Origin of the sequence: Streptomyces sp. ADI95-17 (assembly GCF_003846175.1) — a bacterium.
Lineage (GTDB): Bacteria > Actinomycetota > Actinomycetes > Streptomycetales > Streptomycetaceae > Streptomyces > Streptomyces sanglieri.
The window spans coordinates 788,894-846,564 of record NZ_ML123044.1; the positions used below are offsets into that span (position 1 = coordinate 788,894).

Genomic DNA, 57,671 nt, shown 5'->3' on the forward strand with positions numbered 1-57,671 from the left:
TCCGACGCCCCGCCCTCCCCGTCCGACGCCTCGCCCTCCCCGTCCGACGCCTCGCCCTCCCCGTCCGACGCCTCGCCCCGGCCGTCCTCGCCGCCCGGCGCCCCGTCGTCGGCGGCCGTCTCCCCCCGCGTCTCCCCCCGCGTCTCCAGCAGCCCCTCCGGCGGCACCACCTGCTTCTCCTCCGCGAAGTGGCAGGCCGAGTCGTGCCCGGCCGGGGTGTCCGCCAGCCGGAAGACGGCCGGGACGGCCAGCAGCGGCACCTCCAGTTCGCACCGCTCCTGCGCCTTCCAGCACCGGGTGCGGAAGCGGCAGCCGGAGGGCGGGTTGGCGGGCGACGGGACGTCGCCGTGCAGGATGATCCGCTCCCGGTGCTCCCGGGCCGTCGGGTCCGGCACCGGGACCGCGGACAGCAGCGCCTGGGTGTAGGGGTGCGTGGGGTGGTCGTAGATCTGCTCGTCCGAGCCGATCTCGACGATCCGGCCCAGGTACATCACCCCGACCCGGTCGGAGATGTGCCGGACGATCGACAGGTCGTGCGCGATGAACACGTAGCTCAGCCGGAACTCAGCCTGGAGCCGGTCCAGCAGGTTGACGACCTGCGCCTGTACGGAGACGTCGAGGGCGGAGACGGGCTCGTCGGCGACGATGATCTCGGGGTTCAGGGCCAGACCGCGGGCGATGCCGATGCGCTGGCGCTGACCGCCGGAGAACTGGTGCGGATAGCGGTTGATGTACTCCGGGTTGAGCCCGACGACGTCCAGCAGCTCCTGGACCCTGCGGCGCCGGTCGCCCTTCGGGGCGACCTCGGGGTGGATCTCGTACGGCTCCCCGATGATGTCGCCGACCGTCATGCGCGGGTTCAGCGAGGTGTAGGGGTCCTGGAACACCATCTGGATGTTGCGGCGCACCGCCTTCAGGGCGCGCCCGGACAGCTTGGTGATGTCCTCGCCCTTGTACCTGATCGCGCCGGCCGTCGGCTGTTCCAGGTGCACCAGCATCTTGGCCACGGTCGACTTCCCGCAGCCGGACTCCCCCACGATGCCGAGCGTCTCGCCCGCCGCGAGGTCGAAGGAGACCCCGTCGACCGCCTTGACGGCACCGATCTGCTTCTTGATCAGGATTCCCTGGGTCAGCGGGTAGTGCTTGACCAGATCGCGGACCTCCAGGATCGGTTCGCCGCCCGCCGCGGCGGAGGCGGCCCGTGACTTGGCGAGCAGCGCCCGGGCCTTCTCGCCCTCCTCGCGCGCTTCCCTGCGCCCCGAGTGGTCAGCGTGCATCGAGCGTCTCCTTCCAGAAGTAGCAGGCGCTCTCGCGGTGCTCGGCCACCTCGAACAGCGGCGGCACCTCGCCCCGGCAGATCTCCTGGGCCATCGGGCAGCGCGGGTTGAAGGCGCAGCCGGGCGGGATGTGCAGCAGGTTGGGCGGCAGGCCCTTGATCGCGTACAGCTCCCGGCCCTTCTGGTCCAGGCGCGGGATCGACCGGAGCAGGCCCTTGGTGTACGGGTGGGCGGGTGCCCGGTAGATCTCGTGGACCGGGGCGGACTCGACGATCCGGCCCGCGTACATCACGGCGATCTTGTCGGCGACGTCGGCGACCACGCCCAGGTCGTGGGTGATCAGGATCAGGCCCATGTTCAGCTCGCGCTGGAGCTCGGCGAGCAGGTCCATCACCTGGGCCTGGACGGTCACGTCGAGGGCGGTGGTGGGTTCGTCCGCGATGATCAGCGACGGTTCCAGCGCCATCGCCATGGCGATCATGATGCGCTGGCGCATGCCGCCGGAGAACTGGTGCGGGAAGTTCCCGACGCGTTCCTTGGCCGCCGGGATGCGGACCCGGTCCATCAGCTCGACGGCCTTCAGCTTGGCGTCCTTGTGGGACATCCCCCGGTGCACGACGAACATCTCGCCGAGCTGCTCCCCCACGCTGAGCACGGGATTGAGGGAGGAGAGCGCGTCCTGGAAGATCATGGCCATCTCCTGGCCGCGGATCTTCCGGCGCTCGTCCTTCTTCATCTTCAACAGGTCGCGGTCCTTGAAGAGGATCTCGCCGCCGCTGATCTTCCCGGGGGGCATGTCGAGGATGCCCATGACGGCCTGGGCGGTGACCGACTTGCCGGAGCCGGACTCGCCGAGGACGGCCAGCGTCTCGCCCTCGGCCACCGAGTAGTTGACCCCGTTGACGGCCTTGGCGACGCCGTCGCGGGTGTGGAACTCCACGTGCAGATCGCGCACTTCGAGCAACATGGCAGCGGGCTCCTCAGCGCAGCTTGGGGTCGAGGGCGTCGCGCACCGCGTCGCCGAGCATGATGAAGGCGAGCACGGTGACCGCCAGGGCTCCGGCGGGCCAGAGCAGCATGTGCGGGGCGTTGCGGATGTACTGGGACGCGGCGGAGATGTCGATGCCCCAGGAGACGGCCGGCGGTTTCAGGCCGACGCCGAGGAACGAGAGGGTCGCCTCCAGCGAGATGTACGTGCCGAGCGCGATGGTCGCGACGACGATGACCGGCGCGATGGCGTTCGGGGTGATGTGGCGCAGCATCATGCGGGTGTTGGAGGCGCCGAGCGCCCGTGCCGCCTGTACGTAGTCGTTCTGTTTGGCGGTGATCACGGAGCCGCGGGCGATGCGGGCGATCTGCGGCCAGCCCAGCAGCACGATGAAGCCGATCACCGGCCAGACGGTGGAGCTGGTGACCACGGAGAGGAAGACCAGGCCGCCGAGGACCACCGGGATGCCGAAGAAGACATCGGTGACACGGGAGAGGATCGAGTCCGACAGGCCGCCGAAGAACCCGGCCAGGCCGCCGAGGACGCCGCCGAGCAGGGTGACGCCGAGGGTGGAACAGACGCCCACGGTCACCGAGTTCCTGGCCCCGTAGACGGTACGGGTGTACACGTCGCAGCCCTGTCCGTCGAAGCCGAAGGGGTGCCCGGGCTGGGAGCCCTGCTGGGCCTTGGCCAGGTCGCAGTTGAGCGGGTCCTGGTCGGCGATCAGCGAGGGCCAGATCGAGATGATCACCAGGAAGAGGATGATCAGGGCGGAGATGATGAAGACCGGGTTGCGGCGCAGGTCCCGCCAGGCGTCGGACCACAGACTGCGCGGCTTCTCGGCGGGGCCGGTGCCCTCGGGGCCGCCGGGTGTCCTTTCGAGGGTCGTGCCCTCCTCCAGGGCGAGGTCCATCACGCCTCCCGCTCCGGCGGACGAGATCGCCTCGTCCGGTGTCTGCTCAGGCATAGCGGATCCTCGGGTCGAGTACGGCGTACAGCAGGTCGACGAGCAGGTTCGCCGCCAGGAAGACGAGGACGAGGATGGTGACGAAGCCGACGACGGTCTGGGAGTTCTGGCGCAGGATGCCCTGGTAGAGCTGGAAGCCGACGCCGTGGATGTTGAAGATCCGCTCCGTGACGATCGCGCCGCCCATCAGTGCGCCCACATCGGTGCCGATGAAGGTGACGACCGGGATCAGTGAGTTGCGCAGCAGGTGCCGGATGACGACGCGGCGCCTGGGCAGGCCCTTGGCGACGGCGGTGCGGACATAGTCGGCGCGGGCGTTCTCCGCGATGGAGGTCCGGGTGAGCCGGGTGACGTACGCCAGGGAGACCGAGGCGAGGACGAGGCCCGGTACGAGCAGCTCGTTGAAGGGTGCCTCCGAGGAGACGGAGGGTTTGATGATGCCCCACTCGACTCCCAGGAGGAGCTGGAGCAGCAGGCCGGTGACGAAGGTCGGGATGGAGATGACGACCAGGGTCAGGATGAGCACGGTGGTGTCGACGGGGCGGCCGCGGCGCAGGCCGGTGACGACTCCGAGGCTGATGCCGATGACGATCTCGAAGACGATCGCCACGATGGTGAGCCGGATGGTGATGGGGAAGGCGGTGGCCATCAGCTCGGTGACCTTCTGACCGTTGAACGCGGTGCCGAAGTCGCCGGTGAAGACATTGCCCATGTAGGTGAGGTATTGCTGCCAGACGGGCTTGTCGAGGCCGAACTCCGAGCGGAGCTGGGCCGCGGTCGCGGGGTCGCACTGGCGGTCGCCGCAGAGACCCGCGATGGGGTCGCCCATCACGTTCACCATGAGGAAGATCAACAGCGTGGTGCCGAAGAAGACCGGGATCATCTGCAGCAGCCGCCGGATCACATAACGTCCCATGAAGGGCTCCGGGGGTCGCGGTGGTCAGAGGCTCGGGGCTGGGAAGTGACGCGTCCGGGGGACGGGGAGGCCGGGTGGCCGGTGCGTTCCTGGCACCGGCCACCCGGCCTCAGCGGGTCACTTGACCTTGATCTGCTCGTAGACCGGGACGCTGAACTGGTTCAGCGACACGTCGGTGATGTTCTCCGAGTAGCCGGCGCTGCCGTTCTGGTACCAGAGCGGGATGACGGGCATCTGGGCGACCAGGACCTTCTCCGCGTCCTGGAAGGTCGAGACCGCCTTGGCCTTGTCGGACTCGGCGTTGGCCTTGTCGACGAGCCCGTCGAACTCCTTGTTGCTCCACTTGCCGTCGTTGGACGAGGCGTCGGTGTAGTACACGGGCTGCAGGAAGTTCTGGATGAGCGGGTAGTCCATCTGCCAGCCGGCCCGCCAGGCACCGGTCAGCTTCTGCTGGGAGACCTGGCTGCGGAAGTCGGCGAAGGTGCCGACGGGGGCGCCGACGCACGCCTTGTTGTTGCCCATCACCTTGTTGATGCTGTTGCAGACGGCGTCGACCCACTCCTTGTGGGAGCCGGTGTCACCGTTGTACGAGATCTTGAGCTGGCCGCCGGGGATGCCGCCGCCCTCCTGGATCAGCTTCTTGGCGTTCGCCGCGTTGTACTCGCAGGGCGCGCCGCACAGCCCCTTCTTGAAGCCGCCCGCCTCGCCGAGGACCGGGGAGGTCCAGTCGGAGGCGGGGGTGCGGGTCTTCTGGAAGATCTGATCGGTGATCTGCTGCCGGTTGATCGCCATCGACAGGCCCTGGCGGACCTTGACGCCGCCGGGGGTGTCCCACTTCTTGTCGTAGAAGGGGAAGGCGAGGGTCTGGATGATGCCGGCCGGGGTGTTGATGTACCGGTCGCCGAGGTCCGCCTTGACGTTCTTCAGCTGCGAGGCGGGCACGTCGTCGACGAGGTCGAGGTTGCCGGCCGTCAGGTCGGTGTAGGCGGTGTTGTTGTCGGTGTAGACCTTGAGGTCGATGCCGCCGTTCTGCGCCTTGTCGTCGCCGGGGTACTTGTCCCACTTGCGCAGGTTCATCGACGAGCCCTTGGTGTACTTGTCGACGGTGTACGGCCCGTTGCCGATCGGCTTGGCGACCCAGGCGGCGTGGTCGGTGAAGAACGCCTTGGGCAGCGGGGCGAAGGCCGGGTAGCCGAGGGTGTCGGGCCAGAGGGAGAACTTCTGCGACAGCTTGACGGTGAACGTCTTGTCGTTGAGCACCTTGAGGCCGGAGAGCGTGGCGGCCGAGGCGCTGCCGGAGTCGGGGTGGACCTTGCTGTAGCCGTCGATGTAACCGAAGAAGTAGGCGTTCTTCTGATTGTTCTTCAGCTGGGCCCCGTAGTTCCAGGCGTCCACGAAGGACTTGGCGGTGATCTTCTCGCCGTTGCTGAAGGTCCAGCCGTCCTTCACGGTGACCGTGAAGTTCTGGTTGTCCTTGGTCTCGATCTTCTCGGCGAGCAAGTCGGTGGCCGCGCCGGTCTTCGGGTCATACCTCTTGAGCCCCCGGAAGATCATGTCGAGGACCTTGCCGCCCTGCACCTCATTGGTGTTCGCGGGTTCCAGCGGGTTCTGCGGGTCACCCCAGGAAGAGCTCACGATTCCGTTCGCCCCACCGCCGCCACCACCGCTGCCCCCTCCGCCACATGCCGTCGCCGCCAGGGCGACGACGACCGCACATGCGGCGCACTTGGTCTGTGTGGCTCCGCGCATGGAGTGCCTCCTCGTAGTGCTCCGTCTCGCTTAGGGCTCAATATCGCGAGGAAAGCGACACCTAGCACGTTTGCGGCACCCATCCGGGGGAGGCCGAAGAGAAACAGGAAGCAGGAGGCCGGACAGTCCAACTAAACATGCACGCGCATTCGAATCCCGTTCCATCGACGAACGGATTCAGGCGGAGCGGATTCAAGCGGAGGCAGCCGTCGGACGGAGTCAGTCGTCGGGCGGAGACAACGACCGTTGCCAGGGGGTCTGCACAAGCCCCGGATGAGCTTGGTTGCCCAGGGGGTGGGTATCCGCCCGGCATCTGCGGCAGTTTCCGGACCTGCGAGCCGATCGGGAGAAGGACACCACACGGCCCCGGCGGCGATGCCCCGCTTCATCACCCGCCGAGAGGCCTCTCAGGACCCACGTACAGGCCGACACGCCTATCCGCGTTCAGTGGATTGTCCGCGCTCGACGCTCAGCACGTCGGACCGCTCGCCCCCTCGCCCTCCCCCCCTCGCCTCCGTACTCACACCGCAGGACTCGACACACCCACCGGATCAACCGCGACGACCTTTCCCGCCGCGACAGTAACGACAAGGTCGCCATCGTGAAGGGAAGGAAGGCGGTGGGTAATAAATATCAACGTTCTTCCATCGCCCGCATCACGCAGGTTCGCGAAGATGGATTCGGTGGTTTCCTTGTCTATCCCACTGGAAAACTCATCGATCACCATGACCGGGTAACCGGAGAGCAGGCTGCGGGCGAGAGCGAGCCGCTGCCTCTCTCCCCCGGACATCTGCGCCCCCCGTTCGCCGACCAGTGCATCCAACCCTCGGGTCGTACGTTCAACCGTATGAGCCAGGCCAACAACCCTCAGAGCGTCCGCCATGGCTTCAGGGGTGCAACTGGGGTCGCCGAATGCCAGGTTCTCACGTATCGACTGGTTGAAAAGCACGGATTCCTGAGGGACCAGGCTGACCACGCTCCCCGGGTTCCCTACCGTCGAACCGTCCGAAAGATCGATACGAACGCTTCCTTCCTCGGGGACTAGGAGGCCAGCCAACATCAGTGCCAGTGTTGTCTTTCCAGATCCTGAAGCGCCAACGATAAATACCATCCCGCCAACGGGCAGGGTCATGCTGATCGAATCAACAGCCCTGTCATCGGCTCCGGGGTACCTGAAACTCAACCCGTCCAGAGAAATACTCGAGACACTCGCGTCGCCAGTGGAACGCACAGCCACCGGGCTTGGTTTTTGATTGGCGGAAGCATCAATGGATTCGAATATACGCTCAAACAGAGCGCCGCTCGCCTGGATTTCAGAACTCAGTTGCAACAACTGCTGTATCGGCATGGAGAGGCGAGCCTGAAGTTCCGTAATCACGATCACGGCGCCAAGTGAAACGTCACGGAGCAGAGTCCCGGCCGCCCAGTAAACCGTAATCGGCATGAGTGACAGCGTCATCGATATGATCGCAAACGCTGTGCGCCCAGCCATTCTCTGCTTCCATGCTTCGTCGGCAGCCTTGAGCGAGAGCGACTCAAAATTCGCGAGCTGCCAGTCCTCGCGAGCCATCGTCCTGCCCAGCAAGATTCCGGACAGGGACAGATGGTCTCCAACCAGTTGCATCATGTCGGTGACACGCTCTTGCTGAGAATGTGCGAGCCTTCGCTGCCTCTTTGCGTATCGATTATTCAACATGTTCAATGCTGCGGCCAAGGTCAACGAAAGAAGCGCGATCTGCCAACTCATGATTACCATGATGATGGCAGCAGCCAGCAGACTCGCTACCGCACCGATGATCCCCTGTGCTGCAAAGGTAAGCACATTACCCACACCGCCAATATCGCTGGCGATCCGCGTCTGCACTTCCGACGTCGAATTCGAAGTGAAGTACTCCAGCGGCATCTTCTGCGTGGCTGCGTACACTTCCTTGCGGAGTGCGTGAACCAGGTTCTGCCCCATTCGATTATTCAGTCGGGCAGTTATCACGGTCAGGAGGCTCGTGAGAACATTCGCCACCAGCATGACGGCGCACAGAGAACTCAGGAGCCCAACCTTGTGCTGAGGGAGAGCAACATCAACCACTTCTTTCAGCAACACCGTGCTGACCATCGTCAGCACGACAGAGAAAAGAATAACTGCAATGGAAGCGAAAAGCCTTCTCGGGTCACGCGAGAGGAGTTTCGCCACTCTGATCCAGAGCAGGGGCTTTTCAGGAAATACCTTCTTCAAAGCCCCCCCCTCCGTCACGCTCAGTAACCTCTCCGGACGCCACAGATCCTTTCAGGCCGCTGGGGGATCTCCGACCGATGCCGAGAGAATCGAGAAGCCTTCGCGCAATCCGATCAGTCATCAAGAGGAAATCACTGTTGGCATGTGCCATCGGAAGTCCCGGCGTTACGATTCGATACGAAGTTCCCACTCCGATCGCAAATCGGGTTCTGCTCACTGATCCATCAGAACGGATGAGTTCACCAAATTTGGTAACTCGAATTGCCTCCACCCCAGGATTCTTACTCTTCTTTGATTTTGAACGCCTCGCCACAGAACTTATTTCACCCCTTCCGTAAAGCCCGATCCGCAGGGCGTCGGTGCTACGCGACACTGAATGTTGCGCAATGCGCGCATCGATCACATGGGTGATGTCGATCGAGGCCTGTGGAAGCGTTGCGCTGGTACATTCGATTGCCCTCAGGCTCGGCTGTACTAGCCTCGTCCCCGCGCCCAAAAAAGTAACCACCCCACTTCTAGAGAGGGCAATGAGTTCCTTCTGTCTAGGCCACGGGGCCCCACCATTCAGAAATTGAAGAATCGAACGCAGCCACCCCTGCACACCGCGAAAGAAGTCGAGGTTCTCCATCTCTTGCTCCGAGTTGGAGAGCCGGGCGAACTCAGCGTAGAAACGATGCACACTCGTCACCAGAGCCTGATAGCAACTGAAGTTCTCGGACAGCATCTGGTTCGTTCCGTGAGCGATGTAGCGTCTCATCCATTTCTGCAGTTCGGGAATACACTGAAAGGAAACGCCCTTCAGTGGAGCACCCATGGATTCAAGATCCAGACGATCTTCCTCCTTCGTGATCGTTTCTCTGACAAGCTCTTCCTGCAGGGGCGACCCCGGCGCCGCACTGAGAAAAAGCTGTGAGAACCGCCCCCACGAAATGGAGCATCGGCCTGGGTCGGACGAGATGAGTTCTGCATAGTACGCGTGCTCGAGATCGCCGTGAATCCCTTTTCGGAATCCCTCGAGTTCAGCCGGATCCTTGGGGTGTTGATAGAACTCCCTGATCCTCTTCGAGGAGACATAATGCGGAACAGTGCACTTCGAGAGTCTCGACTTCCCCAACGGCCAAAGTACGGGGCGGTACGGTACGCCTCTTCCGGAACCCACGAATAGGTACGGCTCCCTACCCGACGGCTCGTAGGACATCTTTCCATCGGCCCCATGGCGGAAGACTCCGCCCCGCTCCTTTGTAAAGAGTTGCAGATAATCAAAAAAGGTGAGCCCCATCCCTTGCACCAGGGTCGGCTCGCCCGGCCCGACAGCCGCTGCCGCACTCAACGTGGCCGGCCCCGGTGGCGTATACGTGCCGCCCCCTGCGGGCAAGAGATCTGCCAGGTGGCTCTGCTCATCCGTGAGAAGCGGCGAGGGGTTGCCCTGCGCCAGAATCACGCGGTGGCACTTGATAGGAAGGGATTCCCCCTCCAGCCAGACCTCGTCGAGCGTCCCTGGCTTCTCCGAGCTGGGGCAGACATCGATCACTTTCCGCTCATGCGTGTTCACATGCAGATTGTCCGGTGCATTTTCGATTACGAAACCGAGGAACCAGCGCATGTAGTCACCCATCAATGAGCGAGAAGCCCACCGATAGCCCGATGACGCACCGAGCAGGCTGTCGAGCCCCTTGTCGACACTGAGTGATCTACTGTTGCTAGCGGCCCACTGACTGAGAGTCGGCCCCTTGCGAACGGGTCCGGCACATTCCAATGATTCATCCACGAAGAGGGAAACCGATCCGGCCAGCGAATTCATCCAGAGTTGGTCCGGCTGATCCTCCCGCCAGATCTTTCCTCCACACCCGAGGTACGGGTCGATGAGATGCACCTGAACCTTCCGATCCACCGAATAGTCGGGGAGGTTGGCACAAATTCTCTCGAGTGCTGACAGACCGTACGGCCCCGCACCGACTATGGCGATGACAAAATCACCTTTATCGCAACTCACCATTACACGCTTCCGCATTCTCACTGATGATCGAAGTATATGCTTCTCGCAGTTGCTACTTCTTCGAGAAGTACGTCAGCATCGGGAAAGTTCTGATCGCGTTCCACTATGACCGTGCGGGGATTGCAGAGTTCCGCAGTATTTCTGGCCAAATCCCAGATGCCCTCGGCTATGGATTCCGAGTGACTGTCAATCAGCTTCCCCGTGGAAGTTGTCACCCCGCCAGCAAGATGAATATGCACAACGCGTTCCAGGGGAAGCTGGCTCAGATACACTTCCGGGTCGAATCGATGGTTCTGCGAGTTGATATAGAGATTTGCTACGTCCAAGAGGATCAGTGAGTCAGAATCGACTACCACGTCAGCAAAAAATTTAGCGGCCTCCAGATGGTCGGACGTGGTGGATATCGAATAGGTTATGTTCTCGATTGCCAGGGGTACGCCGAGAGCTGAATTCGCCTGTTTCACGTTGCGCACACAGGCGCGTCGACTTTCAGCACTGACGATCGGCGGGCACAAGTGCTGCGAGTCGATTCCTGGGATATGCGTGGCAGCAAGGTGCTCGCTGTAGTAGTCGGACTGGCAGACTTCTACTACCTCGCGCACTCTCTCCAGGTACTTCGTATCAATGCGCCCGGCGCCGGCGAGAGACATCGCGACACCATGGGTCACAGTGTCGAATCTTTCGGATATCTCACGCAGTTGGCCAAGGCTGCCGGGTGACATCCACTGATCCGCGAGTATCTCGACCACATCGATGCCATGCTCCCGGGAAGCAAGATTCTCACTCAGCTCTTGGCGATACCCCAGGCCTGCCCCATGATTCGATATTTCTTTCACGGTACCAACCACTGCTCTGCCTTTCAGTGCGCTTCAGAGTTCTGCAGGAATCGATTTGAACTGCCGCCCCATGCCAGCCCAAAGCATGCCTCTTCATCCTGTGGTCCCATGCGTATCCGCCATAGCCGCTATCCTGGAGGGTTCCCTCTGCGCAGCAATCTCCCGATCCCGCATCTTCCAAAGCAGGCACCCCCTGCATGCTTCACATCCTTGCAGGGGCAATATTCTTTTCTCCTCCACCTGAGCGGAGAAATCCTCGACCAGCAACTCATCCTGAACCAGATGGTCGCTCTCGCTCATCCCTGGCCTTCCACGTGGCGGTACCCTATGGCCCCCACACTGGCGACACCAGTTAGAAGCGACTTCATCGAGCCTTCTGTGATTACCAGCCCCTGGTCTACACAAATTTTCATCAACTCGGAGGCGCTGACGGGATCCGAAAGATTCCTGAGGGCCTCGCAGGCAACGCTCGCGAGTCGCAGGATAACTGGTTTATCCACCTGGCGCGGAGGTGCAACAAGGATATTTGTCGGTTTGGTTTCACCGTCCATTTCAGCCTTGCCGAGAAATATTGAAAGCGGATCCGTGCCGAAGCCCGCAATGAATGTGCGATCAGGCTTCCAGTAGAGCGATTCCCATGAGAAATTTTCGGTGCGCGCAGAATCGCCCTCTGGTGCTGACCGGTTCAAAGCGGCCCGGGGCTCGCGCGCGCAGAACAGCGCGAGTTCGAACTCTGCAACATCCGCTACAGCCTCCGGTACACCTTCCCGGAAGTCGGAATATTCACGAACAAAGGGAACGAAGTTCACGGCTACAGCTTCCCGGCCCTGGGAGCGCGACGGCCTGAATACGTCAAAGTACTCCCGGATGATCGCCGGTTCGTTCTGCTCGATCCACTTGCACGTACAAGGAAGTGACGACTTGAGAAGCATTCCATGCTTCCCTCTGAGGGATGCCGCGAAATCATCCAATTCGCCTGGCGTGATCGCTGATACTACTCTTGCTTCTTCTCCATGAAGTCCCATGTGCGCTGCGTAGGCATGAGCATCAAATCTGTGTGCCAGTCGGTAGCCAGAGTCAAGGTAAATTTTAAAGAGTGCCGTCTGTGCGCTGTGGAGATTCATTCTTCCGTTTTCCCGCCGTAGGAACTTGGGAGACCGGAGGTGCCGAGCCAAAGAATTATGGCCAGTCAGATGGTCCTCGACCTGCTCTCTGTCGTGGTTCCCATATTCCTCCTCGTATTTCCCCGCCCCGCACCGCATCGAATCCGATGCGGTGCGGGGCGGGGAACCATAGGTAATTCCTATACGTGCTTAGGGTTTGCTGGGGTGCTCGTGACAGACCCCGCAGAACCCGCCACCCCCGCCTGAACCGCTGCACGTGGGCGGCAGCTTGGTGGCGAGGAGTTCCTCCTCGGCTTCGTCGAGCTCAATCATGAAAACGAGTTCTTCTTCCACGTCTTCTGCGATAGCCACGGGCGTGAACGTTGCCACTTCGCTCTCCTCACTATCCGGGATGGACTAATTGCGCTGGCAGCGTAGACAGAGGTTTCCGGAATCTGCAAGGCACTTAGGCACGGCGATCCTCGACACATTTATCCCTGTGGTGGATCTTTCCGCTCTTTTCCCTCTCGATTGCAAGAAATAAGGGAAACCGAGACTAATCGGCCACCAGGGCACCTTGATGAGCGGAGTTCGAAATGGCAACCCCATAGCGCAGGGGCTGCCGAGGCTGAACCCGTGATGTCAGGGCCCCACACCTTCGCCGGGGGAGGGTGTGGCGGGGTGCGCAGGGCAGCAGAAGCCCTCGGACCCGTCACATCGGTCGTTGTCTCTGCGAGGCCGGTGGATCAGCCTCGGCCGGTGGCCGCGTTGTAGCAGGTCAGCGCCTTTGACCCACCTGGCAGCAGCATCGTCGTTCCGCTCCTCGGGGCGTCGGGCCGGGACTTGGCAGGGCCAGCCGTTACGCATCAGGAGCTTGCGCACACCCTGGATCGTGTAGGTGAGGAGGAAGCGTCGGCCGATCACGATCCTGATCCGCGCCAGCGTCCACCGCTGGTCCGCCCAGCCGTGCATGGCCGACCCCTTGGCCAGCTCCTCCTCGAGTTGCGCAAACTGTTCTTCGCTCAGCCTCGGCAGCGAAGCCGGCCCCTGCGACCGCAGGGCAAGCGTGCCGTCCTCCTCTCATGCCTGCCGCCATCGCTGCACCGAGCGAACGCCGATACGCAGGTCCCTGGCGATCACCGAGCTCGTCTCGCCCCGGGCGAACTGCTCGGCCGCCTGGAATCTCAACCCCTCGCGGAACCGCAGACGTTCGGCGGTCAGCCCGCCCCCTTGTGGATACCGCATACCTCCGGTCATACCGCAGTCGGTAGCCAGTCGTCAGCCTTTACAACACCACGAGTTCAAACCCGCCGACCGCAATGCGCCGTCGGCTCGCTGGTCGCACATCGACCCCTCGGCTGCGTGCAGATTTCGCAACACCGGTACCGAATATCGAACCCATTGACCGATTTTACCCATTAAGTCCAATCAACTCCCCTTCGAAGGAAAATAAAAGCAAAGTTATGCCCTTGTTTGAGTCATGGTCGGGTCAATTACCTAAAGAGAAACCCAAGCGCGTTAGACATTCATTGACCCTGCATGAATTGCGTTGAAAAGGTCCCGGTAGCCCGTAGGTGTTGCCCTGCGGAGTCCTTCGACCCTCCGGGCCAGGAGCACCATGACGATTCCAACCCCGCAAGCCGCCACCGTCGTTGAGGTGGAGGATGCGAAGCTGCAGTCCACAGCAGGCCCGTCCACGTCCAAGGCCGGCGACGGCCGCTCACCGGGCAAGATGGCCTGGCTGCGCTTCAAGCGCGACCGTACGGGCATGATTTCGGCCTATGTAGTCATTTTCTTCTTCGTGATCGCCGTCTGCGCGCCGCTGATCGCGAAGCTGTACGGCAAGGACCCGTACACGACGTACGGACAGAACGACACCAGCCTGCTGGACGAATTCGGTTCACCGATGCTGCCCAACGGCGGTATCAGCGGCGACTTCTGGTTCGGCATCGAGCCGGGTCTCGGCCGGGACGTCTTCACCTTCCTGCTCTACGGCATCCGCAACTCCCTGCTCATCGCCGCGGCAACCACCTTGCTGGTGACGGTACTTGGCATTGCCATCGGTATCACCGCGGGCTATCTGGGCGGCAAGACCGACTACCTCGTGGGCCGGGTCATCGACATCCTGCTGGCCTTCCCCTCCACCCTCTTCTTCATCGCCTTCTGGCCGGTAGTGCTCTCGATCCTGGTCCCCCCGGATGAGAACACCCCGGTCTGGCTGACCGTCGTCAGCCTCATCACAGTCATGACAGCCCTCGGCTGGGCATCCATCGCACGACTGCTGCGCGGCGAGGTACTCGCCCTGCGCGAGCGCGAGTTCGTCGAGGCGGCGAAGGTGACTGGTTCTTCCCCGGCGCGGATCATCTTCAAGGAGCTGCTGCCGAATCTCTGGACGCCGATCCTCATCCAGGCCACGCTCGCGCTGCCCGCATTCGTCACAGCGGAAGCGGGCCTCGCCTTCCTCGGCGTCGGCCTCACCGACCCGACACCCGACTGGGGCGTGATGATCCAGCGCGGATCGGACGTCTACCAGAGCGACATCACGTTCATGCTCTTCCCCGGCGTCACGATGGTGATCTTCGTCATCGCCTTCAACCTGCTGGGCGACTCGGTGCGTGACGCACTGGACCCGAAGACCAAGCGCTGAACCGCACTTCCTCCGGCCGGGCGACGGGGCCCACCGGATCGAACGTCTCTCTCCATCGACCAGAGCAGGAAGCCATGCCCCTTTCCCGCAGAAACTTCGTCATCGCCACGTCGGTCGCCGCCGGCGGTTCGATGGTTCTCTCCGCGTGCAGCAGCGGCAGCTCGGCCAAGAAGGGCGGCGGCGCCGGACACGGCGGTGCCGACAAGTACACCGGCTCGGTCGTCGTCGGCACGAAGGCCGACTCCACCGGTCCGGCCGCCGAGGTCCCGGGCGCGAAGAAGGGCGGCACGATCCGCGGCATCGCCCCGGACGACTTCTCGCACCTGGACCCGCAGCGCATCTACTTCTCGTGGAACTCCGCGATAGGTGACCTCTTCATCCGCAGCCTGACCGGTTACAAGATCGCGTCGGACGGCTCGATGAAGCTGGTCGGCGACCTCGCCACTGACGCGGGCACCATGTCCGACGGCGGCAAGACCTGGACCTTCACCCTGAAGGACGGTCTGAAGTGGGAGGACGGCAAGGAGCTCACCATCGAAGACGTGCGCCACGGCATCGAGCGCGGCTTCGCCAGCTTCACCACCGAGGGCGCCGGCTACACCCAGACCGCGCTGACCGGCACGGCCGACTTCCGCTCGAAGTACAAGGGCCCGTTCGGCGGCAAGCACCTCGACTCGGTCGTGACCGACGCCAAGGCGAAGACGATCACCTTCAAGCTGGCCGAGGCCCGCCCGGACCTCAACTTCACCCTGGCGATGACCTCCTACGGTGCCGTCCCGGTCAAGGGCGACACCAAGGACAAGTACGACAAGGACCCGGTCTCGTGCGGTCCGTACCGCATCAAGGCACACGCCATCGACAAGTCGATGACGCTGGTGCGCAACCCGCACTGGGACCCCAACACGGACTCGATCCGCAACGCGTACCCGGACAGCTTCGTCTACGAGTTCGGCCCCGAGTCGCTCCAGGCCGCCGACCGTCTGATCGCCGACGACGGCGACGACAAGTACGCGGTCATGGCGTACAGCGGTGTCCCGGCCGAGCGCATCCAGAAGGTCCTCACCGACCCCGAGCTGAAGAAGCGCACCTTCAACGGCCTGCTGACCGGCATCTACTACTACGCGATCAACACCAAGCGGATCACCGACCTGAAGGTCCGTCAGGCCATCATCCACGCCTGGCCGCTGGAGCAGATCCGCAAGATCTACGGTGGCCCCTCGGCCGGTGACTACGCGACGTCCATCCTCAGCCCCGACATCGTCGGCTACGCCAAGGACGACGTCTACGGCAAGCTGAAGAAGCCGCAGGGCGACCCGGAGGCGGCGAAGAAGCTGCTGAAGGAGGCCGGCAAGGAGGGCCAGAAGGTCGTCTACGCCTTCCCTGCGAGCAACAACTACAACAAGACCAAGGTCGTCATCGAGAACGCCCTCAAGGCGGCCGGTTTCACCCCGGTCATCAAGCCGCTGGACTCCACCAGCTACTACGACCAGATCCAGCAGATCGACAACCAGTTCGACGTGATGTGGTTCGGCTGGTCCCCGGACTGGCCGACCGGCTACACACTGATGCAGCCGCTGTTCGACGGCGGCACGATCGCCAACGGCGCCAACAACATCTCGCAGTTGAACGTCGACTGGGTCAACGAGGCGATCAAGAAGAACGTCACCATCGCCGACCCGACGGAGGCCGGCAAGGCCTGGGCCGCGCTGGACAAGCGGATCATGACGGAGGAGGCGCCGATCATCCCCGAGACGTTCCAGCGCCGTTTCTACCTCTACGGCGAGAAGGTCGGCGGCGCCATGTTCCACCCGCTGTGGTCCTCGGCCGTCTTCTACAAGCTGTTCGTGAAGGCCTGACGCCCACACTCCTGAGGCGGGGCGCCCGTACGGCGCCCCGCCCGCTCCACTCCCCCTCGTCGGCGTCTGCCAGGGAAACCCATCGCCATGTTCCGCTTCCTCATCCGCCGGGCAATCGGCGCACTGGTCATCCTGCTGATCATCAGTGCCATCACTTTCGTCCTCTTCTACGTCGCGCCCCGCGATCCAGCTCGTGTGGCCTGCGGCAAGGTGTGCACACCCGAGACGCTGGCACTGGTCAAACGCAACCTCGGCATATCCGACCCGCTGCCCGTGCAGTACTGGCACTGGCTGCAGGCCGTGTTCGTCGGCCGGGACTACAGCTCCTTCGGGCACTGCCCGGCACCGTGCCTGGGCTACTCCTTCCACAACCGTGAGCCGGTCCTCGGCACCATCCTGGACCGCCTCCCGACGACGCTCTCCCTCTCCGTCGGCAGTGCGGTCGTCTTCGTGGTCTTCGGTGTGGGTACTGGCATGCTCGCCGCGGTCAAGCAGGGCAAGGCGCTGGACAAGGTCGCCTCCTCGGCGTCGCTGATCTTCTCCTCGATGCAGATCTACATCGTCGGCGTGATCGCCATGTACTACCTCGCGGACCAGTGGCACATCCTGAGCCGGCCCAAGGACGTCCCCTTCGCCGAAAGCCCGTCCGCCTGGTTCTCCGGACTGCTGCTCCCCTGGCTGGTGCTGGCACTGATCTTCACCGCCAACTACACCCGCATGACCCGCTCCCAGCTCGTCGAGTCGCTGAACGAGGACTACGTACGCACCGCACGCGCCAAGGGCCTCTCCCGGCGGACGGTGTTCTTCCGGTTCGCCTGGCGCGGCGCCATGGGGCCGATCGTCACCATCTTCGGCCTCGACATCGGTCTCCTCCTGGGCGGCGCGATCATCACCGAGAAGACCTTCGGTCTGCACGGCATCGGCGCCCTCTCGGTCAAGGCCGTCTACGACAACGACTTGCCGTTGATCCTCGGCGTCGTCCTGATCGCGGCAGCGGCAATCGTCGTCTTCAACATCATCGTCGACGCCGTCTACGCCCTCATCGATCCACGCGTCCGCCTCGCCTAGGGAGAGATCCAGTGAGCACCCCCTTCCTCTCCGTACGCGATCTGCGCGTGCACTTCTCCACCGAAGACGGCATGGTCAAGGCCGTCGACGGGCTGTCCTTCGACGTCGAGAAGGGCAAGACGCTCGGCATCGTCGGCGAGTCCGGTTCCGGCAAGTCCGTCACCAACCTGACCATCCTCGGCCTGCACCACCCCGACCACACCGAGATCGAGGGCGAGATCCTCCTCGACGGGCAGGATCTGCTGGCCGCGTCGGAGCGGGAGCTGGAGCGGCTGCGCGGCAACAAGATGGCCATGATCTTCCAGGACGCGCTGGCCTCGCTGTCGCCGTACCACACCATCGGCAAGCAGATCGGCGAGACGTACCGCAAGCACACCGGCGCCTCCAAGCGGGAGGCGCGGGCGCGGGCCGTCGAGATGCTCACCAAGGTGGGCATCCCGCAGCCCGACCTGCGGGTGGACGACTATCCGCACCAGTTCTCCGGCGGTATGCGCCAGCGCGCCATGATCGCCATGGCGCTGGTCTGCGACCCGGAGCTGCTGATCGCGGACGAGCCGACCACGGCGCTGGACGTCACCGTGCAGGCCCAGATCATGGACCTGCTCAAAGACCTCCAGCAGGAGACCGGCACCTCGATCATCTTCATCACCCACGACCTCGGCGTCATCGCCGACATCGCGGACGACGTGCTGGTGATGTACGGCGGTCGCTGTGTGGAGCGCGGTACGAAGAAGGAAGTGCTGAGGAAGCCCCAGCACCCGTACACCTGGGGCCTGCTGGGTTCGATGCCGAGCCTCGAAGGTCCGGTCGACGTACCGCTGTCGCCGATTCCCGGCTCCCCGCCGAGCCTTCTCAACCCGCCGACCGGCTGCCGCTTCCACCCCCGGTGCACGTTCACCGAGCAGGTCGGCGGCAAGCGCTGCGCGACGGACCAGCCGCCGCTGGAGCTGACCGCCGGGCGCGGCGCCGCCTGCCACCTCACCACGGAGCAGCGCGCCGAGTTCTTCGCAGACTTCGCCGGCACCCGGCCCAACTGACGTACAAGAGACGGGACTTCCCCACCATGAGCAGCAAAGATCCCCTCCTGGACGTCTCCGGACTCACCAAGCACTTCCCGATCAAGGGCGGCTTCCCGATCCGGCGGACGGTCGGCGCGGTGCAGGCCGTCGACGGGCTGGACTTCAGCGTCGCCGAGGGCGAGAGCCTGGGCCTGGTCGGCGAGTCCGGCTGCGGCAAGTCGACCACGGGCCGACTGATCACCCGGCTCCTGGAGCCGACGGCCGGCACGATCTCGTACCGCGGGCAGGACATCACCCACGCCTCGCGCAAGCAGCTGGCGCCGGTCCGCTCCGAGATCCAGATGATCTTCCAGGACCCGTACGCCTCGCTGAACCCGCGGCAGACCGTCGGCAAGATCATCACCGCGCCGATGGAGATCAACGACATCAACCCGGCGGGCGGCCGCGAGGCGCGGGTACGGGAGCTGCTGGAGACCGTCGGGCTCAACCCGGAGCACTACAACCGCTTCCCGCACGAGTTCTCCGGCGGTCAGCGCCAGCGCATCGGGGTGGCCCGCGCGCTCGCCCTGGAGCCGAAGCTGATCGTGGCCGACGAGCCGGTCTCGGCGCTGGACGTGTCGATCCAGGCCCAGGTGGTGAACCTGCTGCAGAAGCTGCAGAAGGAACTCGGCATCGCGTTCCTGTTCATCGCCCACGACCTGGCCATCGTGCGCCACTTCTCGCAGCGTGTCGCGGTCATGTACCTCGGCAAGATCGTGGAGATCGCCGACCGCGAGGACCTGTACGGCAACCCGCGTCACCCGTACACCCGGGCGCTGCTCTCGGCCGTGCCCGAGGCGACCGCCGACGAGACGCCGGCCCGTGAGCGCATCCTCCTCACCGGCGACGTCCCCTCCCCGGTCAACCCGCCGTCGGGCTGCCGCTTCCGTACCCGTTGCTGGAAGGCGACGGACAAGTGCGCGAGCGAGGCCCCGCCGCTGGTACGGGTGGAGGGCAGCCGGGAAGGCCATCTGACGGCCTGCCACTACCCCGAGGTCACGCAGTCCGTCGCGGCCGTCCCGAAGGCCCGTACCGCCCCCTCCGGGCCGAAGCTCGACAAGAACACCGAAGACCCCACGGCCGGGGCCTGACACCCCAGCCCCGGCCCCCGGGGCGCCTCGCGGACAGGGACCCGATCGGTCCTCGGACGCGGGGCTCCCCGGTCCCGAGGAACCGAGCACGTGAGCCCATTGACCCGAGCCACCTGCGCGCCCGGTTCCGGGAAAGGAAGAAGCGCCCGGAACCGATCGGTTCCGGGCGCTTCCGCGTCACGCGGGACGTGTCACACGGGATGTGTCACGCGGGACGTGTCACACGGGACGTACTGCTACGAGGCCGCGCCGACGATGTCCTTCTCCTCGGCGAAGTGGCAGGCCGACTCGTGCGCAGCGGGGCTGTCCGAGCCCTTGAAGCGCTCGGGGACGGCCAGCAGCGGCATCTCCGTGGAGCACTTGTCCTGGGCCTTCCAGCACCGGGTGCGGAAGCGGCAGCCCGACGGCGGGTTCGCCGGCGACGGGACGTCACCGGCGAGGATGATCCGCTCGCCGCGCTCACGGGCCTCGGGGTCCGGGACCGGGACCGCCGACAGCAGCGCCTGGGTGTAGGGGTGCGTCGGGTGGTCGTAGATCTCCGCGTCCGTACCGATCTCGGCCATCTTGCCGAGATACATCACGCCGACCCGGTCGGAGATGTGCCGGACGATCGACAGGTCGTGCGCGATGAAGACGTAGGAGAGGTTGAACTCGTCCTGGAGCTTCTCCATCAGGTTGATGACCTGCGCCTGCACCGACACGTCGAGCGCGGAGACCGGCTCGTCGCAGATGATGATCTCCGGGTTGAGCGCGAGGCCGCGGGCGATGCCGATGCGCTGGCGCTGGCCGCCGGAGAACTGGTGCGGGTAGCGGTTGATGTACTCCGGGTTGAGGCCGACGACGTCCAGCAGTTCCTGGACCTTGGCCCGCCGGTCGCCCTTGGGGGCCACCTCGGGGTGGATGTCGAAGGGCTCGCCGATGATGTCGCCGACCGTCATGCGCGGGTTCAGCGAGGTGTACGGGTCCTGGAACACCATCTGGATGTTCCGGCGGACCGCCTTCAGCGCGCGGCCGGACAGCCGGGTGATGTCCTGGCCCTTGTAGAAGACCTCGCCGGACGTGGCCGTCTCCAGCGCCATCAGCAGCCGGGCGACCGTGGACTTGCCACAGCCCGACTCGCCGACGATGCCGAGCGTCTCGCCCTGGTAGAGGTCGAAGGAGACCCCGTCCACGGCCTTGACCGCACCGACCTGGCGCTTGAACAGGATGCCCTGGCTCAGCGGGAAGTGCTTGACCAGATTGCGCACCTGGAGGATCGGCTCACCGCGCTCCACCGGGGCTTCGATGGCCGCGACCGCCGCCGTCTCGTCGACGGCGCCGACCGACACTACCTCGGTGACGTTCGGGGTGGCGTCCATGGAACCGTCCGTCTTGTCGAGCTCAGCCATGGATCGTCTCCTTCCAGAAGTGGCAGGCGCTGCCGCGTCCGGGCAGCTCGCTGCCGTCCTGCTCGGAGACCGGCACCAGGGCCGGAATCTCCGTGCGGCAGATGTCCTCCGCCTTGGGGCAGCGCGGGTTGAAGGCGCAGCCGGACGGGATCTTGAGCAGGTTGGGCGGCAGGCCCTTGATCGCGTAGAGCTCCTGGCCCTTCTGGTCGAGCCGCGGGATCGAGTCGAGCAGGCCACGGGTGTACGGGTGCGCGGGCCGCTTGTACAGCTCGTGCACCGGTGCCGTCTCGACGATCCGGCCCGCGTACATGACCGCGATCTTGTCCGCGACGTCGGCGACGACGCCGAGGTCGTGGGTGATCAGGATCAGACCCATGTTGAACTCGGTCTGGAGCTCCTTGAGCAGGTCCATGACCTGGGCCTGGACCGTCACGTCGAGCGCGGTGGTCGGCTCGTCCGCGATGATCAGGTCCGGCTCCAGCGCCAGTGCCATGGCGATCATGATGCGCTGGCGCATACCGCCGGAGAACTGGTGCGGATAGTCGCCGACCCGCTGCTTGGCGGCGGGGATCTTGACCCGCTCCATCAGCTCGATGGCCTTGAGCTTGGCCTGCTTGCGGGAGAGTCCCTGGTGGACCCGGAACATCTCGCCGAGCTGGTAGCCGACCGAGAGCACGGGGTTGAGCGAGGAGAGCGCGTCCTGGAAGATCATCGCGATCTTCTGGCCGCGGATCTTCCGCCGCTCCTCGTTGCTCATGGTGAGCATGTCCTGACCGCGGTACAGGATCTGGCCCTGCGGGATCTTGCCGGGCGGCATGTCGAGAATGCCCATGATCGCCTGGGCGGTCACGGACTTGCCGGAACCGGACTCACCGAGCACGGCCAGGGTCTCGCCCGAGTCCACGCTGTAGTTCACACCGTTGACGGCCTTGGCGACGCCGTCCCGGGTGTGGAACTCCACGTGCAGGTCGCGCACTTCGAGGAGTCGGGCGTCGTCCGGCCCCCCGGAGCGGGGCGCCGGGATGTCTGCTGTCTTGTCAATGATGGTCACGTCTTACGCCCTCCTCAGCGCAGCTTCGGGTCGAGGGCGTCGCGTACCGCGTCGCCGAGCATGATGAACGCGAAGACCGTGAGGCTGAGCATTCCTGCCGGGAACAGCAGCGCATGCGGGTTGTCCCGGATGTCCTGGCTGCCCTGGGCGATGTCGATGCCCCACGAGATCGTCGGTTCCCCGAGCCCGAGTCCGAGGAACGAGAGCGTCGCCTCGGCCGAGATGTACCCACCGAGCGCGATGGTGGCCACGACGATGGTCGGGGCGAGCGCGTTCGGCAGGACGTGCCGGAAGAGGATCCGCGGGGTGCCGGCGCCGAGCGCGCGCGCCGCCGTCACGTAGTCCGCCTGCTTCGCGGTGATCACCGAGGCACGCATGACACGGCAGATCGAGGTCCAGCCCAGGAAGGCCAGGGCCAGGATCACCACGTACACCTTGCGGTCGGTGAAGGCGTTCAGGACGACCATCGCACCGAGCAGGAACGGGATGCCGAAGAAGATGTCGGTGACCCGGGATATGACGGAGTCGAGCCAGCCGCCGAAGTAGCCGGCGAGCATGCCCAGCAGGCCGCCGACCAGCGTGACCGCGGCGGTGACGCCGACGCCGACCATGATCGAGGCGCGAGTGCCGTAGACGACGCGCGCGTAGATCGAGCGGCCCTGGCCGTCGTAACCGAACCAGTCGGCCTGGAAGAGGTGTCCCAGCTCCGGCTTGGTCAGGAAGTGGTTGGTCAGGTCGCCGTCGCGCGGGTTGGCGCCGGTGAAGAGCCCCGGGAAGGCGGCTATGACCAGCAGGAGCACCAGCAGGATCGAGGAGATCCAGAACATCGGGCGGTGACGCAGGTCGAACCAGGCGTCACCCCAGAGGCTGCGCGGCTTGTCCTTGCTCTGGGCGTCCGCGGCCGAGGGAGCGGCGACGGCGTCCACCGCCGCTTCGGTCTTGGTCTCGGTGACGTCAGGCATACCGGATCCTCGGGTCCAGGACCGCGTACAGCAGGTCGACGAGCAGGTTGATCACAAGGATGACGAGGACGAAGACCGTGACAACGCCGACGATCGTCGAGCCCTCGCGCTGCTGCAGCGCCTTGAAGAGCAGGTTCCCGACACCCTGGACGTTGAAGATGCCCTCGGTCACGACCGCGCCGCCGATGAAGCCGCCGATGTCCGTGCCGAGGAAGGTGACGACCGGGATCAGCGAGTTGCGCAGCAGGTGGACACCGACGATGCGGCGACGCGGCAGGCCCTTGGCCATTGCGGTACGCATGTAGTCGGCGCGCAGGTTCTCCGCGAAGGTGGTACGGGTCAGCCGTGCCACGTACGCCATGGAGAGCATGGCCAGCACGAAGCCCGGTAGGAACAACTGCGCGTAGTCCGTGGAGTCCTGGACGTTCGGTGCCACCCAGCCGAGCTGGTCCGCGAGGACGAAGCGGGCGAGGAAGCCGAGCACGAACACCGGGATCGAGATGACGATCAGGGTGAAGATCAGTACGCCGGTGTCGGCGGCCTTGCCGGCCCGCAGGCCCGCCCAGGCGCCGAGCCCGATGCCGACGATGATCTCGATGAGCATCGCCACCGCGGTCAGCCGCAGCGTCACCGGGAAGGACTCGGACATCTCGTCGATGACTTCGCGACCACCGAAGGTCTTGCCGAAGTCGCCCTGGAAGAGATTGCCCATGTAGTCGACGTACTGCTTCCACAGGGGCTGGTCGAGCCCGAACTCATGGCGGAGCGACGCGACCTGTGCGGGGTCTGCCGCCTTGTCTCCCCACATCGCCCGGATTGGGTCACCGGGAAGGATGTGGACCATGAGGAAAATAATCAGAGTGGTCCCGATGAAAACCGGGATCATCTGGAGCAGTCGCCTTGCGACGTAACGCCCCATCATGCCTCCATGCCGTGAGGGGTCGGCGATGGCCTTCTCAGAGTTGTCTCCGCCGCGGGGTGTGGGGGGAGAGCCCCGGGGCATCGCCTACGGGCCGGTTCCGCCGCCCCTGAAGAGGAACGGCGGAACCGGCCTTCGGGTCCCGATGCTTACTTCTTGGCCTTGACCTGGACGTCGGTGAAGATCGGGTCGCCGTCCTGGCCGTACACGATCTTGCCGAACACGTTGGTGGACTGGCCCGAGTTGTTCTTGTAGAACCACAGCGGGATGGCCGGCATGTCGTTCTTCAGGAGCTGCTCGGCGTCCTGGTACATCTTGACGGTCTCGTCGAGCGTCTTCGCCTTGTCGGCCTTCGCGGCGAGGGCGTCGAACTCCTTGTTGGAGTAGCCCGAGGTGTTGCCCGCGGCGGTGGTGCCGTACAGGTCGCGCATGAAGTTCGAGTTGACCGGGTAGTCGAGCACCCAGCCACCGCGGTACATGGACTTGACCTGCTTGTTGTCACGGGCGTTCAGGTCGGCCTGGAAGTCCGGCTTGGAGTCGCCCACGCACTCGACGCCGGTCGCCTTGCGGATGCTGTTGCAGACCGCGTCGACCCACGGCTTGTGGGACTGGTCGGCGTTGAACTGGATCGAGATCTTGTTGCCCGGGACGCCACCGCCGTCCTTGATGAGCTTCTTCGCCTCGGCCGGGTTGTACTTCACGATGTCGCCGAGCGCGCCGGGCTTGTAGCCGAGCACACCGCGGGCGACGAACGAGTCGGCCGGGGTACGGGTGCCGTGCAGCACGGTCTTGGTGATCGTGTCACGGTCGATCGCCATGGACAGACCCTGGATGACCTTGGGGTTGATGTCCTTGAACTGGTCCGTGTAGAACGCCGGGACGATCGACTGCACCGCGGAGTACTCGGCGTCGATGGCACGGTCGCCGAGGTCCTGCTTGTAGCTGGTGAGCGACGTCGTCGGGATCTGCTCGATCCAGTCGAGGTTGTTCGACCGCAGGTCCGAGTACGCGGCGTCGGCGGTGGTGTAGTTCTTGAAGTCGATGCCACCGTTCTTGGCCTTGTTCGGGCCCTGGTAACCGTCGAACTTCCGGACCTTGATCAGCTTCTTGTGGTCCCACGAGACGAACTTGTAGGGACCGTTGCCGATCGGCTTCTGGCCGGCGGCGGCCGGGTCCTTGAAGAAGGACTCGGGCAGCGGCGCCCAGACGTCGTAACCCAGCTTGTACGCGAAGTACGAGACCGGGCCGGTCAGGCTGATCGTGAAGGTGTTGTCGTCGACGATCTTCAGGCCGGACATCTTGTCCGCCTTCGGCTTGCCCTTGGCCGGGTGGACATCCTCGTAGCCCTTGATGTCCTGGAACCAGCTGGAGTTGGTCTGGTTGTTCTTGACGTTGGCCGACCAGTTCCAGGAGTCCACGAAGGACTTGGAGGTGACCGTGGTGCCGTCGTGGAACTTCCAGCCCGGCTTGAGCTTGACCGTCCACACGGACGAGTCGGCGTTGGGCGTCACGGACTCGGCGTTGACATACGTGAGCTTGCCGGTGCCGGGCTCGTAGTCGACCAGGCCGGAGAAGATGGTGCGCAGGACACGGCTGCCCTGGCTCTCCTTGGCGTTCGCCGGCTGCAGCGGGTTCTGCGGCTCTCCGAGCTGGGCGGTCAGGATCCCGTTCGGGTCCGCCTTCCCGGAGTTCATGCCGCTGTCGCTGTCCTTGTCGTTCCCACCACAGGCAGTCGCGGCCAGGGCGATGATGGCCGCTCCCGCGACCCACTTGGCGCTCTTGGCACCACGCATGGGTTTCCTCCTCATGAGTCCACTTTTGACTACAAGAAGGGCACTGGAGTCGATACACCGACACCCCTGACGGTGATCGTTTCAGTGCCCCTAGTGTGCTCGTGAGTCGGCACTCCCCACAGTGCGTGACCCATTGACCCGAGCTCAATGGAGCCAACTATTAAGTACGACCGGGCTGTAAACCACACTTAAGGGGTCTCGTTTTGACAACATCAAGGAATCGCGATTGCCCAAAATCCGGACAAAGTGATCCCAGACAGACACCCTCGAAACGGACCGTTAACGCAGCTTTCGGAGAGCGACGATCGATATGCGGACGGATGGCCGGAGAAAACCACTGGACAACGGCGTGATGAGCCTGCCGGACGGCGCTCTTCCGCGTCCATCCGGTTGCTGATGCACACCGATGCGCTCCGACGAACCCTCGGCCCGGCGCACGGCGGGGCCCGGCCCCCCGTCAACTGACGGAAGGCCGGGCCCCGTTGATACGCGTGGGCGCCGAACGCCCGGTGTCAGGTCAGCGCTTGGCGCGCGACGCGGCGCGGCCGCGCTCCTTCTGGTCGAGGACGACCTTGCGGATACGGACCGTCTCCGGGGTCACCTCGATGCACTCGTCCTCGCGGCAGAACTCCAGGGACTGCTCCAGCGAGAGCTTGCGGGCCGGCACCACGTTCTCCGTGGTGTCGGCGGAAGCCGCACGCATGTTGGTGAGCTTCTTCTCCTTGGTGATGTTCACGTCCATGTCGTCGGCGCGGGAGTTCTCGCCGACGATCATGCCCTCGTAGACCTCGGTGCCGGCCTCGGTGAAGATGACACCGCGCTCCTGGAGGTTGACCATGGCGAACGGCGTCACGGAACCCGAACGGTCCGCGACCAGCGAGCCGTTGTGACGGGTGCGGAGCTCGCCGAACCACGGCTCGTGGCCCTCGAAGATGGAGTGCGCGATGCCCGTGCCGCGGGTCTGCGTCAGGAACTCCGTACGGAAGCCGATGAGGCCGCGGGACGGAACGATCCACTCCATGCGGACCCAGCCCGAACCGTGGTTCGTCATCGTCTCCATGCGGCCCTTGCGGGTCGCCATCAGCTGGGTGATCGCGCCGAGGTGCTCCTCGGGGGAGTCGATCGTCATGCGCTCGATCGGCTCGTGCGTCTTGCCGTCGATCTGCTTGGTGACGACCTCCGGCTTGCCGACCGTGAGCTCGAAGCCCTCACGGCGCATCTGCTCGACGAGGATGGCCAGCGCGAGCTCACCGCGGCCCTGGACCTCCCAGGCGTCGGGGCGCTCGGTGTCCAGGACGCGGAGCGAGACGTTACCGATCAGCTCGCGGTCGAGGCGGTCCTTCACCTGGCGGGCGGTGACCTTGTGGCCCTTGCCGCCCTTGCCGACCAGCGGCGAGGTGTTCGTACCGATGGTCATCGAGATGGCCGGCTCGTCGACCGTGATCAGCGGCAGCGCGATCGGGTTCTCGGGGTCGGCCAGGGTCTCGCCGATCATGATGTCCGGGATACCGGCGATGGCGCAGATGTCGCCGGGGCCCGCCTTCTCGGCCGGCTTGCGGGTGAGCGCCTCGGTCATCATGAGCTCGGTGATGCGGACGTTGGACATCGTGCCGTCGCGCTTGATCCAGGTGACGGTCTGGCCCTTGCGCAGCTCGCCCTGCTCGACGCGGCAGAGCGCGATGCGGCCGAGGAAGTTGTCGGCGTCCAGGTTGGTGACGTGGGCCTGGAGGGGGGCGTCCTCGTCGTACTCCGGGGCCGGGACGTGCGCCAGGATCGTGGAGAAGAACGGCTCCAGGTTGTCGCTGTCCGCGGGGACGGTGCCGTCCTCCGGCTTGGTCAGCGAGGCGACGCCGTCACGGGCGCAGGCGTAGACGATCGGGAACTCGATCTGGTCCTCGTCCGCGTCCAGGTCCAGGAACAGGTCGTACGTCTCGTCGACGACCTCGGCGATCCGGGAGTCGGGACGGTCGGTCTTGTTGATGCAGAGGATGACCGGCATCTTCGCGGAGAGCGCCTTGCGCAGCACGAAGCGGGTCTGCGGGAGCGGGCCCTCGGAGGCATCGACCAGGAGCACGACCGCGTCCACCATCGACAGACCGCGCTCGACCTCACCACCGAAGTCGGCGTGGCCGGGGGTGTCGATGATGTTGATCGTGATCGGGTCCCCGCCGTCCTTGGGGTGATACTTCACCGCCGTGTTCTTGGCGAGGATCGTGATGCCCTTCTCACGCTCCAGGTCGTTCGAGTCCATCATGCGGTCGTCGAGGTGCTCGGCGGCGTGCGCGGCGAAGGCGCCGGCCTGCTTGAGCATGGCGTCGACCAGCGTGGTCTTGCCGTGGTCGACGTGGGCGACGATGGCTACGTTACGGATGTCGTGGCGCGTGGGCATGGGTGGCTTGCGCTTCTCTCGGATCGTGGGATCAGGCGTCTAAGTCGGTCTCAAGTCCTCGTACGCCCGCCGGGCGGACGCGCCACGGCTCGTCCAATGGTACGGGGCTGGCGCCGCCGCGGCTTCCCGGGCGAGTCCTACCGGCCTCGGGACGGGCCTCCGGGCGGTCCGCCGGGCCCGCTCGGACGACAGACGCGCAGCGTGCGGACGAGTGCCGCACGGGAGGTGAAAGCCCGTGTCCGCCTCCTGTTTCCGCCTCCGCGACCGGTTCTTCCGGAGAATTTCACCGGGCGTCACGTCCGCGGCCCCGCGGACGGAGAAGACGGACGGAGAAGACAGAGGCGGAGACGGGGACGGGGAGGCGGACACGGGACTTGCACGGCTTCGGAGGTGGGGCTCCGAAGCGGAATCTCCGAGAGGCCGGAGCAGGGGCTCCGGGGTGGGGGGTCTCAGAGGTGGGGGGATCGAGCGGCCACCCGCGTCAACGGGTAGCGACGACCTTGCCCGCCGGGCAAGCCGGCGGGCAAGGGATTTGAGCCAGTTCTGAGCTTCCGGCCCTCTTCTGACCTGCTACTTCTTCTTGTTCGCCGGGGCTCCGGCGGCCTGCGGCTTCTTGAAACCGATGTCCTGGTAGTGGGGTGTCGCGAAGCCGAAGGCGCCGACGTTCGCCAGTTTCCTGTTCGCCGCCACCAGCTGCGGGCGCTGGTAGAGCGGAATGGATCCGGCGGCGGCCCAGATCCGGGCGTCGGCCTGCTTCATCAGATCCCGGGCGGCGTCCTCGTCCAGCTCCGAGACGGCCTGGTCGAAGAGCTGGTCGATGTGGTCGGTGCCGACCCTGGTGTAGTTCTGCTCGACCAGCAGCGAGCCGTCGGTGGCGGGCACCGGCTTGGCGAAGATCGGACGGTCGTCGGTGGCCGGGTAGGCGGTGGCGGGCCAGGAGTACAGGGCCAGGTCGTAGTCGCCGGAGGCGATGTGGTCCTGGAAGTAGCTCTCGTCGGAGACCTTGGTGATCTCCGTACGGATGCCGACCGATTCGAGCATCGCCGAGATCTTGTCCCCGACGCTGCGCAGCGGCTCCGAACCGGGACCGGACGGCAGGACGAAGCGCAGGGTCAGCGGCTTGCCGTCCTTGCCGAGCGGACCGCGGCGCCCGTCGGCCGCCGGTGCGGGGGCCGCGGTGCCGGCGGGGGCGTACGCGCCGGCGGCGCCTCCCGGCCGCTTGTCCTGGGCGGTGACCCTTGAGGGGACGTCCTCCGAGATGCCGGACTCGGAGAGGTAGCCGGCCTGGCGCAGCAGTGCGGAGCTGTGGAACGCAGCGGCGGGGGCGGGGGCCAGTACGTGGGTGGCGCCGCCCGCCGGGTCGCCGCCGCCGGGCTTGTCGTCGTCGCCGACGATGTACAGGCCGTCGTCGAGGGCGGGCTCGCGCCGGTCCGCGCCGTCGCCGGTCTTGCCGTCGGTGCTGCCCGCCTTCCCGGCGGCCGTGCCCGTCCCCTTCTTTTCCGCGTCCTTCTTCGCAGCCTTGCCGGCCTCCTTCTCCGCGTCCTTCTTACCGGCCTCGCTGCCCGCCTTGGTGCCGTCCGACTTCTTGACCGCACCCTCCGGCGTCCAGCCCGCGTCGGCCAGCAGCGCCTGCGCCACCTCGGTGTCCTGGCCGCCGAGCGCGTCGCTGCTGTCCTTGTACGCGGGCTGCCCGGCCAGCGCCAGATGGCTGCCGAGCGGCCGCGCGGGCAGGCCGAGCGGCCTCAGCACGGTGTCCACGAGTTCCTGGCGGTCCAGGGCGCGGGCGACCGCCCGGCGTACCCGGTCGTCGGCGAGCGGACCGGACTCGCCGTTCAGCGCGAGCTGGGTGTAGGCGGGATCCAGCGACTTGCGCACCACATAGGCGCGCAGCCCGGCCTGCTCGGCGGCGTACGCGTCGGCGGCGGCCCGGGTCTTCTTCCTGGCGGCCCGCGCGGCGGCCGCGGCCTTGGCGTTCGAGCCGTGCGCCACCGCCCAGGCGCGCAGGGCAGCGGCCGGGCCCTCCCCCGCGCCGGGTCCCTGGGCGAGCGGCTGCCCGTCGGCTCCCTTGCCGCCGGCCGCCTGCGCGATCCGGTGGGCCGCGGCGGCGTCCACGTCGGCCACGTCGACCCGGCCCGCCGCCAGGGCCTCGGTCCGGTCCCCGGTGGCGACGGCCCGGAAGACCAGTGAGTCGAGCTTGGCCGGGCTCCCCCACCAGCGCGGGTTGCGGACCAGCGTGACCTCGCCCGTCGCCTTGTCCACACCGCGCAGCCGGAACGGTCCCGAGGTGGCCTTCAGGGTGGTCCGGGCCCCGTCGTTGAAGGCGTCCGGGGAGCCGGTCACGTCCTTCGGGTAGAGCGGGGAGAACAGCGAGCGCCAGTCCGCGTACGGCTTGGCGAAAGTGACCCGTACCTCAAGGTCGTCGGCGCCGCGCTCGATCTTCTCGATGCGCTCGTAGCCGGCGTTGCGGGCGGTCCAGAACGCCGAGTCCTTGCCGCTCAGCGCCCGCCACTGGGCGACGAAGTCGGGCGCCCCGATCTCCCGGCCGTCGCTCCACACCGCCTGCTGGTTGAGCCGGTAGAGCACCACCTGCCGGGGCTCGCTCTCGACCACCTTCGCGGACTCCAGATAGTCCGGGTTGAGCTGCGGCCGGCCCTTGGCGTCCAGCGGGAAGAGCGTCGGCAGCAGGGCGCCGGTGATCCGGGTGGTGGTGGCGTCGGCATCCGCCTGGAAGGCGTTGAGGGTGGTGGGCAGGGCATCGACGGCCCAGTTGACCGTGCCGCCCTCGGCGACCATGCTCCGGCCGGCGACCGCTACGTCCTGGGGGGCCGTCGCACCGGTCGCGCCGTCGTCGGAGCTGCAGCCGGCCAGCACGGGGAGCGTCAGCACACCCGTCGTGAGGAGCGCGAGGGAGCGGCGCTTGCGGGCCGTCCCGCGCGGGACGGCGACGTGGGACATGGCTGATACCTCCGGGGCCGGCCCGACCCACCCGTCCACGGGTGTGCCAGATTGTGCGTTTCTGGTGGCATATGCAGTTGATCACACGATTCCTTCCGTCCACTGAAGGCGCCCCCGCGCGGGCGGGGGCGCAGACACGGCGCGACGGCACCGAACCTCACCCGTGCGGCGGAGCACCCCGGTCTGCCGCGCCGCACGGGAGCCGGACGGGCCGGCCTCGGGAAACGTTCACCGGGAAGCGCTCCCGGTGAACGTTCCTCGGGAATCGCCCCGGGAATCGAGGGATCAGTCGGCCACGGTGATCAGCCGAGCGTGGTGACCAGCCGAGCGTGGTGACCAGCCGAGCGTGGCGATCAGCCGAGCAGCGCGACGATCGCCTCCGTCGTGTCCGTCTCGCCCAGGCGCGGGAAGATCTTCTCGACGCTGTTGCGGTGCGCGTCGGCGTCCATGTCGGTGACCGCGTCCGTGGCGATCGTGACGTTGTAGCCGTGCTCGTACGCCGAGCGTGCGGTGGACTCGACGCCGATGCTGGTCGCGATACCGGCCAGGACGACTTGGGTGATGCCGCCGCGGCGCAGCCGGAGGTCCAGGTCGGTGCCGTGGAAGGCGCCCCAGGTGCGCTTGGTGACCACGATGTCGCCGTCGCGCGGGCCGAGCTCGGGCACGATGTCCGCCCAGTCGGCGGGCGGCCGTCCGTCTCCCATCGGGTTCTCGTTGCGGCCGGGGGCGCCGTCGACGACATGGACCAGGACGACCGGGAGGCCCTTGGCGCGGAAGGCTTCGGCGAGGGCGACGGAGTTGGCGACGATGCCGGCGACGGGGTGGGCGGTCTCCCGGCCGACGATGCCCTTCTGGAGGTCGATGACGACCAGGGCGGTCCTCGGGTCCAGGGTGGTGGCGGTCATGGTGATGCTCCTGTGCGGTGGGTGAAGGGTGGGAATTCGGGTACGGGGCGGCGCTGCGGGCAACGGGCGCGGGCAGCTGCCCGGCGGGGACTCACGTACGGGGCCGTCGCGGCCGTCTGCCCGGTACGCCTGGGCCGGGGCCCGGCCCAGGCCCCGTGCCGGGGCCTGGGACATCACTCCCCGGTCAGCCGGTCGATCAGCTCGACGGCCTCGGCGACGGTGCGCCGCTCGGCCCCGTCGAGCCCGGCCGCGATGGCCTCGGCCAGCCAGTCGTGCTTCGCCGCCCGGACCTCGGCGAGCGATGCGGCCCCGGCCGCCGTCAGCGACATCACCGCCTTGCGGCCGTCGGCCGGATCCGGCGCGCGCTCGACGAGCCCCTGGCTCTCCAGCGCGCCGAGCGTCAGCCGCATGGACTGCGGGCGCACGTACTCCGCGCGGGCCAGCGCGGCCGTGGTGGCCGGTCCCTCCCGGTCCAGCCGGGCCAGCACCGAGCGCTGCGTCGGCGTGAGCAGGCCGCCCGACGACGTACTGCGCAGCCGACGCAGCAGCCGGCCGACCACGGCCGCGAGCCGGGTCGCCAGCTCCTCGGCACTCGGCTCGGCGGACGACGCGGCGCGACGGCCCGAGGGGGTGGTTCCAGTGGGTTCCGGCATGCCCCCAACGTAAAAGGTGCACAGGGCACCTTGCAAGGTTGCCTGTCTTCATTTTGGGTGGTCTTGCCCGTCACGCGGCCCGCGATCTAGGGTGAATGCGCTTTCAGAAGAGGGTCGGTACATGCAACAGCAGGTGCTTCGGTACAGAACAAGAAGCGGACGGTCGGTCGAGTGAGCGCCCCAACGGTGTACGACGTCGCCGAGCGGTCGGGCGTCTCCATTGCCACGGTCTCGCGGGTCTACCGCACCCCCGATTCGGTACGCGCCCAGACCCGTGAGCGGGTCCTCGAAGCCGCCCGCCAGCTCGGTTACGTACCCAGCGGGAACGCCCGCGGTCTGGCCAGCCGGACCACCGGTGTGCTCGGTCTCTGCTTCCCCGACTACGCCGACCCCGACGCCGAGGCCGACGCGGAGGCGGACAGCGACGCCGACGACGCGGTGATGCTCTACTCCGACCAGATCATCCGGGGCATGGAACGGGCGGCACGTCGGCACGGTTACGCGCTGCTGATCGCCGCCTCGCTGGAGGGCGGCCCGGAGAGCCTCGTCGCGAAGGTCGCGGGACGGGTCGACGGCTTCGCCGTGCTGGCGCAGACCGTGCCGACCGAGGACCTCGAAGTGATATCGCGCCGGCTCCCGGTGGTGATGATCGCCGGCCCCCGCGAGATCGACCACCTCGACCACATCGTCGTCGCGAACGCCGACGGCGAGCGCGAACTGGCCCGCCATCTGATCGAGGACCACGGGCTGCGCCGGCTCGCCTTCGTCGGCGGCGAGGTGGAGTCGCCGGACGCCGAGGCGCGGTTCCTCGGTTTCCGGCAGGCGTGCCGCGACGCCGGACTTCCGGTGCCGGACGCGCCCGACCTGCGGGCCGAGATGATGACGCAGGCCGAGGGCGCGCGGACCGCGGAGGAGCTGCTCGACCGGGACGGCGAACGGCCGCAGGGGGTGCTCTTCGCCAACGACCAGATGGCGGTGGGCGCGCTGCGCGCGCTGGAGCGGCGCGGGGTGCGGGTGCCCGAGGACATCGCGGTGACCGGCTTCGACGGAATTCCGCTGAGCCGGATCGTCCGGCCGCCGCTGACGACCGTACGCCAGCCGATCCGTCAACTCGGCGAGCAGGCAGTGGAGTTGCTGGTCCAGAGGCTGGGCAACAGCGGCAGCGAGCCGGTGTCACTGATGCTCCCGGTGTCCCTGATCCGCCGCGCCAGCTGCGGCTGCGGCTGACGGGAACCGGCCCGCTCGGGCCGGCCCCCGTACCGGCTATCGGGCCCGGCCCAGCCGCTCCCCGAAGAACCGCTGCCGGGCCGCCCGGAGCTCCGCCACCTCCGCCGCCGTGCCCTCGTGCTCGAAGTGCCCCGCGTTCAGCACCAGCAGTTCGTGCTCGCCGGCCAGCGCGTTGTGCACGGCGAACTGCCCCGGCGGCGGCACCGAGGGGTCGAAGAGCGCCGCGGCCACCAGCGTGGGCACCTCCAGCCGCGTCGCGGCCGTGGCGGCGTCGAAGTACGGCAGCACCTCGGTGACCTCGGGGTGGTCGCGGTGGTGGGCCCGCACCGACTCCCCGCTGCCGATGCACTGCAGGGTGAGCCGCAGGGGGTGGTTGCCGAAGGTGGGCACCGTCAGCTGCCCGGCCCCGAACCGGTCGTCCCAGGGCAGCGCCAGCGCGCCGAGCCCGCCGCCGAAGCTCTCGCCGAGGTAGCCGAGCGCCGGGCCGCCCCGCTCCGGCGCCAGCTCGGGCACCAGTTCGTGCAGCGCCGAGGCCGCGCACCACAGGTCCGCCACGCAGTCGCCGATGACATACGTGTCGCGCGACTCGATGCCGTGCAGCACATGCGCGGCGGACACGTCCGGGATGCCCGGGTGCAGTCCGCGCGACTTCATGCCCCGCACGCACGGCAGGATCGCCGCGGCCCGGGGCAGCGGCAGCGGCACATCGGGGCCCGGCTGTTCCCGGCCGCCGTACCCGTGCCCGATGACGAATCCGTACTCCGCGGCCCCCTCGGCCGGCAGCGCCACCCAGCCGCCGATCCGTACACCGCCCACCGAGGTGAACGTCACACCGTGGATCCGTACCCCGTCGCGCTCCTCCTCCAGCGGCCCGAGCTCCGGCTCCGTGGCGACCTTGCGGGCCTCCTGGTAGCACTCGCGCCAGAAGGCGTCGAAATCGTCCGGAGCGGCGGGAGCGGGGACACGCAGCAGGTCCTGGAGCTCGTAGCCGTACGCCGGATCGAAGGGGAAGTCATGTTCGAACGAAGCCATGACCACGACCGTAACGGCCCGGGCCCCGGCGGCACAGCCTCTTGATCATCATCGGGCGGACAGCGAAATCGGTCACATCATCCACAATTTCGCATTTGGCGCGCATACCGTGCCAAGTTGAACATTCAGATGTCCAGCACGTTGCACGAGTGTGACCTAGCACCCTCTTGCGGATTCCCGAATGTCTGCCGCAGAGTGATGTATGCGCTTACAGGCAGCGCATACATCAGGATTGCTCAAGGAGGAGCCCTCCATGCCCCGCACCGCCAGAAACGCCTCGATCGGTATCGCAGTCGCCGCCGCGCTCACGCTCGGTCTGACCGCGTGCGGCAGTTCCGGCGACGATGTCGCCGCGGACAAGAAGCAGACGCTCACCGTCTGGGCCATGGGGGCCGAGGGCGAGAAGCTCGCGGATGTGGCCAAGGTCTACGAGAAGGCCAACCCGAACATCACCGTCAAGGTGACCCCGGTCGGCTGGGACGTCGCCCACCAGAAGCTGGTCTCCGCGGCCGCCGCCGGCACCCTGCCGGACGTGGCGCAGATGGGCGGCAGCTACATGGGCGAGTTCGCCGAGCTCGGTGTGCTGGAGCCGGTCGACACCAAGACCTTCAACGAGAAGGACTTCTTCCAGTCCGGCTGGAAGCAGGGCGAGGTGGACGGCCAGGCGTACGGCGTGCCGTGGTACGTCGACACCCGCGTCCTCTACTACCGCACCGACCTGGCCGAGAAGGCCGGCGTCACCAAGGCTCCGACCAACTGGAAGGAGATGCAGGACCTCGCCTCGGCCTACCAGAAGAAGGCCGGGACCAAGTGGGGCCTGTCCATCCAGCCCAGCGGCCTGGACACGGTGCAGAACTTCTACTCCTTCCTGTACTCGGCCGGCGGCGAGATCGTCAACGACAAGGGCGAGGCCGTCATCGACAGCCCCGAGGCCGTCAAGGCGCTCAAGGAGTACGGCTCGTACTTCGACAAGGGGCTCTCCAACAAGTCCGTGCAGCCCGGCTACGACGTGGTCAAGGACTTCGGCAACGGCCGCGTCCCGATGTTCTTCGGCGGCCCCTGGCACGTCACCCTGCTGAACGAGGGCCAGCCGCAGATCAAGGGCAAGTGGGCGGTGGCCAATGTGCCCGCCGACAAGACCTCCGCCTCCATGGCCGGCGGCTCGTCCCTGGTGGTCTCCAAGGACAGTGAGCACAAGGCCGCCGCCACCGAGTTCATCAAGTACCTGACGGACACCAAGGGCCAGGCCGACTGGTACAAGCGCACCAAGGACCTGCCGGCCAACACCTCCGCGTGGACCTCCGGCGCCCTCGCCGACGACGCCGACCTCCAGGTGTTCAAGAAGCAGATGGACACCGCCAAGGCCTCCCCGTCGCTGTCCAACTGGACGGAGATCACCGACAAGGTCGACCAGGCCATCGCCAAGGTCACCCAGGGCAAGGCGTCCGCCGAGGACGCGCTCAAGACGGCCCAGTCCCAAATCGAAGGCCTTCTGAAGTAATCGAAGGCCGGATGAAGTAGGAGTCATGCGCACCATGACCGCAAAGGCCGCGCAGTCGGCCAAGGCGCAGGCCGGGTCGGGGACCTCCGGGTCCCCGGCCACCGGGCCCGCGGGTCGCCGGGGCGGCAAGAAGGCCTCGATGGGCGTGCAGAACGTGGCCGGCTGGCTGTTCTCCACCCCCTTCCTCGTCCTCTTCCTCGTCTTCATGGCGTTCCCGATCATCGCCACGCTGGTGATGAGCTTCACCGACTTCGGGCTGCGCAATGTGACGCACCCGCTGGACGCGAACTTCATCGGCTTCGAGAACTACATCAAGCTGTTCAGCGACGAGAAGTTCCTCAAGTCGCTGTTCAACACGGCGTACTTCGTGGTGATCGGCGTCCCGCTGACGATCGGCCTCGGTCTGGTCGTCGCCGTACTGCTGAACAACGGCATCGACCGGGCGCGGACCTTCTTCCGCGTCGGCTTCTACGCCCCGGTGGTCACCACCATCGTCGCGGTCGCCGTGGTCTGGCGGTTCGTGCTCGACCCGAGCGACGGGCTCGTCGCGGGGCTCCTCTCCGAAGTGGGCCTCACCTCGCCCGACTTCCTGGGCTCCGAGACGCTCGCCATGCCGTCGATGATCGCGATGGCGGTCTGGCGCAACCTCGGCACGGTCATGGTGCTCTTCATCGCCGGTCTGCAGGCCATCCCCACCGAGGTGCGGGAGGCCGCGCGGCTGGACGGTGCCGGTGTCTGGCAGGAGTTCAAGGGCATCACCGTGCCGCTGCTGCGGCCGACGCTGCTCTACGCCACGGTGATCACGACCATCGGTTACCTCAACGTCTTCGAGGAGCCGTTCGTGATGACCCAGGGCGGTCCCTCGGACTCCACGCTCACCGTCTCGCTGAACATGTACCGCGAGGGCTTCAACTTCTTCCACATGGGCTATGCGAGCGCCATGGCGTATGTCCTCTTCGTAGTGATCATGGGCATCACGGTGCTCCAGCTCCGACTGCTGAAGGACAACACGAAATGAGCGCCACCAGTGCACCGGGCGCCGTCTCGACGGCGCCGTCGAAGAAGCCCGCGGACACTCCGCCGTCCGGGACGAAGAAGGCCCGCAACCCGAAGCGCGTCCTGGTCTACGTCCTGCTGTCGGTCGGCCTGCTGATCATGTCGGCGCCGTTCCTGTGGATGGCCCTCTCGGCCTTCAAGACACAGCAGGAACTGACGGCCAGCCCGCCGGTGTGGATCCCGACCGAGTGGACCCTGGACAACTTCCGGGAACTGCTCGACAAGCTCGATCTGCCGCTGTACTTCATGAACTCGGTGATCGTGGCGGTGCTGGTCACCGTCTCGAACCTGGTGTTCTGCTCGATGCTCGGGTACGCCCTGGCCAAGCTGAACTTCGCCGGCCGCAACAAGATCTTCGGCCTGGTTCTCGGCGCCCTGATGGTGCCCGGCAACCTGATGCTGCTGCCGCTGTTCGTGCTGATGAGCAAGTTGCAGCTGATCGACTCGTACGCCGGTCTGGTGCTGCCGTTCGCCGCCGGAGCCTTCGGGGTCTTCCTGATGCGGCAGTTCATGCAGTCGATCCCGGACGAGCTGCTGGAAGCGGCCCGGATGGACGGCGCCGGTGAGTGGTACATCTTCTGGCGGATCGTGATGCCGCTGGTGAAGCCCGCCCTGGCGACGCTCTCGATCTTCACGTTCCTGGGCTCCTGGAACAACTTCGTCTGGCCGCTCATCGCGACCAACGACCCCGACAAGTACACCCTGCCGGTCGCCCTGGCCACCTTCGCCACCGACCCCAACAAGGCGGGCGGGTCCAACGGCATGCTGATGGCCGGCTCCCTGCTGGTCGTCCTGCCCGTCGTGGTCCTGTTCATCGCGCTCCAGCGGCACTTCACCCAGGGCATCGCCACGGCGGGCATGAAGTAGCCCGCCCGGCAGCCCCACCGATACGTACGGGGCCGCGGCCCCACACCCGCGGCCACACCCCTTCATCCCAGAGAGACAGTTTGCGATGACGCACACCCAGGTCCCGTTCCCCGAAAACTTCCTGTGGGGCGCCTCCACGGCCGCCCACCAGATCGAGGGCAACAACACCAACAGCGACTGGTGGGTCAAGGAGCACGCCGCGGGCACCCACATCCAGGAGCCCAGCCTGGACGCCTGCGACAGCTACCACCGCTGGAACGAAGACATGGACACGCTGGCCGGTCTGGGCTTCACCGACTACCGGTTCTCCATCGAGTGGGCGCGCATCGAGCCGGCCGAGGGCCGCTTCTCCCGCGCCGAGCTCGCCCACTACCGCCGCATGGTCGAGGGCGCCATCGAGCGCGGCCTGCGCCCCATGATCACCCTGCACCACTTCACCGTGCCGCAGTGGTTCGAGGCGCGCGGCGGCTGGACCGCCGAGGGTGCGACCGAGCTCTTCGCGCGTTACGTCGCGGCCTGCGCGCCGGTGATCGCCGAGGGCGTCAGCCACGTCTGCACCATCAACGAGCCGAACATGATCGCCGTGATGGCCGGCCAGGCCAAGCGGGGCGACAACAGCTTCCCGCCGGCCGGCCTGCCGACCCCCGACGACGAGACCACCGAGGCCGTCATCGCCGCGCACCACGCGGCCGTCAAGGAGGTCCGGGCGATCAACCCCGACATCCAGGTCGGCTGGACCATCGCCAACCAGGTCTACCAGGCCCTGCCCGGCGCCGAGGAGGTCACCGCGGCCTACCGTCACCCCCGCGAGGACGTCTTCATCGAAGCCGCCCGCGGCGACGACTGGATCGGTGTGCAGTCCTACACCCGGACCAAGATCGGCACCGACGGCCCGATACCCACCGCCGAAGGCGTCGAGCGCACCCTCACGCAGTGGGAGTACTACCCCTCCGCGGTCGGCTACGCGCTGCGCCACACCGCCGAGGTCCTCGGCAACGACGTCCCGCTGATCGTCACCGAGAACGGCATCGCCACCGACGACGACACCCGCCGCGTCGACTACTACACCGGCGCCCTCAACGAGGTCGCGTCCGGGATCCAGGACGGCCTGAACATCCAGGGCTACCTGGCCTGGAGCGCGCTCGACAACTACGAGTGGGGCTCCTACAAGCCCACCTTCGGCCTGATCGGCTGGGACCCGGAGACCTTCGAGCGGCTGCCCAAGCCGTCCGCCGTCTGGCTGGGCGAGATGGGCCGCACCCGCGCCCTGCCGCGTATCGCCGGCTGACGTCGGCCCCCGAGCCGACCGATGTCGGCTCCCCCCGACCGGGAGCTACCTGACAGCTCCCGCCCGTACGGGAACCGGCGACACCTGACGGACGCCGGTCCCCGTACAGCAGGGCCTTCCGGGCCCTGTGCCCGCGTGCGGCGCCGCTCGTGTCCAGCCCTGCTCACGTGCGGCGGCGCACGCGGGTGCCGTACGAGGCAACGGCGCCCCGCGCCCGCGAATCACGACCGACGAACGAAATCCGCCCACCGCCCACAGTCGGTGGCTCTTTCTCTTCGAGGGGTTCTGATGGACCGTCGTACGTTTCTCACCGCCGCGGGAACAGGGGCTGCCGCCCTGTCGCTCGGCACCGTGGTGGCCTCTCCGGCGGGCGCCGCCGCCCAGCCGGTGCGCGGCTCGCACGCACCGCTGCTGCTGCGCTGGTTCCGCGACACGTATCGCTCGATCGAGGCCATGACGACCGACTTCGGTCTCGCCGTCGACAAGATCGACGTCAGCGGGCCCGGCGCCCCCGTCCAGTCGCGTCAGACCTCCCCCACCAACATCGGCTGCGGCCTCTGGTCGACGGTGGCCGCCGCCGGGCTCGGGGTGATCGACGACGACACGATGCGCCGACGTCTTGAGCGCACCGTGCGGGCCGTCGAGAAGCTGGAGCGCCACCACGGCTTCTGGCTCAACTGGTACGACGCGCACGACGGTTCGGTCCTCACCCAGTGGCCCGGCACCGGCGACCCGGTCCGCCCGTTCCTCTCCTCCGTCGACAACGCCTGGCTGATCACCGGCCTGCGCATCGCCGCCGACGCCGCACCCGCGCTGCGCCCCCACATAGCCCGCATCCTGGCGACCGCCGACTGGTCGTACTACTACACGCCGTACGACCCGGCCGACCCGGTCGCCGGCCCCGGTCAGCTGCGCGGCGGGTTCTGGCCCGATACCGAGGAGCCCACCGGGCACCACTACGGCGCGCTCAACACCGAGCCGCGGATGGCCAGTTACCTGGGGATCGCGGACGGCTCGCTGCCCGCCGACCACTACTGGCACCTGCTGCGCACGATGCTGCCCGAGCACGAGCAGGAGCAGCACCCGCAGGGCAGTTACGTCGCCATGGACGGCGTACGCGTCTGGCAGGGGCACTACACGCACCGCGGCCGGAAGATCGTGCCCACCTGGGGCGGGTCGATGTTCGAGGCCCTGATGGTGCCCTTGTTCGTGCCGGAGGCGGAGTGGTCGCCGAGGTCGTGGGGTCTCACCCACCACCGGTACGTCCGCAGCCAGATCGAGCACGGCACGGAAGAGGCGGGGTACGGGTACTGGGGCTTCTCCCCCTCGAACATTCCCGAGGGCGGCTACCAGGAGTACGGCGTCGACGCGATCGGCATGCAGGTCGACGGCTACGCCTCCAACACCGACCGCACGTACACCAAGGACGGCGAGCCGCTGCCGCCCGCCTCGGCGTTCACCAACGGTGTGGTCACCCCGCACGCCTCCTTCCTCGCCCTGCCGTACGCACCGGCCGAGGCGATCGCCAACCTGCGCGCGCTCGACCGCGACTTCGGCGCCTACCACGCCGGGTACGGCTTCCGGGACTCCGTCAATGTCGGCACCGGGCGGGTCAGCGACTACCTGCTCGCGCTGGACCAGGGCATGATCGCGGCGGCACTGGCCCAGGCGATCCGCCCCGGCCTGCTGCAACGGCCGTTCCGGACCGGCGGGTTCCGGTCGAAGGTGCGGCCGCTGCTCGCCAAGGAGCGGTTCTCCATCTGAACCGCCTCGAAACGTGGTGGCGTACCGGTCCGGGGCGGAGCGCTCGGGGCCCGGCCCCGGCCCGGTACGCCACCGCTCAGTTCCAGCCCCGGCGGTACGCCGTCCAGTCGCCCTCCCGCGCGGCGAAGTCGACGTAGAGCGCGACCCCGAACCGTTCGCGGTCGCGGTCGGTGCGCCCCAGTCCCAGCCGGGTGCCCCGGACCGCGGCGGCGACCGTCTCGGCCGACTCGTGGTGTCCGAGGTCGTTCTCGTGGAAGAACGGCAGCCCCATCAGCAGATCGGTGCCGCGCGGCGTCACTTCGAGGGCGAGCGCCGTCTGCTGGGCGACATAGCCGCCGAACAGTCCCTCCAGGGGCATCCAGGTGTCGTACGACATGACGGCGATCTGGTCGACCCGGCGCGCGACCTGGCCGAAGAACTTCTGCGACCACCACTTCTGGCTGCCGCCGCTGAGCACCCCGACCACGCGGTGCGCCGCGGGCAGCGGGTCGATCTGGTGGGCGGCGACGGACAGCGTTGCCCGGCGTGCCCCGGTGAGCGCGCGCAGGTCGTCCAGGAGCGAGAGGTAGTTCCGGTCGCCGGAGTGCAGCGGCTCCAGGTCGAAGTGGACGCCGTCGAACCCGGCGTCCAGGATCTGCCGGGCCGAGGCGACCACGGCGGTACGCGATCCGGCCCGTTCCAGGCGCAGCCCGTCGGGCCCTTCGGTGGCGAGCACGTCGCCGAGCCAGGCCTGGACCCGGATGCCGGGCAGGGTGCGGTGCACGGCGTCGATCAGCCACCGGGCCCCGGGGTAGCGGTCGGCGGGCAGGGTGCCGTCGTGTTCCAGCGGCCCGGCGTGGACGTACAGGTCCTTGATCCCCGTCCCCTCGATCCGGGTGGCGAACGCGGCGAGGTCGGCGTCGTTCTTGCGTCCGTCGACCCAGGCGTGGCCGAGCCAGATGGCGTCGCGGCCACGGGTGCGGGTGTTGTCGCCCGGGTCGCCGGAGTAGTTGAGCCGCAGGGCGATGCCCGCGGTGAGCACCGGCACCACGATCACCAGGACCGCCGCCAGGGCGATCCTCCTGGGCCAGGTCCACCTGAACCGGGCCGCCCGTTCGCGTATCCGCCGGGCGCCGCGTTCGATCCCCGTGAGCACGTCCTTCTCCCCCTGTGTTTCGGTGTGCCGTCGCCGTACGAAGGGCATCATGACGCACCGCCCGGGTGCCGTCGGCGGGCCCGGTCGCCGGGTCGCGGGTGACGGAGGGTGGACATAGCCTCACGAATGTGACGCCGCCCGTGAGCCGTACCCGGATATCCATACCGGGCCGGGCCCTGCTCACCGTACTGACGGCGGTGTGCTGGCTGGCCCTCCCCGCAGCGCTGACCGCCCGCGCCGACGATCCCGTCACGCTGTCCCGGGACGGTCAGATCACCGACAAGGTGGGGGCGCTCGGAGACCGCAGGGACCAGGTGCGCTCGGCACTCGACCGGCTGTACGCGGACCGCCGTGTACAGCTCTTCGTCGTGTACGTACGGGACTTCTCCGGCCGGTCCGCGCAGAGCTGGGCCGATGCGACGGCCGACCGCAACGGCCTCGGCCGCGACGACGTCCTGCTCGCGGTCGCCACCCACGACCGGCAGTACGCGTACACCGTCGAGCAGGGCTCCCGCCTGACCGACTCCCAGCTCCAGGACGTGGCGAGCACCGCGATCGAGCCTGCGCTCAGGGAGCACGACTGGGCCGGCGCGGCGATCGGCGCGGCGGACGGGTACTCCGCCGTACTGGCGGGCAGGCCCGTGCCCACCCCGGCCGTCACTCCCGGCGCCGCCGATCCCGGCGGCGGCTCCGGCGGTACCAGCACCGGGGACCTGATTCTTCCGGTGGTCGTCGTCGGCGGGGCCGCCGCGGCGGCCGGCTACGCGTACACCCGGCGCAGGCGGCGCGCCACGACCCGCACCACGCCCGGCGCGAAGGGCTGGGGCCCGGCCTCGCCCGGCGGGGCGCCCGAGCCGGCGCCGCTGCCGGAGCTCGACGCCCGCGCGAAGGAGGCACTGGTGGACACCGATGACGCGGTGCGCACCAGCGAGGAGGAACTGGGTTTCGCCACCGCCCAGTTCGGCGAGGAGGCCGCGGCCCCGTTCACGGAGGCCGTCGGGTACGCGAAGGGCGAGCTGACGGCCGCGTTCCGGCTGCGGCAGCAGCTGGACGACGCCTTTCCCGAGGACGAGCCGACCAGGCGCCGGATGCTGGACGAGATCATCAGCCGCTGCGCGGACGCGGGCGGCCGGCTGGACGCCGTGTCCGAGGACTTCGACCGGCTGCGTGCCCTGGAGGCCGACGCTCCGCGGGCCCTGGCCACGGCCGAGGCCGCGTTCCGGGCTCTCGCCGGTCGGGTCGCGGCGGCCGAGGCCACCCTGGCCACGATGCGCGAGGAGTACGCGGAGTCGGCCTTCGCGGCGGTCGCCGGCGACATCGAGCAGGCCAAGGACCGGCTGGTCTTCGCCACGTCGAGCCTCAACCGGGGACGGCAGTCGGTGGACAGCGCCAGCAACTCGGCGGCGGCGGTGTACATCCGGGCCACCGAGGGCGCCGTCGACCAGGCGACCACCCTCGTGGACGCGGTGGAGCGGCGCAGCCGGGAACTCTCGGAGGCGGCGGGGCGGCTGCCCGCCGCCCTCACCGAGACGGAGACCGATCTGGCCGATGCGGGCGGGCTGCTGGAGGGTGCCGGGGACGGTGCGCCGACCGCGGACCTGCGGGGCCGGATCGCCCGCGCGAAGTCGGTGATCGGCGATGTGCGGGCCCAGACGCAGGCCGGCCCGTACGACCCGATCGACGCGCTGCGCAGGGTGGAGGAGGCCGACGCGGCGCTGGACGCGGCGCTGGCCGGAGTCCGCGAGCGGGAGCAGGGCGACCGGCGGGCGCTGTCGCTCCTGGACGGTGCGGTGCTCACCGCGCGTTCGGCGATCGCCGCGGCGGCCGACTTCATCACCACGAACCGGGGGGCGGTGGGCAGCCAGGCCCGGACCCGGCTGGCGGAGGCCCAGCGGCGGCTGGACCGGTCCCGAGAGCTGGCCGGGTCGAAGGATCCGCAGGGGGCGCTGGCCGAGGCGCAGCAGGCGGATTCGCTGGCGGGTCAGGCCCGGAGCCTGGCCGAACAGGACGTGCGCTCGTACGGGAACCGGAACGGTCCGGGCGGTGCGCGGGGAACGGGCGGCGGCGTCGGCGGCGCGGTGCTCGGCGGCATCATCCTCGGCGGCCTGCTGGGCGGCGGGGGGACGCGGGGTGGCGGCGTGTACGGCGGAGGGTTCGGTGGCGGGGGACACGGAGGGGCCGCCGGGCCGGGCAGCTTCGGCGGCGGGGGGACCCGCGGCCGCCGCGGGGGCGGCGGCCGTTTCTGAGCCGGCCGGGGGGAGACGGCACAAGGCCTCGCTCGCAGCTTCATCGACAGGGATTCACCCGGGGAACCGCACTCGTACAAGGAGAGGTCCATGACCAAGCAGACCATTCTCGGCCGCGTCACCCAGTTGGCGAAGGCCAACATCAACGCGCTGCTCGATCAGGCCGAGGATCCGCAGAAGATGCTGGACCAGCTGATCCGCGAGTACACGGCCAACATCTCGGAGGCCGAGCAGGCGGTCGCCACGACCATCGGCAATCTGCGGCTGATGGAACAGGACCACCAGGAGGATGTGGACGCGGCGAAGGAGTGGGGCGGCAAGGCGCTCGCCGCGAGCCGCAAGGCCGACGAGCTGCGGGCGGCCGGGTCGGCGGCGGAGGCGGACAAGTTCGACAACCTGGCCAAGGTGGCGCTCGGCCGTCAGCTGCGCTCGGAGAAGGAGGCGCGGGCGGCGGAGCCGACCATCGCCTCGCAGACCGAGGTGGTGGACCGGCTGAAGTCGGGCCTGGACCAGATGAAGACCAAGCTGTCGGAGCTGAAGGCCAAGCGGGACGAGCTGGTGGCCCGCGCCAAGTCCGCCGAGGCGCAGAACCGGATGATGGACTCCGTCAAGAGCATCGATGTGCTCGACCCGACCAGTGAGCTCAGCCGGTTCGAGGACAAGGTGCGGCGCGAGGAGGCGAAGGCGCTGGGCAAGCAGGAGCTGGCCGCTTCGTCCCTGGACGCCCAGTTCGAGCAGCTGGACAGCCTGGGCGACAGCGCCGAGGTCGAGGCCCGGCTGGCCGCGCTGAAGGCGGCCTGAAAGCGGCCCGGCAGCCGGGTCAGTACATGCTCAGCAGCTGGTCGACCGAGAGCTCGGCGGCCGGCTCGCCGTCCGGCAGGGCCAGTTCGAACCAGACGGTCTTGCCGCGCGGGGTCCGCCTCGATCCCCAGGCCACGCTCAGCAGCCCGACCAGCTGGAGCCCGCGCCCGCCCTCGTCGGTGTCGCGGGCCCGCCGTCGCCGGGGCTGGACGAGCCCGGCGTCCCACACCTCGCAGACGAGGGTGCGGTCGCGCAGCAGTCTGAGCCGGATCTCGCCCTCCCCGTACCGCAGGGCGTTGGTGACCAGCTCGCTGACCAGCAGTTCGGTGGTGTCCACCAGATCGTCCAGGCCCCAGGCGAGCAGCCGGCCACGGGCCAGTTCGCGGGCGCGGCCCACGGAGCGGGGTTCGCGGGGCAGCCGCCAGTCGCCGACCGCGTCGGCCGGCAGCCCCTGGATACGGGCCACCAGCAGGGCGATGTCGTCCTCGCCGTGTCCGGTGTCGAGGGTGGTCAGTACGTGGTCGCAGACGTCCTCGATCGGCCGTTCCGGTTCGACGAGCGCGGCGCGCAGGGCTTGGAGACCTTCGTCGAGCGGGTGGTCGCGTGACTCGACGAGCCCGTCCGTGTAGAGGGCGAGCAGGGAGCCCTCCTTCAGCTCGACCTCGACCTCCTCGAAGGGTTCGCCGCCGACGCCGAGCGGCATGCCGGGCGGCACGTCGAGCAGCAGGGCGGCCTCGCCGGGTTCGACGACGGCGGGCGGGAGGTGGCCCGCGTTGGCGAAGGTGCAGCGCCGGGTGACCGGGTCGTAGACCGCGTACACGCAGGTCGCCAGGTAGACCTCGGAGAGATCCGCCTCCCGGGACTTGTGGGCGGCCCGCGAGGGCCACTGGGTGCCGCCGCCGGAGGCGTTGGAGCCGCCGGGTGTGCCGAGTCCGCGGGCGACCTCGTCGAGCGCGGAGAGCACCTCGGCAGGTTCCAGGTCCAGCAGGGCCAGGGTCCGTACGGCGGTGCGCAGTTCGCCCATCGCGACGGCGGCCCGCAGTCCGCGGCCCATGACGTCGCCGACGACGAGAGCGGTGCGGTGGCCGGGGAGTTCGATCACGTCGAACCAGTCGCCGCCCACCTCGGTGGCCGTGTTGCCGGGCAGGTAGCGGCAGGCGATGTCGAGGCCTGCGGCCACCGGGTCGCCGGGCGGCAGCAGGCTGCGCTGGAGGATCAGCGCGCGTTCGTGCTCGCGCCGGTAGAGGCGGGCGTTGTCGATGCAGACCGCGGCGCGGGCGGCGAGTTCGGTGGCCAGGGCCCGGTCCCGCTCGCCGAAGGGTTCGCTGCCCTTGGTGCGGGAGAACTGCACGAGACCGACCACCGTGTCGTGGGCGACCATCGGTACGGCGAGCGTGGACTGCACGAAGCCCCGGTCGTCGCCGGGCACGTCCTCGACGTGGCCGGTGCGCAACGCGATGGCGCACGGTGAGTTGAACGAGAACCGGTGTACGGAGCCGAGCTCGGGCGAGCCGGTCTCCGCGGCGGTGTCGGGCAGGGCGTCCGCCACCGCGCTGGCCAGGGCGACGCGGCGCAGTTCGGCGGAGCCGCCGACGGATACCTGACGGAGCGAGTCCCAGCTGCCGGGCGGCGCGTCGTCGCCGGTGAGCAGCCCCTGATAGAGGTCGACGGAGGCGAGGTCGCAGAAGCCGGGCACGGCGACGTCGAGGAGTTCGCGGGCGGTGGTCTCCAGGTCCAGGGAGTTGCCGATCCGGGCGCCGGCCTCGTTGAGCAGCGCGAGGTTGCGGCGGGCGCTGGCGGCCTCGCGGGCGGCGATGTGCCTGCGGGTGACATCGGTGGCCAGCCCGGCGACGCCGATGGGGCGGCCGGATCCGCTGTGCACGCGGTAGAGGTTCATGGACCAGTGGCGGCTGCCGGGTTCGCCGGGTGCGGTGCCGACTATCCGGAGATCGGTGACGGACGTTCCGGTCGCCAGTACGCGTTCGATGGTGGCGGTGAGCCGGTCGGCCTCGGAGCCGGAGAGATAGTCCTCGACGGTGCGGCCGCGGTGGTCCTCGGCCCGGCCGCCGAAGACGGTGGCGAAGCGCTGGTTGGCGCGGATCACCGCGAGGTCGGTACCGAACAGCACGAAGCCGAAGGGAGATTGGCCAAATATTGCCTGTGACGCGGCGAGGTCCGTCTCGATGTGGCGCAGTGCCCGGACGTCCACGACGATGCAGAGCGCGGCCCGTTCCCCGCCGGCCGTCTCGCTCGGCATCACATAGATCTCGGCAAGCCCCTGCACCGCCTCCTCGCCGGGTATCCGGAAGGGGACGAGGCCCGTCCACTCCCGGCCGTCGAGGATCTCGCCGACCGTGCGGCGGCCGTCCGTACGCAGTTCGGCGGGCAGGAATGCCTCGACCGGGTCCATGCCCACCGCTCTGTCCGCGGCAATGCCGAAGAGGCCGGCGGCCCGGCGGCTCCACTGCTCGATCAGGCCATCGGGGCCGATCGAGAAGGAGGCGACCCTGATGTAGTCGTAGATCGAGCCAGGCGGGCTGCTCTGCCACACGATGTCGCCCGCTGTCCCAGGTATTTCGCTCACGCGACCGTCCCCTCCAGCTCACACACCGGACCGGTCATGCCCGCAGTATTCAGCACTCCGGCCCCAACCGACACGGCGTTCACGATCACAGCACGGTCTCAGTCCCTTTCAGCCAGCTTCTGGCCGACCCGGTGATCGCTGTCCGTCCCACCCCACTCCTAACCAGGCAGGGCCAGCTCGAACCACACGGTCTTGCCGGTCTTTCCGCGCCGGGTCCCCCAGCGGCGGGCGGAACACGCCACCAGCTGCAGCCCTCTGCCCCCTTCGTCCTCCGGTCCCGCCATACGCTCGGTGGGCGGATCCGGAAGCGGATCGGAGACTTCCACGAGCAGTCCAGGATGGGCGGAGGGGCCGTCACCGTTGAGATGAGGGCGTACCAGACGCACGCCGATGGGCCCAGATGTATAGCGCATCGAGTTGGTGACCAACTCGCTGACCAGCAGAACCGTCACATCCCCGACCGCCGCGTCGAGCCCCCAGGCGCTCAACGCCCCGTGGACCGCATGCCGCGCGGACCGCACGGCGCCCGGCTCAGCCGGAAAGGTCCACTCGGCGCAGTCGCCTTCACTGTCGATCACGCCGATCACTTCCCAAGACCAGCAGCGGGGAACACCCTGTTTACAAGGGTCATTCAGCACATACCCGATATTCGGGTTGAACTACCGCCAGGATCGACACGTGGGGCGTACGGGTGTATGGCCGCGCGCACGAACAGATGTGCCCGGGTAGAAGGGGCGCACGAGGCCACGGTCACGCGCTGCCGCCTTGGCGCCTGCCCCGGTCGACCACCCCCGGCGCCCCCGCGTACGGGCCAACTCCCGCACGGCTTCCGCCCTGTTCGGGCCGCCGGCGCGAACGGGTGAGACAGAACGGCGCGGGGCAGGGTGGCTCAGGCCAGCGCGCCCGAGGCCTTGAGGTCGTCGAAGAGCAGTTGGTCGACCGGAGGGACGAGCGGGCGGTCGGCGTAGGAGAACCACGCCATCTCCTCGATCTCGCTGCTGACGGTCAGCGTCCCCCGGTACTCGCCGGCGTAACAGCTCATGCGCACGACCACGCCGTCCGGATGGCCGTGCGCCTGCGCCTCGTACGTACCCATGTGGGACACCGTCGCGGGGAGGATGGCCACGGCCAGCTCCTCCTCGACCTCGCGCAGCAGGGTCTGCAGGTCGGTCTCCCGGCCCTCCCGCTTGCCGCCGGGGATGTAGAAGACGTCCTTCCCCCTCGGTCGCGCGCAGAGAATCCTGCCGTTCTCCACCCGCACCCATGCCACCGTGTCGATCAGGACCGACATCACTCCGCCTTCGTTCATCCGCAACCCGGTCGGACCGACCCTAGCCGGACGGCCGGCGCGGCCGACGGGCGCGGGCGCAGGCAGCGGCGGGCACAGGCGGCGGCCGGTGAACGCGGGCACGGGTACGCGCCGGAGCGCGATCACCGCCCCGCCGCACTCCTCGCGCTCGCGCTACGGCCGGGCGCTCTGCCCGACGCGCTCCACCCAATAGAGCTGCTCGTGGCCGTGCTCATCGAGCTTGTCGGCGATCTTCTGGGCCTCGCCCTGCGTGGCATACCTGCCGACGCGATAGCGATTGCCGTTGTCGTCCTGCCTTATCACCAGCCACGGGAGCACGGCACCGCTGTCGCTCATCGCGTCCCTCCCGAGCATTGCGCCCCTCCCTCGAACAGCGTGCACGTCAGTAAAGATCCCCAGGAAACCGCAGTACGCATATGCCTGAGCGTACGCCTGACCTTTACTCAACGGATACGTAATTACACAAAGAGATACGGATCCGGCCGACAAGAGGGGGCGCACCCGACTGGATGCGCCCCTCCGTGCCCGTAGCGCCGCCATCGACACCGGAAAGCCCGGCCGGTGCACCGGCCGGGCTTCGGTTCCGCCCTCCGGTGCGCGGACACGGACCGGAGGGCGGAAGGCAGGATCGGGACATGACAATCAAATGGGACCGGAAATCACCTTCCGGTCACGAGAACCGGCCGGGCATCGGCCCGGAGCCGACGACACCGGACGGCGTCCGCCGCGCACCGGCACCGCTCACCTGACCGGAAGGTGGTACGCGACCCGGTAGCGATCGGCGGGCACCACCACGTCCGCCGTCTCGACCGGGCGGCCCGACGCGTAGTACGTCCGCTCGATGACCATCACCACATGCCCCGGCACACCACCGAGCGCCAGGAGCTCCTCCGCCAGCCCCGGACGCGCACCGACCTGCTCGGCCACGTTGTCCACGACGACGTCGATCGCGGCCATCCGCTCGACCACCCCGCAGCCGCCCAACGGACCCTCCTCCGGCAGCATCACCGGCGTACGCCCCGTCACGGCGAGCGGCTCCCAGGAGGTGGAGAGCATCATCGGCTCCCCGGCCTCGCGGAAGGTGTACCTCGTCCGCATCACCCGGTCGCCCGGCTCGACACCCAGGCGCTCGGCGATCTCGGCGCTCGCCCCCTCCTGTTCGCTGCGGGACTCCCACGTCCCGTGCACCCCCTCCGCCGTCTGCTCCTGGCGGAACGGACTGGCGCCGGCCGCGGACCGGTATCCGGAGCGGGCGATCCGCCGCGGGACCGGGCGCTCGCGCACATAGGTGCCGGAACCGGAACGCCCCTCCACCAGACCCTCGGCCATCAACACCTTTCGCGCCTCCAGCGCGACGGTGTCCGAGACTCCGTACTCCTCGCGGATACGGGCCTGCGAAGGCAGGCGCGTATGCGGCGGCAGCGAACCGTTGACGATCTTCTCTCGCAGATCGCTTGCAACGCGCAGATACGCGGGCTGCTCACCGAAAGTCACAGGCCACTCCCAACAGGTTGACAGTCTGCAACAGCCTGACAACCGTCGGTTGTGAACCGCAAGTGCAGGCCAAAGATTCACCCGAAGTGATGATTCACCATGCCCTTGCGCATATCCGGCCGTCGGCCACCAGAGGGTTCTCAGCTCTTCTCACGCCTCCTCCCCTCGTCCGGTTCACCGCAATCGCGTTCGCCTTCTCCCCCGTAGCGCCGCTCTTCCTCCGCACGGCCACGCTCTTCCCGCAGGGACCCGTACAGGCGAGTGGGGCGGCTGCCGAAGCAGCCGCCCCACAGGCTCAGCACGTCAGGTACGTACGGTTCTCGTCAGAACCGCCGGGGCCGTCAGAACTGCAGGCCCCAGGAGTTGATCTTCCCGGTGTCCGCCGCCGCGTTGTCCGCGACCCGCAGCTTCCAGGTGCCGTTGGCCACCTCCGACGAGGCGTTCACGGTGTAGGTGGTGTTCACGTTGTCGGCGCTGCCACCGCTGCCGGCGGCCTTCAGGTTGTAGACCGAACCGTCGGGCGCGACCAGGTCGATCTTCAGGTCACCGATGTAGGTGTGCGTGATGTCGACGGGCACGCTCAGCGTGGCCGGCGCGTTGCCGGTGACACCGCTGACGGTGATCGGCGACTCGACGGTGGCGTTGTCGGCGATGGTGTAGCTCGTCGTGCTCTCGAACTTCTTGCCCGGCGGCGTGGTGGTGCCGGTGCCGACGTTCAGCAGGCGGTTCGGCGAGCCCGTGCCCGGGCTGGTCACCACTCCGGTACTGGCCGCGGCGACCAGTCCGGCCGAGACCTGTGCCGGGCTGTCGCTCGGGTGCTCGGCCAGGTAGAGGGCCGCGGCGCCCGCGACGTGCGGGGTAGCCATCGACGTGCCGGAGATCGTGTTGGTGGCGCTGTCGCCGGTGTTCCACGCCGAGGTGATCGACGAGCCGGGACCGAAGATGTCCAGCACGCTGCCGTAGTTGGAGAAGCTGGAGCGCGCGTCGGTGTTGGTGGTGGAGCCGACCGTGATGGCCTCGGTGACCCGTGCCGGGGACTTCGTGGAGGCGTCGGTCGACTCGTTGCCCGCGGCGACGGCGTAGGTGATGCCGGACGCGATGGACTTGCGTACGGCGGCGTCGAGCACCGAGTCCACCCCGCCGCCCAGGCTCATGTTGGCCACCGCGGGCTTGACGGCGTTCGCCGTCACCCAGTCGATGCCCGCGACGACCTGCTCGGTCGTGCCGGAGCCGCTGTCGTCGAGGACCCGGACGGCGACGATCTTCGCCTTCTTGGCGACGCCGTACGCCGTACCGGCGACGGTGCCCGCCACGTGCGTGCCGTGGCCGTAGCCGTCCTGCGCGGTGTTGTCGTTGTCGATGGCGTCGTAACCGTACGAGGCCCGGCCGCCGAAGTCGCTGTGGGTGATCCGCACACCGGTGTCGATGATGTACGCGGTCACGCCCGCGCCCCCGTTGTCGGGGTAGGTGTAACTCTGGTTCAGCGGGAGGGACTTCTGGTCGATCCGGTCGAGTCCCCAGGAGGGCGGCGAGGGCTGGGTGCCGGTGACGCGGAAGGTCCGGTTCTGCACGACGGACTTGACGGCCGGGTCCGCGGCGAACTTCTTCGCCTGCGCCGCGGAGAGCTCGACCGAATAGCCGTTGAGGGCGGCGCGGTAGGTCTTCTTGATCTTGGCGCCGTACTCCTCGGCGAGCGCCTTGCCCTGCGCGGAGCCGGCCCTGGCCGCCGAGTCGTCGAGGGTGACGATGTAGCTGCCGCTGATGGTGCCCGGGGCGCCCGCGTTCTCGATCCGGCCTTCCGCCGCGGTCCCGGACGCGGAGGCGGGGAGCACCGCCGCGGTGGAGAGCGCGAGGGCGGCACCGGCTATGACACTCGCCGCGGCAAGTCTTCGACGCGTGTGGGGGGTGTGACGCATCACTGACATGTGAGGGGTCCTCCTGGATCGCGGTGCACTGGTGGGGGGGTTGCACATGGCACGGGGAGAGAGAGGAACTAGCGGCATGAGCATGACAAGAGATTGCCGCAGGCTCCACGCTGATCGCCCCCTGCCGACAGCGAAAGATTGACCGATTCATGGGAATCGCACAAGGGTGCGGTGGGCTCTGCAATACCTTCGCCATGGGCCCGCCACGCGCCTGACATGCTGACGGGCATGCCCTCATACATCTGCCCGCAGGACGGCACCCGCGCCGACATCACCGCTCTCACCTGGTGCTGCCCGGCCTGCCGGGGCCCCTGGGACCTCGAATTCGAAGCCGCCGGTGCGCTCTCGCTCAACTCCCTGGCCGGGCGCGTCAATTCACTGTGGCGTTACGAAGAGGTGCTGCCGCTCTCCTCGCCCACGACCACGCTCGGCGAGGGCCGCACCCCGCTCGTCCCGGTCACCGGAACGGTCTCGGCCAAGCTCGACTTCCTGATGCCGACGCTCTCCTTCAAGGACCGCGGCGCGGTCATGCTCGCCGAGCTGGCCCGCCGGCTGTCGCCCGAGCGCGTCGTCGCGGACAGCAGCGGCAACGCGGGCACGGCCGTCGCCGCGTACTGCGCCCGTGCCTCGCTCCCCTGCACGGTGTACGTCCCCGAGGGCACGTCCCCGAAGAAGACCGAGCAGATCCGGGCGCACGGCGCGCACCTGGAGATCGTCCCCGGCGACCGCGAGGCCACCGCGGCCGCCGCCCGCGCCGCCGCCGACGCCCCCGGCACCTTCTACGCCTCGCACGTCTTCAACCCGTACTTCCTGCACGGCACGAAGACGTACGTGTACGAGCTGTGGGAGGACCTCGGCGGCCGTCTCCCGGACGCCATCGCCGTACCGGTCGGCAACGGCACCCTGCTCCTCGGCGCGGCCCTGGCCACCGCCGAGCTGCACGCCCGGGGGCTGATCGACCGGCGCCCGGCGCTGATCGCCGTGCAGGCCGAGAACGTCTCGCCACTGGCCGCCGCCTTCCGCACGGGCGCCGAAGACCTGTTGCCCGACGGCCCGGCCGGCCCCGCCGCCGCCACCCTCGCCGAGGGCATCGCCATCCCGCGACCGCCGCGCGCCCGCGCCATCCTGGCCGCGGTCAGGGAATCGGGCGGCACCTTCCTCACGGTGACCGAGGATCAGATCCGCGCCGCGCAGCTGGATCTGGCGGCGCGCGGGTTCTACGTGGAGACGACGGGCGTCGCCTGCTGGGCCGCGGTCGGTGGCTGGACGGACCGGAGCGTCGTCGTCCCCCTGTGCGGCGCGGGCCTCAAGACCGGCCTCGCGGGCTGAGGAAGCAGCCGCCGGCGGCCGCCCCTCCCCATCAGCCGTTCACCCCGCGCGCCGCGCACCGCCGCGCGGCGCGCGCGTCCCTACCTTCGTACGGTGAGCCTCTCGCGCCTCGTTCTCCTCACGTCCCTCACGTCCCTGGTCGCGGGCGCCCTGATCGCGCCTTCGACCCCCGTCCCGTACGCGGCGCCTCCTGCGACGGCGGCGCCTCCCTCCGTGACGACCGCCTGCGGCCGGGACACCGACCCCGCCTGGGCGCCGACGTCCACCCGGTACGGCGAGGCGGCCGGCTACGACGCCTACACCGGCAACGGATACCTGGGCCACCGGGTGCCCGCGGCGGGCGCCGGATACGCGGCGTCGGGCGAGAAGACCGGCTGGCCGCTGTTCACCCCGCGCTACGACGGCGCGTTCGTCTCCGGCCTGTTCGGGCGCGAGAAGGACCTGGCCGGCGGCCGGGAGGTGATCGCCGCACTGCCGAGCTGGACCGATCTCGACGTACGTGTCGGCGACGAGACCTACGGCCCCGGCACGCCCCCGGGCCGGATCTCGCGCTACCGGCAGACGCTCTTCCTGCGCTGTGGACTGGTGCGTACGTCGCTGCGGTGGACCACGGCCGACGGCCGCGCGACCGACCTGACGTACGAGGTGCTCACCGACCGGTCCGATGTGCACACGGGCGCCGTGCGACTGCGCATGACACCCCACTGGAACGGCACCGCGACCGTCACCGGCCGGCTCGACCCGAAGGGCGCACGCCGGATCACCCTCGCCGGCGACGGCACGTTCCGCACCCGGGGCACCGGGACCGGGGGCGCGATCGTCCAGGAGCTGCGCACCGGGGGCTCGGGGGCGGGGGCTCCGGTCGCACCACGGAGCACACACCGGGTGCGTGACGGGCGCACGTACACCTTCGACAAGTACGTCGGCATCGACACCGCGCTCACCTCCGCCGCCCCGCGCGCCGCCGCCCGCGAGGCCGCCCGGCGCGCGGCCGGGCGCGGCTGGTCCGGGATCCTCGCGGCGAACGACGCGGCCTGGCGGCGGGCCTGGGCGGCCGACATCGCCGTACCGGACCGTCCCGAACTGCAGAAGTGGCTGCGGGCGGCGCAGTACGGACTGCTGGCCTCCACCCGGGCCGGGTCCCGCGACAGCATCGCACCGGCCGGACTGACCAGCGACAACTACGCCGGCATGGTGTTCTGGGACGCCGAGACCTGGATGTACCCGGGGCTGCTCGCCACCCGCCCCGAGCTGGCCCGCCCGGTCGTCGAGTACCGCTACCGCACCCGCGAGGCCGCCCGCGCCAACGCCCGGAAGCTGGGGTTCCGGGGCCTGTTCTACCCGTGGACGAGCGCGAGCAGCGGCGATCTGTGGTCCGAGTGCCAGAGCTGGAACCCGCCGCACTGCGTCACCCAGAACCACCTCCAGGGCGATGTCTCGCTGGCCGTCTGGCAGTACTACCTGGCGACCGGGGACCACGAGTGGCTGGCCGGGCGTGGCTGGCCGCTGCTGGAGGGGATCGCCGACTTCTGGGCCTCGCGGGCCACCGCCAACGACGACGGCAGCTACTCGGTGAAGGAGGTCGCGGGCCCCGACGAGTACAGCAACGGCGTCACCGACGGGGTCTTCACCAACGCGGTCGCGGCCACCGCCCTGCGCAACGCCACCCGCGCCGCGCAACTGCTCGGACACACCGCACCGGTCGGGTGGAAGCGGGTGGCGGACGGCCTGCGCATCCCGTACGACCCGGCGCGCAAGCTCTTCCTCCAGTACGCGGGCTACAACGGCTCGACGATCAAGCAGGCCGACACGGTGCTGCTGATCTACCCGCTGGAGTGGCCGATGGAGCCGGGCGCCGCCGCCGCCACGCTCGACTTCTACGCGGCGCACACCGACCCGGACGGCCCGGCCATGACCGACTCGGTCCACGCGATCGACGCGGCCACGATCGGAGAGCCCGGCTGCGCGACGTACACCTATCTCCAGCGCGCCGTACGCCCGTTCACACGCGGGCCGTACGCCTTGTTCAGCGAGGCCCGCGGCGCGAAGTCGGGGGCCCAGGACCCGCTTTCGGGATTCCCCGCCGAGGACTTCCTGACCGGGAAGGGCGGCTTCCTCCAGGTCTTCACGCACGGCCTGACGGGGTTGCGGCTGCGGGAGGACGGGGTGCGTCTCGACCCGATGCTGCCGCCGCAGCTGGGCAGCGGTGTCACGCTGACGGGCCTGCGCCACCGGGGCCGTACGTACGACCTCGCGATCGGTCCCCGGACGACGACGGTCCGGCTGACCTCCGGCGCCCCCTTCACCGTCCACTCCCCCGCCGGCCCCCGCCTGCTCACCGGCACGCTCACGCTCCCCACCCGCCGCCCGGACCTCGCCGCGACCACCGACGCGGCCCGCTGCCGCCCGGTGACAGCGACATCGGAGGCCCCCGGCCTGTACGCGGCGGCCGCGGTGGACGGCAGTCCGGCCACCTCCTGGTCCCCGGACGGCGCGAAGGGCGCGCTGACGGTGGACCTGGGACGTGCGGTCGCGGTGACATCGGCCGAGCCGGAGTGGACGGACGTGCGGCCGTCCTCGTACCGGCTGGAGACGTCGGCCGACGGCACGCACTGGCAGCCGTACCGGGCGGGAGCGGTGGCCCGGATGGTACGGCTCACGGTCGAGTCCGAGGACCCGCAGAAGCCCGCGGGCGTAACGGAGTTGAAGGTCGTACAGCCGTGACCGGCCGGGTGTGCGGGAGCGTCAGCCGCGGGCGCGGAGCCTGCCGCCGAAGCCGTAGTAGAGGCCGAGCAGCACACCGCCCACCGCCGCAACGATCCCCGTCGCCCTGCCGGAGCCGAGGGCCCCGGTGAGGACGACGGCCGCCGCGTACACGCTGGGCAGCCACCAGTTGAAGCCGGATCTCGCGGCCGGGCGCCGTTCCATGATTCCCCCTGATCAGTAGTGGCAGGCCGCGTGGGCGCGGCCGGGCGCTGCCGATCATGTCATCCGGTCCCGCCCAGCGGAATGGTCTCCGGGAAGAGGACCGGAAGAGGACTGGCGGAGTCCCGTACCACGTGAACATCCCACCGGGACTCCTGGGAGCCGCCTGCGGGGGGTGCGCGAACTGTGCTGCTTCGAGGAGCACTTGGAGCGGCCCGTCACCCCGCTCGGCAACCCGGGGCCGGGGCCCGCCCCGCCTACCGTCACTCACCGCCGCGACGAGGACTCCCCAGGCTCACGGCGAACCGGGTGCCGGACGGTGTGCGCGGGGACAACCTGCCCTGAAGGCTCGACGCGAGGGTCCGGATGGCGGGGAGCCGCGCGAGCAATG

Annotated in this window: 46 protein-coding genes (1 of these 46 cut by a window edge); 15 read left to right on the forward strand and 31 right to left on the reverse strand. The window is 68.1% G+C overall.

Annotated elements, in window-relative coordinates; translation table 11 throughout:
- The 12 genes from EES42_RS03415 to EES42_RS47535 form a co-directional block, all read right to left on the reverse strand.
- On the reverse strand, positions 1-1,277 hold a 1,277-nt coding region (locus tag EES42_RS03415), incomplete at its 3' end, for an ABC transporter ATP-binding protein (protein WP_241196221.1).
- On the reverse strand, positions 1,267-2,244 hold the full coding sequence (locus EES42_RS03420) for an ABC transporter ATP-binding protein (protein WP_124716584.1): 978 nt from the start codon (positions 2,242-2,244) through the stop codon (positions 1,267-1,269). The genes EES42_RS03420 and EES42_RS03415, both read right to left, overlap by 11 nt.
- A gap of 13 nt (positions 2,245-2,257) precedes the next feature.
- Positions 2,258-3,232 carry an ABC transporter permease gene (locus EES42_RS03425; RefSeq protein WP_124716585.1) on the reverse strand — a complete coding sequence of 325 codons (975 nt, stop codon included), beginning with the start codon at positions 3,230-3,232 and terminating at the stop codon, positions 2,258-2,260.
- Entirely contained in the window at positions 3,225-4,148 is a 924-nt protein-coding gene (locus EES42_RS03430; protein ID WP_124716586.1) for an ABC transporter permease, read from the reverse strand. Before EES42_RS03430 ends, EES42_RS03425 begins: the two co-directional genes overlap by 8 nt.
- A 117-nt stretch (positions 4,149-4,265) precedes the next feature.
- Positions 4,266-5,897, reverse strand: coding sequence for a peptide ABC transporter substrate-binding protein (locus EES42_RS03435; RefSeq protein ID WP_124716587.1), 1,632 nt, complete (start codon positions 5,895-5,897; stop codon positions 4,266-4,268).
- A 520-nt stretch (positions 5,898-6,417) separates the two neighbouring features.
- Positions 6,418-8,127: an ABC transporter ATP-binding protein gene (locus EES42_RS03440; protein WP_124716588.1), complete on the reverse strand. Its 1,710-nt coding sequence runs from the start codon at positions 8,125-8,127 to the stop codon at positions 6,418-6,420.
- On the reverse strand, positions 8,108-10,138 hold the full coding sequence (locus tag EES42_RS03445) for an FAD/NAD(P)-binding protein (protein WP_124716589.1): 2,031 nt from the start codon (positions 10,136-10,138) through the stop codon (positions 8,108-8,110). The genes EES42_RS03440 and EES42_RS03445 overlap by 20 nt, the downstream gene beginning before the upstream one ends.
- 2 nt (positions 10,139-10,140) lie before the next feature.
- Positions 10,141-10,959 carry an MbnB/TglH/ChrH family RiPP precursor modification enzyme gene (locus EES42_RS03450; protein WP_164495155.1) on the reverse strand — a complete coding sequence of 273 codons (819 nt, stop codon included), beginning with the start codon at positions 10,957-10,959 and terminating at the stop codon, positions 10,141-10,143.
- A gap of 296 nt (positions 10,960-11,255) precedes the next feature.
- Positions 11,256-12,083, reverse strand: a complete 828-nt coding sequence (locus EES42_RS03455; protein WP_124716591.1) for a hypothetical protein — start codon at positions 12,081-12,083, stop codon at positions 11,256-11,258.
- A gap of 189 nt (positions 12,084-12,272) precedes the next feature.
- Positions 12,273-12,452: a hypothetical protein gene (locus EES42_RS03460; protein ID WP_124716592.1), complete on the reverse strand. Its 180-nt coding sequence runs from the start codon at positions 12,450-12,452 to the stop codon at positions 12,273-12,275.
- A gap of 252 nt (positions 12,453-12,704) precedes the next feature.
- Positions 12,705-13,034, reverse strand: coding sequence for a helix-turn-helix domain-containing protein (locus tag EES42_RS45970; protein ID WP_241196222.1), 330 nt, complete (start codon positions 13,032-13,034; stop codon positions 12,705-12,707).
- Between the two features lie 108 nt (positions 13,035-13,142).
- Complete coding sequence (locus EES42_RS47535; RefSeq protein ID WP_266490777.1) at positions 13,143-13,319, reverse strand: helix-turn-helix domain-containing protein; 177 nt, start codon at positions 13,317-13,319, stop codon at positions 13,143-13,145.
- Positions 13,320-13,680: 361 nt separating this feature from the next.
- Here EES42_RS47535 and EES42_RS03470 point away from each other — a divergent pair, with 361 nt between their 5' ends.
- The 5 genes from EES42_RS03470 (at position 13,681) to EES42_RS03490 (ending at position 19,782) form a co-directional block, all read left to right on the forward strand.
- On the forward strand, positions 13,681-14,709 hold the full coding sequence (locus EES42_RS03470; RefSeq protein WP_206433354.1) for an ABC transporter permease: 1,029 nt from the start codon (positions 13,681-13,683) through the stop codon (positions 14,707-14,709).
- Between the two features lie 74 nt (positions 14,710-14,783).
- Complete coding sequence (locus tag EES42_RS03475) at positions 14,784-16,565, forward strand: ABC transporter substrate-binding protein (protein ID WP_124716593.1); 1,782 nt, start codon at positions 14,784-14,786, stop codon at positions 16,563-16,565.
- 87 nt (positions 16,566-16,652) lie between these two features.
- Entirely contained in the window at positions 16,653-17,633 is a 981-nt protein-coding gene (locus tag EES42_RS03480) for an ABC transporter permease (RefSeq protein WP_124716594.1), read from the forward strand.
- A 71-nt stretch (positions 17,634-17,704) separates the two neighbouring features.
- A complete protein-coding gene (locus EES42_RS03485; RefSeq protein WP_241196281.1) occupies positions 17,705-18,670 on the forward strand; it encodes an ABC transporter ATP-binding protein in 966 nt (321 codons plus the stop codon).
- A gap of 26 nt (positions 18,671-18,696) precedes the next feature.
- A complete protein-coding gene (locus tag EES42_RS03490) occupies positions 18,697-19,782 on the forward strand; it encodes an ABC transporter ATP-binding protein (protein WP_124716596.1) in 1,086 nt (361 codons plus the stop codon).
- 236 nt (positions 19,783-20,018) lie between these two features.
- Here the strand turns inward: EES42_RS03490 and EES42_RS03495 are convergent, their stop codons facing one another.
- The 9 genes from EES42_RS03495 to EES42_RS03535 form a co-directional block, all read right to left on the reverse strand.
- Positions 20,019-21,170, reverse strand: coding sequence for an ABC transporter ATP-binding protein (locus EES42_RS03495; RefSeq protein ID WP_124716597.1), 1,152 nt, complete (start codon positions 21,168-21,170; stop codon positions 20,019-20,021).
- Positions 21,163-22,221 (reverse strand): ABC transporter ATP-binding protein, encoded by a 1,059-nt coding sequence (locus tag EES42_RS03500; RefSeq protein WP_124716598.1) that lies wholly within the window; start codon positions 22,219-22,221, stop codon positions 21,163-21,165. The genes EES42_RS03495 and EES42_RS03500 overlap by 8 nt, the downstream gene beginning before the upstream one ends.
- A gap of 14 nt (positions 22,222-22,235) precedes the next feature.
- On the reverse strand, positions 22,236-23,183 hold the full coding sequence (locus EES42_RS03505; protein WP_124716599.1) for an ABC transporter permease: 948 nt from the start codon (positions 23,181-23,183) through the stop codon (positions 22,236-22,238).
- Entirely contained in the window at positions 23,176-24,102 is a 927-nt protein-coding gene (locus EES42_RS03510) for an ABC transporter permease (protein ID WP_124717390.1), read from the reverse strand. Before EES42_RS03510 ends, EES42_RS03505 begins: the two co-directional genes overlap by 8 nt.
- 149 nt (positions 24,103-24,251) lie before the next feature.
- Complete coding sequence (locus EES42_RS03515) at positions 24,252-25,895, reverse strand: peptide ABC transporter substrate-binding protein (RefSeq protein ID WP_124716600.1); 1,644 nt, start codon at positions 25,893-25,895, stop codon at positions 24,252-24,254.
- Positions 25,896-26,412: 517 nt separating this feature from the next.
- Entirely contained in the window at positions 26,413-28,284 is a 1,872-nt protein-coding gene (typA, locus tag EES42_RS03520; protein WP_124716601.1) for a translational GTPase TypA, read from the reverse strand.
- A gap of 570 nt (positions 28,285-28,854) precedes the next feature.
- Positions 28,855-31,239, reverse strand: coding sequence for an ABC transporter family substrate-binding protein (locus tag EES42_RS03525; protein WP_124716602.1), 2,385 nt, complete (start codon positions 31,237-31,239; stop codon positions 28,855-28,857).
- A gap of 353 nt (positions 31,240-31,592) precedes the next feature.
- Complete coding sequence (locus EES42_RS03530) at positions 31,593-32,144, reverse strand: isochorismatase family protein (RefSeq protein WP_124716603.1); 552 nt, start codon at positions 32,142-32,144, stop codon at positions 31,593-31,595.
- Between the two features lie 173 nt (positions 32,145-32,317).
- Positions 32,318-32,797, reverse strand: coding sequence for a MarR family winged helix-turn-helix transcriptional regulator (locus EES42_RS03535; RefSeq protein ID WP_124716604.1), 480 nt, complete (start codon positions 32,795-32,797; stop codon positions 32,318-32,320).
- Between the two features lie 171 nt (positions 32,798-32,968).
- On the opposite strand from EES42_RS03535, the gene EES42_RS03540 reads away from it, so the two are divergent.
- Positions 32,969-34,024, forward strand: a complete 1,056-nt coding sequence (locus EES42_RS03540; RefSeq protein ID WP_124716605.1) for a LacI family DNA-binding transcriptional regulator — start codon at positions 32,969-32,971, stop codon at positions 34,022-34,024.
- A gap of 36 nt (positions 34,025-34,060) precedes the next feature.
- Here the strand turns inward: EES42_RS03540 and EES42_RS03545 are convergent, their stop codons facing one another.
- On the reverse strand, positions 34,061-35,056 hold the full coding sequence (locus EES42_RS03545) for an acetylxylan esterase (protein WP_124716606.1): 996 nt from the start codon (positions 35,054-35,056) through the stop codon (positions 34,061-34,063).
- A gap of 253 nt (positions 35,057-35,309) precedes the next feature.
- Between EES42_RS03545 and EES42_RS03550 the strand changes: the two genes are divergently transcribed.
- The 5 genes from EES42_RS03550 to EES42_RS03570 all read left to right on the forward strand — a co-directional run bounded on the left by EES42_RS03550 (position 35,310) and on the right by EES42_RS03570 (position 41,532).
- The gene (locus EES42_RS03550) at positions 35,310-36,557 is read left to right on the forward strand and encodes a sugar ABC transporter substrate-binding protein (RefSeq protein WP_124716607.1); all 1,248 of its coding nucleotides are present in this window, start codon (positions 35,310-35,312) and stop codon (positions 36,555-36,557) included.
- A gap of 25 nt (positions 36,558-36,582) precedes the next feature.
- Positions 36,583-37,575, forward strand: coding sequence for a carbohydrate ABC transporter permease (locus tag EES42_RS03555; RefSeq protein ID WP_124716608.1), 993 nt, complete (start codon positions 36,583-36,585; stop codon positions 37,573-37,575).
- Complete coding sequence (locus tag EES42_RS03560; protein WP_124716609.1) at positions 37,572-38,480, forward strand: carbohydrate ABC transporter permease; 909 nt, start codon at positions 37,572-37,574, stop codon at positions 38,478-38,480. Before EES42_RS03555 ends, EES42_RS03560 begins: the two co-directional genes overlap by 4 nt.
- A gap of 85 nt (positions 38,481-38,565) precedes the next feature.
- Positions 38,566-39,768, forward strand: coding sequence for a glycoside hydrolase family 1 protein (locus tag EES42_RS03565; protein ID WP_124716610.1), 1,203 nt, complete (start codon positions 38,566-38,568; stop codon positions 39,766-39,768).
- Positions 39,769-40,056: 288 nt separating this feature from the next.
- Positions 40,057-41,532 carry a glucoamylase family protein gene (locus EES42_RS03570; protein WP_124716611.1) on the forward strand — a complete coding sequence of 492 codons (1,476 nt, stop codon included), beginning with the start codon at positions 40,057-40,059 and terminating at the stop codon, positions 41,530-41,532.
- A gap of 76 nt (positions 41,533-41,608) precedes the next feature.
- Here EES42_RS03570 and EES42_RS03575 read toward each other — a convergent pair whose 3' ends face one another.
- Positions 41,609-42,634 (reverse strand): glycoside hydrolase family 18 protein, encoded by a 1,026-nt coding sequence (locus tag EES42_RS03575; RefSeq protein ID WP_241196282.1) that lies wholly within the window; start codon positions 42,632-42,634, stop codon positions 41,609-41,611.
- A 173-nt stretch (positions 42,635-42,807) separates the two neighbouring features.
- On the opposite strand from EES42_RS03575, the gene EES42_RS03580 reads away from it, so the two are divergent.
- Both EES42_RS03580 and EES42_RS03585 read left to right on the forward strand, forming a co-directional pair.
- Complete coding sequence (locus EES42_RS03580) at positions 42,808-44,913, forward strand: TPM domain-containing protein (protein WP_124717392.1); 2,106 nt, start codon at positions 42,808-42,810, stop codon at positions 44,911-44,913.
- A gap of 90 nt (positions 44,914-45,003) precedes the next feature.
- The gene (locus tag EES42_RS03585; protein ID WP_124716612.1) at positions 45,004-45,714 is read left to right on the forward strand and encodes a PspA/IM30 family protein; all 711 of its coding nucleotides are present in this window, start codon (positions 45,004-45,006) and stop codon (positions 45,712-45,714) included.
- 19 nt (positions 45,715-45,733) lie between these two features.
- Here the strand turns inward: EES42_RS03585 and EES42_RS03590 are convergent, their stop codons facing one another.
- The 6 genes from EES42_RS03590 to EES42_RS03615 all read right to left on the reverse strand — a co-directional run bounded on the left by EES42_RS03590 (position 45,734) and on the right by EES42_RS03615 (position 53,026).
- Positions 45,734-48,265: a SpoIIE family protein phosphatase gene (locus tag EES42_RS03590; RefSeq protein WP_124717393.1), complete on the reverse strand. Its 2,532-nt coding sequence runs from the start codon at positions 48,263-48,265 to the stop codon at positions 45,734-45,736.
- 191 nt (positions 48,266-48,456) lie between these two features.
- Entirely contained in the window at positions 48,457-48,885 is a 429-nt protein-coding gene (locus EES42_RS03595) for an ATP-binding protein (protein ID WP_124716613.1), read from the reverse strand.
- Between the two features lie 302 nt (positions 48,886-49,187).
- The gene (locus EES42_RS03600; RefSeq protein WP_124716614.1) at positions 49,188-49,589 is read right to left on the reverse strand and encodes an NUDIX hydrolase; all 402 of its coding nucleotides are present in this window, start codon (positions 49,587-49,589) and stop codon (positions 49,188-49,190) included.
- A gap of 171 nt (positions 49,590-49,760) precedes the next feature.
- Entirely contained in the window at positions 49,761-49,961 is a 201-nt protein-coding gene (locus EES42_RS03605) for an SPOR domain-containing protein (RefSeq protein ID WP_124716615.1), read from the reverse strand.
- A gap of 387 nt (positions 49,962-50,348) precedes the next feature.
- Positions 50,349-51,101, reverse strand: a complete 753-nt coding sequence (locus tag EES42_RS03610; protein WP_124716616.1) for a GntR family transcriptional regulator — start codon at positions 51,099-51,101, stop codon at positions 50,349-50,351.
- A gap of 341 nt (positions 51,102-51,442) precedes the next feature.
- Entirely contained in the window at positions 51,443-53,026 is a 1,584-nt protein-coding gene (locus tag EES42_RS03615) for a S8 family peptidase (RefSeq protein WP_124716617.1), read from the reverse strand.
- A 228-nt stretch (positions 53,027-53,254) separates the two neighbouring features.
- On the opposite strand from EES42_RS03615, the gene EES42_RS03620 reads away from it, so the two are divergent.
- Positions 53,255-54,355, forward strand: a complete 1,101-nt coding sequence (locus EES42_RS03620; RefSeq protein ID WP_241196223.1) for a threonine synthase — start codon at positions 53,255-53,257, stop codon at positions 54,353-54,355.
- 93 nt (positions 54,356-54,448) lie between these two features.
- A complete protein-coding gene (locus tag EES42_RS03625; RefSeq protein ID WP_124716619.1) occupies positions 54,449-57,079 on the forward strand; it encodes a discoidin domain-containing protein in 2,631 nt (876 codons plus the stop codon).
- Between the two features lie 21 nt (positions 57,080-57,100).
- On the opposite strand, the gene EES42_RS03630 is transcribed toward EES42_RS03625, so the two are convergent.
- The gene (locus EES42_RS03630; protein WP_124716620.1) at positions 57,101-57,283 is read right to left on the reverse strand and encodes a hypothetical protein; all 183 of its coding nucleotides are present in this window, start codon (positions 57,281-57,283) and stop codon (positions 57,101-57,103) included.
- Positions 57,284-57,543: 260 nt separating this feature from the next.
- Positions 57,544-57,671, reverse strand: the end of a protein-coding gene (locus EES42_RS03635; protein WP_241196224.1) for a peptidoglycan recognition protein family protein. The gene runs 772 nt beyond the window's last position; 128 of the gene's 900 nt are visible here — the last part of the coding sequence; the start codon falls outside the window, past its right edge; the stop codon is at positions 57,544-57,546.

Excerpts from the sequence above, each read along its gene's own strand:
- EES42_RS03420 (WP_124716584.1), bottom strand. The coding sequence starts at position 2,244 with ATGTTGCTCGAAGTGCGCGATCTGCACGTGGAGTTCCACACCCGCGAC.
- EES42_RS03425 (WP_124716585.1), bottom strand. The coding sequence starts at position 3,232 with ATGCCTGAGCAGACACCGGACGAGGCGATCTCGTCCGCCGGAGCGGGA.
- EES42_RS03430 (WP_124716586.1), bottom strand. The coding sequence starts at position 4,148 with ATGGGACGTTATGTGATCCGGCGGCTGCTGCAGATGATCCCGGTCTTC.
- EES42_RS03435 (WP_124716587.1), bottom strand. The coding sequence starts at position 5,897 with ATGCGCGGAGCCACACAGACCAAGTGCGCCGCATGTGCGGTCGTCGTC.
- EES42_RS03445 (WP_124716589.1), bottom strand. The coding sequence starts at position 10,138 with ATGCGGAAGCGTGTAATGGTGAGTTGCGATAAAGGTGATTTTGTCATC.
- EES42_RS03455 (WP_124716591.1), bottom strand. The coding sequence starts at position 12,083 with ATGAATCTCCACAGCGCACAGACGGCACTCTTTAAAATTTACCTTGAC.
- EES42_RS45970 (WP_241196222.1), bottom strand. The coding sequence starts at position 13,034 with ATGCACGGCTGGGCGGACCAGCGGTGGACGCTGGCGCGGATCAGGATC.
- EES42_RS47535 (WP_266490777.1), bottom strand. The coding sequence starts at position 13,319 with ATGACCGGAGGTATGCGGTATCCACAAGGGGGCGGGCTGACCGCCGAA.
- EES42_RS03470 (WP_206433354.1), top strand. The coding sequence starts at position 13,681 with ATGACGATTCCAACCCCGCAAGCCGCCACCGTCGTTGAGGTGGAGGAT.
- EES42_RS03475 (WP_124716593.1), top strand. The coding sequence starts at position 14,784 with ATGCCCCTTTCCCGCAGAAACTTCGTCATCGCCACGTCGGTCGCCGCC.
- EES42_RS03480 (WP_124716594.1), top strand. The coding sequence starts at position 16,653 with ATGTTCCGCTTCCTCATCCGCCGGGCAATCGGCGCACTGGTCATCCTG.
- EES42_RS03485 (WP_241196281.1), top strand. The coding sequence starts at position 17,705 with ATGGTCAAGGCCGTCGACGGGCTGTCCTTCGACGTCGAGAAGGGCAAG.
- EES42_RS03490 (WP_124716596.1), top strand. The coding sequence starts at position 18,697 with ATGAGCAGCAAAGATCCCCTCCTGGACGTCTCCGGACTCACCAAGCAC.
- EES42_RS03495 (WP_124716597.1), bottom strand. The coding sequence starts at position 21,170 with ATGGCTGAGCTCGACAAGACGGACGGTTCCATGGACGCCACCCCGAAC.
- EES42_RS03505 (WP_124716599.1), bottom strand. The coding sequence starts at position 23,183 with ATGCCTGACGTCACCGAGACCAAGACCGAAGCGGCGGTGGACGCCGTC.
- EES42_RS03510 (WP_124717390.1), bottom strand. The coding sequence starts at position 24,102 with ATGGGGCGTTACGTCGCAAGGCGACTGCTCCAGATGATCCCGGTTTTC.
- EES42_RS03515 (WP_124716600.1), bottom strand. The coding sequence starts at position 25,895 with ATGCGTGGTGCCAAGAGCGCCAAGTGGGTCGCGGGAGCGGCCATCATC.
- typA (WP_124716601.1), bottom strand. The coding sequence starts at position 28,284 with ATGCCCACGCGCCACGACATCCGTAACGTAGCCATCGTCGCCCACGTC.
- EES42_RS03525 (WP_124716602.1), bottom strand. The coding sequence starts at position 31,239 with ATGTCCCACGTCGCCGTCCCGCGCGGGACGGCCCGCAAGCGCCGCTCC.
- EES42_RS03530 (WP_124716603.1), bottom strand. The coding sequence starts at position 32,144 with ATGACCGCCACCACCCTGGACCCGAGGACCGCCCTGGTCGTCATCGAC.
- EES42_RS03535 (WP_124716604.1), bottom strand. The coding sequence starts at position 32,797 with ATGCCGGAACCCACTGGAACCACCCCCTCGGGCCGTCGCGCCGCGTCG.
- EES42_RS03545 (WP_124716606.1), bottom strand. The coding sequence starts at position 35,056 with ATGGCTTCGTTCGAACATGACTTCCCCTTCGATCCGGCGTACGGCTAC.
- EES42_RS03550 (WP_124716607.1), top strand. The coding sequence starts at position 35,310 with ATGCCCCGCACCGCCAGAAACGCCTCGATCGGTATCGCAGTCGCCGCC.
- EES42_RS03555 (WP_124716608.1), top strand. The coding sequence starts at position 36,583 with ATGCGCACCATGACCGCAAAGGCCGCGCAGTCGGCCAAGGCGCAGGCC.
- EES42_RS03560 (WP_124716609.1), top strand. The coding sequence starts at position 37,572 with ATGAGCGCCACCAGTGCACCGGGCGCCGTCTCGACGGCGCCGTCGAAG.
- EES42_RS03565 (WP_124716610.1), top strand. The coding sequence starts at position 38,566 with ATGACGCACACCCAGGTCCCGTTCCCCGAAAACTTCCTGTGGGGCGCC.
- EES42_RS03570 (WP_124716611.1), top strand. The coding sequence starts at position 40,057 with ATGGACCGTCGTACGTTTCTCACCGCCGCGGGAACAGGGGCTGCCGCC.
- EES42_RS03585 (WP_124716612.1), top strand. The coding sequence starts at position 45,004 with ATGACCAAGCAGACCATTCTCGGCCGCGTCACCCAGTTGGCGAAGGCC.
- EES42_RS03600 (WP_124716614.1), bottom strand. The coding sequence starts at position 49,589 with ATGTCGGTCCTGATCGACACGGTGGCATGGGTGCGGGTGGAGAACGGC.
- EES42_RS03605 (WP_124716615.1), bottom strand. The coding sequence starts at position 49,961 with ATGCTCGGGAGGGACGCGATGAGCGACAGCGGTGCCGTGCTCCCGTGG.
- EES42_RS03615 (WP_124716617.1), bottom strand. The coding sequence starts at position 53,026 with ATGTCAGTGATGCGTCACACCCCCCACACGCGTCGAAGACTTGCCGCG.
- EES42_RS03620 (WP_241196223.1), top strand. The coding sequence starts at position 53,255 with ATGCCCTCATACATCTGCCCGCAGGACGGCACCCGCGCCGACATCACC.
- EES42_RS03630 (WP_124716620.1), bottom strand. The coding sequence starts at position 57,283 with ATGGAACGGCGCCCGGCCGCGAGATCCGGCTTCAACTGGTGGCTGCCC.